This window comes from Pseudomonas sp. B7(2017) (genome assembly GCF_002112745.1).
Taxonomy (GTDB): Bacteria; Pseudomonadota; Gammaproteobacteria; order Pseudomonadales; family Pseudomonadaceae; genus Aquipseudomonas; species Aquipseudomonas ekonensis.
In genome coordinates this window covers 54678-112039 of the sequence record NZ_NEIP01000014.1, presented here as the reverse complement: position 1 = coordinate 112039, position 57362 = coordinate 54678, and the positions used below count along the sequence as shown (strand labels likewise).

General features: G+C 65.5%; 50 protein-coding genes and 1 pseudogene (2 of these 51 cut by a window edge). 30 read left to right on the top strand and 21 right to left on the bottom strand.

Translation table 11 applies throughout. The features are described 5' to 3' along the window. A protein-coding gene (locus CAG29_RS22185; protein WP_085695144.1) for a non-ribosomal peptide synthetase crosses the window boundary here: on the bottom strand, positions 1–3999 show its start. Its footprint begins 9000 nt before the window's first position; 3999 of the gene's 12999 nt are visible here — the first part of the coding sequence; its start codon is at positions 3997–3999; the stop codon falls past the left edge of the window. 380 nt (positions 4000–4379) lie between these two features. On the opposite strand from CAG29_RS22185, the gene CAG29_RS22180 reads away from it, so the two are divergent. Then, entirely contained in the window at positions 4380–4928 is a 549-nt protein-coding gene (locus CAG29_RS22180; protein ID WP_085577927.1) for an RNA polymerase factor sigma-70, read from the top strand. A gap of 200 nt (positions 4929–5128) precedes the next feature. Here the strand turns inward: CAG29_RS22180 and CAG29_RS22175 are convergent, their stop codons facing one another. The 3 genes from CAG29_RS22175 to CAG29_RS22165 all read right to left on the bottom strand — a co-directional run bounded on the left by CAG29_RS22175 (position 5129) and on the right by CAG29_RS22165 (position 7739). Continuing rightward, the gene (locus tag CAG29_RS22175) at positions 5129–6142 is read right to left on the bottom strand and encodes a GNAT family N-acetyltransferase (RefSeq protein WP_085695143.1); all 1014 of its coding nucleotides are present in this window, start codon (positions 6140–6142) and stop codon (positions 5129–5131) included. An 87-nt stretch (positions 6143–6229) separates the two neighbouring features. Continuing rightward, the gene (locus tag CAG29_RS22170) at positions 6230–7024 is read right to left on the bottom strand and encodes an ABC transporter substrate-binding protein (protein WP_085577929.1); all 795 of its coding nucleotides are present in this window, start codon (positions 7022–7024) and stop codon (positions 6230–6232) included. A 91-nt stretch (positions 7025–7115) separates the two neighbouring features. Next, the gene (locus tag CAG29_RS22165) at positions 7116–7739 is read right to left on the bottom strand and encodes a TetR/AcrR family transcriptional regulator (protein WP_085577930.1); all 624 of its coding nucleotides are present in this window, start codon (positions 7737–7739) and stop codon (positions 7116–7118) included. A 184-nt stretch (positions 7740–7923) separates the two neighbouring features. Between CAG29_RS22165 and CAG29_RS22160 the strand changes: the two genes are divergently transcribed. The 8 genes from CAG29_RS22160 (at position 7924) to CAG29_RS22125 (ending at position 17240) form a co-directional block, all read left to right on the top strand. Beyond that, on the top strand, positions 7924–9723 hold the full coding sequence (locus tag CAG29_RS22160; protein WP_371857689.1) for an acyclic terpene utilization AtuA family protein: 1800 nt from the start codon (positions 7924–7926) through the stop codon (positions 9721–9723). Positions 9724–9735: 12 nt separating this feature from the next. Beyond that, positions 9736–10605 carry an SDR family oxidoreductase gene (locus tag CAG29_RS22155; protein ID WP_085629858.1) on the top strand — a complete coding sequence of 290 codons (870 nt, stop codon included), beginning with the start codon at positions 9736–9738 and terminating at the stop codon, positions 10603–10605. Positions 10606–10608: 3 nt separating this feature from the next. Next, entirely contained in the window at positions 10609–12225 is a 1617-nt protein-coding gene (gene atuC / locus CAG29_RS22150) for a geranyl-CoA carboxylase subunit beta (protein WP_085577932.1), read from the top strand. A gap of 31 nt (positions 12226–12256) precedes the next feature. Further along, the gene (gene atuD / locus CAG29_RS22145; RefSeq protein ID WP_085640448.1) at positions 12257–13414 is read left to right on the top strand and encodes a citronellyl-CoA dehydrogenase; all 1158 of its coding nucleotides are present in this window, start codon (positions 12257–12259) and stop codon (positions 13412–13414) included. Then, entirely contained in the window at positions 13411–14208 is a 798-nt protein-coding gene (locus CAG29_RS22140; RefSeq protein WP_085629854.1) for an enoyl-CoA hydratase/isomerase family protein, read from the top strand. The genes atuD and CAG29_RS22140 overlap by 4 nt, the downstream gene beginning before the upstream one ends. Before the next feature lie 103 nt (positions 14209–14311). After that, positions 14312–16273, top strand: a complete 1962-nt coding sequence (locus CAG29_RS22135; protein WP_085656869.1) for an acetyl/propionyl/methylcrotonyl-CoA carboxylase subunit alpha — start codon at positions 14312–14314, stop codon at positions 16271–16273. A gap of 70 nt (positions 16274–16343) precedes the next feature. Continuing rightward, the gene (locus tag CAG29_RS22130) at positions 16344–16886 is read left to right on the top strand and encodes an exonuclease domain-containing protein (protein ID WP_085695142.1); all 543 of its coding nucleotides are present in this window, start codon (positions 16344–16346) and stop codon (positions 16884–16886) included. Positions 16887–16955: 69 nt separating this feature from the next. Further along, positions 16956–17240 (top strand): pyrimidine/purine nucleoside phosphorylase, encoded by a 285-nt coding sequence (locus CAG29_RS22125; RefSeq protein WP_085577937.1) that lies wholly within the window; start codon positions 16956–16958, stop codon positions 17238–17240. A gap of 68 nt (positions 17241–17308) precedes the next feature. On the opposite strand, the gene CAG29_RS22120 is transcribed toward CAG29_RS22125, so the two are convergent. Both CAG29_RS22120 and CAG29_RS22115 read right to left on the bottom strand, forming a co-directional pair. Further along, positions 17309–18115 (bottom strand): MOSC domain-containing protein, encoded by an 807-nt coding sequence (locus CAG29_RS22120; protein WP_085695141.1) that lies wholly within the window; start codon positions 18113–18115, stop codon positions 17309–17311. Between the two features lie 91 nt (positions 18116–18206). After that, positions 18207–19142 (bottom strand): chemotaxis protein CheV, encoded by a 936-nt coding sequence (locus CAG29_RS22115; protein ID WP_085695140.1) that lies wholly within the window; start codon positions 19140–19142, stop codon positions 18207–18209. A 454-nt stretch (positions 19143–19596) separates the two neighbouring features. Between CAG29_RS22115 and CAG29_RS22110 the strand changes: the two genes are divergently transcribed. From CAG29_RS22110 to CAG29_RS22100, 3 genes are all read left to right on the top strand, one after another. Then, positions 19597–20079 carry a hypothetical protein gene (locus CAG29_RS22110; RefSeq protein ID WP_085577940.1) on the top strand — a complete coding sequence of 161 codons (483 nt, stop codon included), beginning with the start codon at positions 19597–19599 and terminating at the stop codon, positions 20077–20079. Between the two features lie 477 nt (positions 20080–20556). After that, positions 20557–21450, top strand: a complete 894-nt coding sequence (locus tag CAG29_RS22105; protein ID WP_085577941.1) for a sensor histidine kinase — start codon at positions 20557–20559, stop codon at positions 21448–21450. After that, a complete protein-coding gene (locus CAG29_RS22100; RefSeq protein ID WP_085577942.1) occupies positions 21447–22106 on the top strand; it encodes a response regulator transcription factor in 660 nt (219 codons plus the stop codon). Before CAG29_RS22105 ends, CAG29_RS22100 begins: the two co-directional genes overlap by 4 nt. Here CAG29_RS22100 and yegS read toward each other — a convergent pair. Continuing rightward, on the bottom strand, positions 22090–23004 hold the full coding sequence (gene yegS, locus CAG29_RS22095; protein ID WP_085695139.1) for a lipid kinase YegS: 915 nt from the start codon (positions 23002–23004) through the stop codon (positions 22090–22092). The two genes, CAG29_RS22100 and yegS, sit on opposite strands and share 17 nt — an antisense overlap. A 317-nt stretch (positions 23005–23321) precedes the next feature. Between yegS and CAG29_RS28560 the strand changes: the two genes are divergently transcribed. Next, entirely contained in the window at positions 23322–23642 is a 321-nt protein-coding gene (locus tag CAG29_RS28560) for a hypothetical protein (protein ID WP_170930389.1), read from the top strand. A 41-nt stretch (positions 23643–23683) separates the two neighbouring features. Here CAG29_RS28560 and glp read toward each other — a convergent pair whose 3' ends face one another. Both glp and moaB read right to left on the bottom strand, forming a co-directional pair. Beyond that, positions 23684–24910 carry a gephyrin-like molybdotransferase Glp gene (gene glp / locus CAG29_RS22085; protein WP_085695138.1) on the bottom strand — a complete coding sequence of 409 codons (1227 nt, stop codon included), beginning with the start codon at positions 24908–24910 and terminating at the stop codon, positions 23684–23686. Then, entirely contained in the window at positions 24894–25433 is a 540-nt protein-coding gene (gene moaB, locus CAG29_RS22080) for a molybdenum cofactor biosynthesis protein B (RefSeq protein WP_085577945.1), read from the bottom strand. Before moaB ends, glp begins: the two co-directional genes overlap by 17 nt. Before the next feature lie 78 nt (positions 25434–25511). Between moaB and mobA the strand changes: the two genes are divergently transcribed. After that, positions 25512–26114 (top strand): molybdenum cofactor guanylyltransferase MobA, encoded by a 603-nt coding sequence (gene mobA / locus CAG29_RS22075; protein ID WP_085640458.1) that lies wholly within the window; start codon positions 25512–25514, stop codon positions 26112–26114. Positions 26115–26192: 78 nt separating this feature from the next. After that, a complete protein-coding gene (locus CAG29_RS22070; RefSeq protein WP_085577947.1) occupies positions 26193–26414 on the top strand; it encodes a YgdI/YgdR family lipoprotein in 222 nt (73 codons plus the stop codon). 80 nt (positions 26415–26494) lie between these two features. On the opposite strand, the gene CAG29_RS22065 is transcribed toward CAG29_RS22070, so the two are convergent. The 3 genes from CAG29_RS22065 to CAG29_RS22055 all read right to left on the bottom strand — a co-directional run bounded on the left by CAG29_RS22065 (position 26495) and on the right by CAG29_RS22055 (position 28195). Beyond that, the gene (locus tag CAG29_RS22065) at positions 26495–27391 is read right to left on the bottom strand and encodes a pseudouridine synthase (RefSeq protein ID WP_085640460.1); all 897 of its coding nucleotides are present in this window, start codon (positions 27389–27391) and stop codon (positions 26495–26497) included. A gap of 80 nt (positions 27392–27471) precedes the next feature. Then, complete coding sequence (locus tag CAG29_RS22060) at positions 27472–27789, bottom strand: transcriptional regulator (RefSeq protein WP_085577949.1); 318 nt, start codon at positions 27787–27789, stop codon at positions 27472–27474. A gap of 169 nt (positions 27790–27958) precedes the next feature. Next, positions 27959–28195, bottom strand: a complete 237-nt coding sequence (locus CAG29_RS22055; RefSeq protein WP_085577950.1) for a glutaredoxin family protein — start codon at positions 28193–28195, stop codon at positions 27959–27961. 201 nt (positions 28196–28396) lie between these two features. Here CAG29_RS22055 and CAG29_RS22050 point away from each other — a divergent pair, with 201 nt between their 5' ends. After that, positions 28397–30109, top strand: a complete 1713-nt coding sequence (locus tag CAG29_RS22050) for a monovalent cation:proton antiporter-2 (CPA2) family protein (RefSeq protein WP_085640462.1) — start codon at positions 28397–28399, stop codon at positions 30107–30109. Here CAG29_RS22050 and CAG29_RS22045 read toward each other — a convergent pair. Next, a complete protein-coding gene (locus CAG29_RS22045; protein WP_085640464.1) occupies positions 30106–31314 on the bottom strand; it encodes an ammonium transporter in 1209 nt (402 codons plus the stop codon). The two genes, CAG29_RS22050 and CAG29_RS22045, sit on opposite strands and share 4 nt — an antisense overlap. A gap of 304 nt (positions 31315–31618) precedes the next feature. Here CAG29_RS22045 and CAG29_RS22040 point away from each other — a divergent pair, with 304 nt between their 5' ends. The 8 genes from CAG29_RS22040 (at position 31619) to CAG29_RS22005 (ending at position 42968) form a co-directional block, all read left to right on the top strand. Beyond that, the gene (locus CAG29_RS22040) at positions 31619–31933 is read left to right on the top strand and encodes a YqjD family protein (RefSeq protein WP_085577953.1); all 315 of its coding nucleotides are present in this window, start codon (positions 31619–31621) and stop codon (positions 31931–31933) included. Positions 31934–31935: 2 nt separating this feature from the next. Next, positions 31936–32325, top strand: coding sequence for a phage holin family protein (locus CAG29_RS22035; protein WP_085577954.1), 390 nt, complete (start codon positions 31936–31938; stop codon positions 32323–32325). After that, on the top strand, positions 32322–32660 hold the full coding sequence (locus tag CAG29_RS22030) for a hypothetical protein (RefSeq protein WP_085577955.1): 339 nt from the start codon (positions 32322–32324) through the stop codon (positions 32658–32660). The genes CAG29_RS22035 and CAG29_RS22030 overlap by 4 nt, the downstream gene beginning before the upstream one ends. Before the next feature lie 121 nt (positions 32661–32781). After that, a complete protein-coding gene (locus CAG29_RS22025; RefSeq protein WP_085695137.1) occupies positions 32782–33945 on the top strand; it encodes an EAL domain-containing protein in 1164 nt (387 codons plus the stop codon). 68 nt (positions 33946–34013) lie between these two features. Next, positions 34014–35342, top strand: coding sequence for a deoxyguanosinetriphosphate triphosphohydrolase (locus CAG29_RS22020; RefSeq protein WP_085577957.1), 1329 nt, complete (start codon positions 34014–34016; stop codon positions 35340–35342). A gap of 343 nt (positions 35343–35685) precedes the next feature. Continuing rightward, a complete protein-coding gene (locus CAG29_RS22015; RefSeq protein WP_085577958.1) occupies positions 35686–36312 on the top strand; it encodes a response regulator transcription factor in 627 nt (208 codons plus the stop codon). An 8-nt stretch (positions 36313–36320) separates the two neighbouring features. Further along, positions 36321–39974: a transporter substrate-binding domain-containing protein gene (locus tag CAG29_RS22010; RefSeq protein WP_085656865.1), complete on the top strand. Its 3654-nt coding sequence runs from the start codon at positions 36321–36323 to the stop codon at positions 39972–39974. Positions 39975–40022: 48 nt separating this feature from the next. Next, positions 40023–42968 carry an HD domain-containing phosphohydrolase gene (locus CAG29_RS22005; RefSeq protein WP_085695136.1) on the top strand — a complete coding sequence of 982 codons (2946 nt, stop codon included), beginning with the start codon at positions 40023–40025 and terminating at the stop codon, positions 42966–42968. On the opposite strand, the gene CAG29_RS22000 is transcribed toward CAG29_RS22005, so the two are convergent. Both CAG29_RS22000 and CAG29_RS21995 read right to left on the bottom strand, forming a co-directional pair. Beyond that, complete coding sequence (locus CAG29_RS22000) at positions 42969–43451, bottom strand: GAF domain-containing protein (protein WP_085577961.1); 483 nt, start codon at positions 43449–43451, stop codon at positions 42969–42971. Further along, entirely contained in the window at positions 43448–44338 is an 891-nt protein-coding gene (locus CAG29_RS21995) for an ATP-binding protein (RefSeq protein WP_085577962.1), read from the bottom strand. The genes CAG29_RS22000 and CAG29_RS21995 overlap by 4 nt, the downstream gene beginning before the upstream one ends. 170 nt (positions 44339–44508) lie before the next feature. On the opposite strand from CAG29_RS21995, the gene CAG29_RS21990 reads away from it, so the two are divergent. Beyond that, positions 44509–46830, top strand: coding sequence for a response regulator (locus CAG29_RS21990; RefSeq protein WP_085577963.1), 2322 nt, complete (start codon positions 44509–44511; stop codon positions 46828–46830). On the opposite strand, the gene CAG29_RS21985 is transcribed toward CAG29_RS21990, so the two are convergent. The 3 genes from CAG29_RS21985 to msrB all read right to left on the bottom strand — a co-directional run bounded on the left by CAG29_RS21985 (position 46814) and on the right by msrB (position 48254). Then, positions 46814–47275, bottom strand: a complete 462-nt coding sequence (locus CAG29_RS21985) for a MarR family winged helix-turn-helix transcriptional regulator (RefSeq protein WP_085577964.1) — start codon at positions 47273–47275, stop codon at positions 46814–46816. The two genes, CAG29_RS21990 and CAG29_RS21985, sit on opposite strands and share 17 nt — an antisense overlap. Then, on the bottom strand, positions 47272–47757 hold the full coding sequence (locus tag CAG29_RS21980; RefSeq protein ID WP_085577965.1) for a glutathione peroxidase: 486 nt from the start codon (positions 47755–47757) through the stop codon (positions 47272–47274). The genes CAG29_RS21985 and CAG29_RS21980 overlap by 4 nt, the downstream gene beginning before the upstream one ends. A 101-nt stretch (positions 47758–47858) precedes the next feature. Beyond that, the gene (gene msrB, locus CAG29_RS21975; protein ID WP_085656881.1) at positions 47859–48254 is read right to left on the bottom strand and encodes a peptide-methionine (R)-S-oxide reductase MsrB; all 396 of its coding nucleotides are present in this window, start codon (positions 48252–48254) and stop codon (positions 47859–47861) included. A 224-nt stretch (positions 48255–48478) separates the two neighbouring features. On the opposite strand from msrB, the gene CAG29_RS21970 reads away from it, so the two are divergent. Together CAG29_RS21970 and htpX are read left to right on the top strand one after the other, a co-directional pair. Further along, positions 48479–49690, top strand: a complete 1212-nt coding sequence (locus CAG29_RS21970; RefSeq protein ID WP_007955711.1) for a pyridoxal phosphate-dependent aminotransferase — start codon at positions 48479–48481, stop codon at positions 49688–49690. Positions 49691–49995: 305 nt separating this feature from the next. Next, a complete protein-coding gene (gene htpX, locus CAG29_RS21965) occupies positions 49996–50883 on the top strand; it encodes a protease HtpX (RefSeq protein WP_085577966.1) in 888 nt (295 codons plus the stop codon). A 222-nt stretch (positions 50884–51105) separates the two neighbouring features. Here htpX and CAG29_RS21960 read toward each other — a convergent pair whose 3' ends face one another. Beyond that, positions 51106–51771, bottom strand: a complete 666-nt coding sequence (locus CAG29_RS21960) for a thiopurine S-methyltransferase (RefSeq protein WP_085577967.1) — start codon at positions 51769–51771, stop codon at positions 51106–51108. Between the two features lie 104 nt (positions 51772–51875). Here CAG29_RS21960 and CAG29_RS21955 point away from each other — a divergent pair, with 104 nt between their 5' ends. Further along, the gene (locus tag CAG29_RS21955) at positions 51876–52643 is read left to right on the top strand and encodes a class III extradiol ring-cleavage dioxygenase (RefSeq protein WP_085577968.1); all 768 of its coding nucleotides are present in this window, start codon (positions 51876–51878) and stop codon (positions 52641–52643) included. Between the two features lie 127 nt (positions 52644–52770). On the opposite strand, the pseudogene CAG29_RS21950 reads toward CAG29_RS21955, so the two are convergent. Beyond that, positions 52771–54475, bottom strand: a pseudogene (locus CAG29_RS21950) (DEAD/DEAH box helicase). A 387-nt stretch (positions 54476–54862) separates the two neighbouring features. On the opposite strand from CAG29_RS21950, the gene CAG29_RS21940 reads away from it, so the two are divergent. After that, positions 54863–55654: a crotonase/enoyl-CoA hydratase family protein gene (locus CAG29_RS21940; protein ID WP_085640468.1), complete on the top strand. Its 792-nt coding sequence runs from the start codon at positions 54863–54865 to the stop codon at positions 55652–55654. A gap of 110 nt (positions 55655–55764) precedes the next feature. On the opposite strand, the gene CAG29_RS21935 is transcribed toward CAG29_RS21940, so the two are convergent. Continuing rightward, on the bottom strand, positions 55765–56520 hold the full coding sequence (locus tag CAG29_RS21935; protein ID WP_085629829.1) for a spermidine synthase: 756 nt from the start codon (positions 56518–56520) through the stop codon (positions 55765–55767). 150 nt (positions 56521–56670) lie between these two features. On the opposite strand from CAG29_RS21935, the gene CAG29_RS21930 reads away from it, so the two are divergent. After that, positions 56671–57362 carry the 5' portion of a class II 3-deoxy-7-phosphoheptulonate synthase gene (locus tag CAG29_RS21930; RefSeq protein ID WP_085640470.1) on the top strand. It continues 655 nt past the right edge of the window, so only the first 692 of its 1347 coding nucleotides appear in the window; it begins with the start codon at positions 56671–56673; its stop codon lies off the right edge, out of view.

Genomic DNA, 57362 nt, shown 5'->3' with positions numbered 1-57362 from the left:
GCCGGTGATCAGCGGCCAGAAGCATTCCCACACCGACACGTCGAAACTGATCGGCGCCTTCTGCATCAGCACGTCGCTGTCGTTCAGCTGATAAGTGGCCTGCATCCATTGCAGACGCTCGGCCAGGGCGCCATGGGTGTTGCCCACGCCTTTGGGCTGGCCGGTGGAGCCGGAGGTGTAGATCACGTAAGCAAGGTTGTCGCCGTGCAGGTGCAGGCCCGGCGCCTGGCTCGGCCAGGTGTCCAGGTGCAGGCTGTCCATGGCGATGACGCTGACGCCGTCGCAGGCCGGCAGGCGGTCGAGCAACGTGGTCTGGGTCAGCAGCAGCCCGACGCCGCTGTCGGCCAGCATGTAGGCCAGGCGTTCGGCGGGGTAGTCCGGATCCAGCGGCACATAGGCGCCGCCGGCCTTGATGATCGCAAGCAAGCCGATCAGCAACTGCGGCGAACGTTCGGCGGCGATGGCCACGCAGACGTCCGGGCCGACGCCCTTGTCGCGCAGGTAATGGGCCAGGCGGTTGGCGCGGGCGTGCAGCTCGGCGAGGTCGAGGCTGCCGCCGTCCCACACCAGCGCGGTGCGCTCCGGGGTTTGCCGCACCTGCTCGTTGAGCAGCTCCGGCAGCCATTGCTGCGCGGCGGCGCACGGCGCGCTGCTCCACTCATCCTGGCGCGACAGTTCGTGGGCCGTCAGCAGTTGCAGGTCGCCGATGGCCGCTTGCGGGCGCTCGCAGGCATCGGCCAGCAGACGGGTGAAATGCTCCGCCAGGCGCTCGACGGTGGCGAGGTCGAACAGTTCGTCGGCGTAGTCGAACGACAGGGTCAGACGCCCGTTGCGGTCTTCCTCGCTGTGCAGCTGCAGGTCGAACTTGGCCTCGCGGCTGTGCCACGGCAGCTCTTCGGCGAGCAGGCCCGGCAGGCGCTTGAGGGCGCTCAGGTCGCGTTGCTGATGGTTGAACATGACCTGGAACAGGCCTTGCTCGCGGGCCTTGGGGAAGGCTTCGAGCAGTTGCTCGAACGGCAGGTCCTGGTGGGCCTGGGCGCCGAGCGCGGCCTCACGGGTGCGGGCCAGCAGTTCGCTGAACGGCAGGCGCGGCTCCACTTCGGCGCGCAGCACCTGGGTGTTGATGAAGAAGCCGATCAGGCCTTGGGTCTCCAGGCGCGGACGGTTGGCGTTGGGCACGCCGATGCGGATGTCGCGCTGGCCGCTGTAGCGGTGCAGCAGACTCTGGAACGCCGACAGCAACAGCATGAACGGTGTCGCCGCCTGGGCCTGTGCGGCGTTGCGCACCGCCTCGCTGAGGCTGACGCTCAGCCGCACGGTATGGCGGGCGGCGCTGCCGGCCTGACGGGCCGAGCGCGGGTGGTCGGTGGCCAGCTCCAGGGTCGGTTGCTCGTCTCCCAACTGCGCTTTCCAGTAGGCCAGTTGCCGCTCGCCTTCGCCCTGGGCCAGCCACTGGCGCTGCCAGCTGCCGTAGTCGGCGTAGCGGGTCGGCAGCGGCGCCAGCTCCGCCCGCTGGCCTTGGGACGCGGCGGCGTACAGGCGCGAGAACTCGTCGATCAGCACGTTCAGCGACCAGCCGTCGGCGATGATGTGGTGCAGCGTCACCAGCAGTAGGTGGTCTTCATCGTCGAGGCGGATCAGGGTCACCCACAGCAGCGGGCCCTTCTCCAGGTCGAACTGGGTGCACGCCTCGTCTTCGCGGATCTGCTGCGCACGGGCCTCGCGCTCGGCGCCCGGCAGGTCGCTGAGGTCGATCCGCTGCAGCTCGAACCCGCCGGCAGGCAGCACCTGCTGCAGGGCCACGCCGTCGCGCTCGAAGAAGCGGGTGCGCAGGGATTCGTGGCGCTCGACCAGTTGCTGGAAGCTGGCGCTCAGGGCGTCCTCATCGAGTTCGCCGCGCAGGCGCAGGCCGCCGGGAATGTTGTAGACGCTGCTGTGCGGGTCGAGTTGCCAGGTGATCCACAGACGGTTCTGCGCCAAGGACTGCGGCAACGCTTCGTGAAGCGGCAACGCGGTGATTTCGCCCTGGGCGCTGCCGCCGTCCTGTTGCTGCTGCGCCGCGGCAACGGCGAACGCGCTCAGGGTCGGGGCTTCGAACAGCAGGCGCAGGTTGAGCTCCAGGCCCAGCGCTTCGCGCACCTTGGCGATCACCTGGGCGGCGGCGATGGAGTTGCCGCCGAGCAGGAAGAAATGGTCGTCGGCGTTGACCTGTTTGACATTCAAGTGTTCGGCCCAGATCTGGCCGATGCGCGCCTCAAGTTCAGAGGCCGAGGCAACCGGTGCCTGACCTTCTGCGGTCGCGGACGGGAACACCGCGTAGCTGTCGAGGCTGCCGTCGGCCAAGCGGTTACGGCACGCCGAGCGTTGCAGCTTGCCGCTGGAGGTCTTCGGCAATGCGCCCGGATTGAGCAGCACCACCACGCTCGGCGCTTCCTGATAGGCCTCGGCCACGGCCTGGCGGATCGCTTTGATCAGCGCCTCCGGCGGCAGGATTTTCTGTACGCTGCGGCTGATCTCCGCCGCGATGCCGATGCCCTCCTCGCCGTTCCGGGTGACCGCGAACGCCGCCACGCGGCCCTTGCGCACCACTTCCACTTCGTTCTCGACGGTCTTCTCGATGTCCTGCGGGTACAGGTTGTGGCCGCGCACGATCAGCATGTCTTTCAGGCGGCCGGTGATGAACAGCTCACCCTCGCGGAAAAAGCCCAGGTCGCCGGTGCGCAGCCAGGTCTGGCCGGCGTGCTGGACGAAGGTCTTGGCGGTGGCCTCGGGGTTGCGCCAGTAGCCGTGGGCGATGCTCGGCCCGGCCGCCCAGACTTCGCCGACGGTGTTGTCGGCCAGCTCTTGCAGGGTGACCGGATCGACGATCAGCACCGCGTGCTGCGGCTGGCTGATGCCGCAGCTCATCACCGGGCTGCCCTCTCCCGCTTCGGCGCGGTTTTGCGCCAGTGCCGCGTCGTCCACGCGCAGGGCCGGAATGCCCTGGCCGCGCGGCGTGCCGGCGACGAACAGGGTCGCTTCGGCCAAGCCGTAGGACGCCATGAAGCTGTCCTCGCTGAAGCCGCAGGCGGTGAATTTCTCGGCAAAACGCTCCAGGGTGTCGAGGCGGATCGGCTCGGAGCCGGAGTACGCCACGCGCCAGCGGCTCAGGTCCAGGCGCTCAAGCGCCGATTCGCTGACCCGCTCGCTGCACAGCCGGTAGGCGAAGTCCGGGCCGCCGCTGATGGTGCCGCCGTATTGGCTGATCGCTTCGAGCCAGCGCAGCGGACGGCCGAGGAAATACGCCGGCGACATCAGGATGCACGGCACGCCGCTGAAGATCGGCTGCAGCAGGCCGCCGATCAGGCCCATGTCGTGGTACAGCGGCAGCCAGCTGACGATCACATCGTCCGGGTTCACGTCGATGCCGAAGCCGTGGCGGATCAGCAATTCATTGGCCACCAGGTTGCCGTGGCTGACCTGCACGCCCTTGGGCAGCGCGGTGGAGCCAGAGGTGTATTGCAGGAAGGCGATGTGGTCGCCAGGCAACGCCGGCTCGACCCAGCGTTCGGCCAGCGCGTCGTCGAGGGTGTCGACGCACAGCAGCGGCGGCGCGCCTTCGATCTGCTGCAAGGCGTCGCGCAGGCCGGCGCTGGTCAGCAGCAGGCGCGGCTCGGCGTCGGCGATGATCGACAGCAGGCGTTCCTGGTGATGGCGCTTGGCAGACTCAGGCGGATAGGCCGGCACGGCGATGACGCCGGCGTACAGGCAGCCGAAGAACGCCGCGACGTAATCCGGGCCGCTGGGAAACAACAGCACCGCACGCTCGCCGAACCCGGCCTCGGCCTGCAGCGCCGCGGCGATCGTGCGCGCACGCCGGTCGAGTTCGGCATAGCTGAGCACCACGGCCTGTTCCTCGGATTCGGCGAGAAAGCGCAAGGCCAGCCGGTCCGGCGTCAGGGCCGCCCGGCGCTGAAGGGCTTGGGCCAGGGTGCTGGGGAGTTCGAACGCGTCGGTCATGAGGTTTCCTGCCTGAATTCGGCTTGCTAGTGGAATCGGGTTCTGCGTCACGCCCGGCGAGGGCGTGCAGGGCGCGGTCTGTGCCGACCGCGCAAGGCATGGGAATGCTGTGTGGCCGGGGCTGCGTGCCCGGAACCATTCACCAATGAGAACGGATGACGTCTTGAAATAATTAGTCGGCAGGCTGGAACCCCCAATGGGGCCGGGAGAGGGGCAACCGCTGCGGCGGTGTGTCGCAGTTCTCGGTTTGCACCGTCATGGATCATTAATTCTCTTTCTCAATTGACAATCATTATCATTCAACATAATTTGTCGCTCGATGTGTAGGACGGCCCCGTCCCCAGGCGTCCCACTAACCTATTGGCAGCAAGGTGATTTCCATGACGGAACAAGTATCCACAAGCAGGTGCGATTCACCGCTACTTCAGGCCTTCGTCGACAACCGACTGATCCTGGTCAAGATTGCAGCCCGAATCACCGGCTGCCGGTCACGTGCCGAAGATGTGGTGCAGGATGCGTTCTTCCGACTGCAGTCGGCGCCGCCGATCACGTCGTCGATCAAGGCGCAATTGAGTTATCTGTTCCAGATCGTGCGCAACCTGGCCATCGACCACTACCGCAAGCAGGCGCTGGAGCAGAAGTACGCCGGCCCCGAAGAGGAAGGACTGAACGTGGTCATCCAGGGCGCTTCGCCGGAAACCTCGCACATCAACTTCTCGACCCTCGAAAACATTGCCGATGCGCTGACCGAGCTGCCCAGCCGCACCCGCTACGCCTTCGAGATGTACCGCCTGCACGGCGTGCCGCAGAAGGACATCGCCAAGGAACTGGGCGTATCACCGACCCTGGTCAACTTCATGATCCGCGACGCCCTGGTGCACTGTCGCAAAGTGTCGGGCAGCCGTCCCGCCATGGCCGCCCGCGGCTGACCGCACAAGCCTGCCCGCGAAAGCCTGCGGCCAGGCATCGCTGCACCGGCCGCCGATCTGCCTTCAATCAAGATCCCTGCGGGAGCCAGCCTGCCGGCGATGGCGTCACCGAAAACGCCATCGCCAGCCGTTGCTTGCGCAGGGATTTCGCTCACCTGCGGCAGCGGCAAAACCAGGCCCGGGAATCCCGGGCCCGCCCCTCACGCCAACGAACACCGGTCGAAGAACCGCTCACGCCCCAGAATCATCAGCGCCGCGCGCTTGTGCGGGAAATCGAATTCCTTTTCGCAGTGGAAGCACTGGTTGTGCATGTGGCCGATCATCTTCGCGTTGTCGGCACGCGGCTCGGCGACCACCCGCTGGGTGCGCGGATCGTCCAGGAACAGGTAATGCACCAGCGCCGACAGCCAGCTCGCCACCTTGTGCGGCCCGCGGTGGTTTTCCTCGCCGACCAGCATGTGGATGCCGCGGTCGTAGTTGTCCGGATCGTAGAAAGGAGCGATCCGGTCTTCCTTGGCCCAATAGGCCTCGAAATAGGCGAACGGCTGATCGTCGAAGCAACCGATCAGGGTCAGGGTGTGCGGATCGGCATCGAGTTTGGTCAGGTACTCGCGGTGCTGTTCGAGCGTGCCCTCCTCCTGCCAGAAGCTGGCCACCCGCGGGCTGTTCTGCCAACGGTTGAAACGCGCCAGATCCTGTTCGATCTCCACGGTGCGCAAGGAAATCCACGCGCCCAGGCGCGCATCGAAACGCCGGTACACCTCGCCGCGGGGCTTGGGCGGACGAAGCGGATGGCGCTTGCCTTGGCTGATGACCATCTGCTGCGGGTAGCTGCCGGTCATCGATGCGCCCAGCCAGGGCTGCGGCAATTGCCAGAACAGCGTGCGTTCGCAGCGGTATTCGCCGGCGGTCTCGGTGGCCACCAGCAGGCCGCTGAGCAAGGCCTCGGTCGGCGGCTGCTCCAGTTGCCAGACCAGTTGCCGGCGTGCCGGGTCACGGGCGAACAGCCAATAGCAGGCCGCCCACAACGCTTGCCCCAGCGGCAGCGCAAAGCGCTCATCGATCCGGATCGGCCCCTGCAGCTCGATGTCGAGGCGCAGGCGGATCAAGGGTTGTCCGTCCAGGCTCAGGCTCAGACGGCTTTCGGTGGCATCGGCTATCAATTGGCTGCCCGAAGGCAAGGCCAAGGCAACCAGATCATTCAGATTGGACATGGGTCGGGCTCACGGTAATCGTCGACAGCTCAACGATGGGACGTGAGCCGGGGCAGGAAATTTAGGCTGCAGGCAAAAACCTGCGGGTCAGGGGTGAGGCACCGGCACCACGGCGATCTTGTACGGATCGAAGATCTTCAGCATCTGCCCGTTGTCGCGCAGCCCTTGCAGCAGCTTGCCGAAGGTCTCACCGGTGATCGGCGCTACCGGTCGCAGGATGGCGTAGTGGTGGTAGATCTGGTCGATGCGCTGCGACACCAGCAGCTCGCCGCGCACCTTCTCGTTGCGCAGCAGGTAATCGCTCAGGTAGGAACGGGTGACCAGCGCGATGTCAGCGCGCCCGCGCAGCACCATCAACAGGTTGCTGTCGTGGGAGTAGGTCAGCGTGGCGTTGTAGTTCTGCGCCAGGTACTTGGGGTCGGCATTGAAGTTGGCGAATTCGTAGTGGTAGCCGCTGTACAGCGCCAAACGCTTGCCGCCGAGGTCGGCGAAGTAGCTTTGCTGCCGCCCGGGCGCCTGCTGGGCGACGAATATCTCGGCGTCCTCCAGGCCCATGTCGACGCTGGTATGGGGAATGTCCTTCCAGCCCCACTCGGGGTTCTCGAAGATGGCCATGTCGATCCGGCCTTGCTCGAAATCGCCGAAGCGCCGGGGAATCGACGTCGGCACCAGGACAAACTGATAGTCGCCCTGCAAGCGGTTCAGCGCCTCGACCAGTTGCGGCAGCAGGCCGGTGTCGGCCCCGTTCTCCGGGCGGATGGTGTACGGCGGAAAGTGCGCAGCGCCCACCCGCACCAATTGCGCCGCCTCAACCGGCAGCACCGAACACGCGAGCGCTGCGAGCAGAAACCCGGCGGCCTTGCGAACTGGCAAAGACTTCAAATCACCCCACTCCCCGAAAAAGAAACGTTCCCTGCATTCAAACTAGGCGTTTTCGCCCAGTTAGCCAGTTTCCCGGCCCCATAGAAAGCGCTCAGCGCTCTTCGAGCACCAGGATCAAGGCCTCTTCGGCCAACTGATCCAGGCTCAGGCCGCCGCCTTCGCGGAACCAGGTAGTGGTCCACGACAACGCCCCCGTGAGAAAACGTCGGGTCACGAACACATCGCCGCGGATGAACCCGGCCGCCTTGGCTTCGCCCAGCACCTGCAGCCAGAGGGCCTCGTAGATGTCGCGCAGGGCCAGCACCCGCGCCTGGCCTTCGTCCGACAGCGAACGCCATTCATAGACCAGCACCGCCATGGCCTCGCCGCTGCCGCCCATGATGGACTGGAGTTCGCAGCGGATCAGCGCCAGCACCCGTTCGCGCACGTTGCCGGCCTCGGCCAGCGAGGCGCGCATCAGGGCGGTGTTGTAGCGGATGGTCTCTTCCATCACCGCCCGCAGGATCTCGTCCTTGCTCTTGAAGTGATGGAAGATGCTGCCCGACTGGATGCCCACGGCACCGGCCAGGTCGCGCACGGTGGTGCGTTCGTAGCCTTTGTTGCGAAACAGGTGGGCCGCCACTTGCAGCAGCTTGCCGCGGGCGCTGTCCGGGTCGGTCAACTGGCCTGCGTCGACCAGTTCACGCATGACCCCCAGGGCTTTTTGCTCGTCCACCCGTTCTCTCCTACAGTCGATCAGTCTGCTGCGCCGGGAAACGCAGGGTTGCGCGGGCAATTTAAGCCGCCGGCCGCGCCCAAGCAAGCGCTTGGGCGGAAGATGATTCCACTGTTTACAAACCAAGCGCTTGCTTGGTAGCCTCGACGCACTTCTGTCGCAGGTTCCTGAGTCGGAGACAACGATGCCAACCGTGCCCACCGCTATCCGCATCGGATGCGCCAGCGCCTTCTGGGGCGACACCTCGACCGCCGCCGAGCAACTGGTCAAGGGCGGACGCCTGGACTACCTGGTGTTCGACTACCTGGCCGAAATCACCATGTCCATCATGGCCGGCGCCCGCCTGAAAGACCCCCAAGCCGGCTTCGCCGGCGACTTCATCGACATCCTCACTCCGCTGTTGCCGCAGTTGGCGCAGCAGCGCATCCGCGTCATCAGCAATGCCGGCGGGGTCAACCCCACCGCGTGCGCCGCCGCGCTGCAGGCCGCCTGCGACCGGGCCGGCGTGGACCTGAAGATCGCCGTGCTGCTGGGCGATGACCTGCAACCGCAGTTCAAGGGGCTCGGCACCCAAGGCATCACCGAGATGTTCAGCGGCGCCCCGCTGCCGCCCCTGTGCGTCTCGACCAACGCCTACCTCGGCGCGCCGGGCATCGTCGAGGCCCTGCGCCTGGGCGCCGACATCGTCATCACCGGGCGGGTGGTCGACAGCGCCGTGGTCAGCGCGGCGCTGGTGCACGGCTTCGGCTGGTCGTGGCACGACTACGACCGGCTGGCCCAGGCCGCCCTGGCCGGGCACATCATCGAATGCGGCGCCCAGTGCACCGGCGGCAACTTCACCGACTGGCGCGAGGTGCCGGACTACGAGCACATCGGCTTTCCGATCGTCGAAGTCGGCGCCGACGGCCAGTTCACCGTCAGCAAGCCCGAAGGCTCCGGCGGGCTGGTGACGCCGCTGACCGTGGGCGAGCAGATGCTGTACGAGATCGGCGATCCGCAGGCCTATCTGCTGCCCGATGTGATCTGCGACTTCACCCAGGTCAAACTCCAGCAGCAAGGCAAGAACGCCGTCCGCGTGCACGGCGCCAAAGGCCTGCCGCCCAGCGGCAAGTACAAGGTCAGCGCGACGTATCCGGACGGTTTCCGCTGCACCGCCAGTTGCCTGATCGCCGGCCTCGATGCGGTGGACAAGGCGCGGCGGGTCAGCCAGGCGATCATCGGCAAGACCGCGCAGATGCTGGAGCAGCGCGGCTGGGGCCCCTACAGCGAAGTCAACGTCGAATTGCTGGGCAGCGAAGCCACCTACGGCCCCCACGGCCGGCGCCGCGACAGCCGCGAAGTGGTGATCAAGCTCGCGGTGCGCCACCCGAACAAGCAGGCGCTGGTGCTGTTCTCCCGGGAAATCGCCCAGGCCGCCACCGGCATGGCGCCGGGGCTGACCGGCATCGTCGGCGGACGGCCGACGGTGTATCCGCTGATCCGGCTGTTCTCGTTCCTGATCGACAAGGACGCCTGCACCCTGCAGGTCGACATCGCCGGCGAACGCCATCCCTGCGCGTTGCCACCCCCGGACACCTTCAGCAGCGGCGACCTGCCCGTGCCCCACGAACCGCCCAAGCCCCAGGGCCGCGCCGACGCCAGCGTGCCGCTGGTGAAACTGGCCGTGGCGCGCTCCGGCGACAAGGGCGACCACAGCAACATCGGCGTGATGCCGCGCCGTCCCGAATACCTGCCGTGGATCGCCGAAGCGCTGACCCCGGCGGTGGTGGTGGACTGGATGGGCCATGTCCTCGACCCGATCCACGGGCGGGTCGAACGCTGGTACCTGCCCGGCACCCACAGCCTGAACTTTCTGCTGGAGAACGCCCTGGGCGGCGGCGGTGTGGCCAGCCTGCGGATCGACCCGCAAGGCAAGGCCTTCGCCCAGCAACTGCTGGAGATCCAGATCCCGGTGCCGCGAAGCATCGCCGAACAATTCGAATAAAAGGATGGCGCCATGGCTTACCGATCGATATTCAACGCCGGGCTGTTCGACGGCCAGACGGTCATCGTCACCGGCGGCGGCAGCGGCATCGGCCGCTGCACGGCCCATGAGCTGGCCGCCCTTGGGGCCACGGTGCTGCTGATCGGCCGCAAGCCCGAGAAGCTGCAGAAGGTCGCCGCCGAAATCACCGAGGACGGCGGCCGCGCACACTGGAAAGCCTGCGACATCCGCGACGAAGAAGCCGTGAAGGCAACGGTCGGCGAAATCATCCGCGAGCACGGGCCGATCCATGGCCTGGTCAACAACGCCGGCGGCCAGTACCCGTCGCCCCTGGCCTCGATCAATCAGAAAGGCTTCGAGACCGTGCTGCGCACCAACCTGGTCGGCGGTTTCCTGATGGCCCGGGAAGTGTTCAACCAGTCGATGGGCAAGCACGGCGGCAGCATTGTCAACATGCTCGCCGACATGTGGGGCGGCATGCCCGGCATGGGTCACTCGGGCGCTGCGCGCTCGGGCATGGAGAACTTCACCAAGACTGCCGCCTTCGAATGGGGCTGCGCCGGCGTGCGGGTCAACGCCGTGGCGCCGGGCTGGATCGCCTCCAGCGGCATGGACACCTATGAAGGCGCGTTCAAGGCCGTGATCCCGACCCTGCGCGAGCACGTGCCGCTCAAACGCATCGGTACCGAATCCGAGGTCAGCGCGGCGATCGTGTTCCTGTTGAGCCCGGCCGCCGCGTTCATCAGCGGCAGCACCGTGCGCATCGACGGCGCCGCCAGCCTCGGCAACCGCGCCTGGCCGCTGCACAAGGCAAGCCACAGCGAACCGTTCAACGGCTTCCACCGCGCCTACCTGCCCGACGTGCTCAAGGACAAGGAATAAGCCATGCCGTCCATTCAGTCCCTTCTCGATCCCCACAGCGAAGCCTTCGCCCGCAACCGCGCCGCGATGCTGGCCGCCGTCGAGCACGTGCAGCAGCTCGAACGCAACCTGCTGGACAAGGCCGCCGAAGCCAAGCCGAAATTCGACAAGCGCGGCCAGTTGCTGCCCCGCGAACGCCTCAACCTGCTGCTCGACCCCGGCTCGCCGTTCCTCGAACTGGCCAGCCTGGCCGGCTACAAGCTGCATGACGACAAGGACGGCAGCGCCGCCGGCGGCGGCCTGATCGCCGGGATCGGCCAGGTGTCCGGCGTGCGGGTGCTGGTGGTGGCCAACAACAGCGCGATCAAGGGCGGCACCATCTCCCCTTCCGGCCTGAAGAAATCCCTGCGCCTGCAACAGATCGCCCAGGAAAACAAACTGCCGGTGATCACCCTCGCCGAAAGCGGCGGCGCCAACCTCAACTATGCGGCGGAGATTTTCGTCGAAGGCGCGCGCAGCTTCGCCAACCAGGCGCGGATGTCGGCCATGGGCCTGCCGCAGATCACCGTGGTGCACGGCTCGGCCACCGCCGGCGGCGCCTACCAGCCGGGGCTGTCGGATTACGTGGTGGTGGTGCGGGGCAAGGCCAAGCTGTTTCTCGCCGGCCCTCCGCTGCTCAAGGCGGCCACCGGCGAAGTGGCCACGGACGAAGAACTGGGCGGAGCCGAAATGCACGCGCAGGTGGCGGGCACCGCCGAATACCTGGCGGAAAACGACGCCGACGGCATCCGTCAGGTGCGCGAGATCGTCAGCCTGCTGAACTGGAACGAACACCTGCCGTGGCGGCCCGCGCCGCCGTACAAGGAACCGCTCTACCCCATCGACGAACTGCTCGGGCTGATCCCGGACGACCCGAAGAAGCCCTATGACGTGCGCGAGATCATTGCGCGGATCGCCGACGAATCGCGCTTCCTGGAATTCAAGGGCGAGTTCGACTCGCAAACGGTCTGTGGCCACCTGAAGATCCAGGGCCGGGCCTGCGGCTTCATCGGCAACAACGGCCCGATCACCCCGGACGGCGCAAGCAAGGCGGCGCAGTTCATTCAACTGTGCGACCAGAGCCGCACGCCGTTGCTGTTCTTCCACAACACCACCGGCTTCATGGTCGGCACCGAGTCGGAACAGCGCGGGGTGATCAAGCACGGTTCCAAGCTGATCCAGGCGGTGGCCAACGCGCGGGTGCCGAAGCTGACCCTGGTCGTCGGCGGCTCCTACGGCGCCGGCAACTACGCGATGTGCGGGCGCGGCCTCGACCCGCGCTTCATCTTCGCCTGGCCCAACAGCCGCACCGCCGTGATGGGCGGCGCCCAGGCCGGCAAGGTGCTGCGCATCGTCACCGAAGCCCGGCAGCTCAAGGACGGTCTGGAGCCCGACCCGAAAATGCTCGACATGCTCGAACAGGCCACCGCGCAGAAACTCGACAGCCAGTCCACCGCCCTCTACGGCAGCGCCAACCTGTGGGACGACGGCCTGATCGACCCCCGCGACACCCGCATCCTGCTCGGCTACCTGCTGGACATCTGCCACGAGGCCGATCTGCGCACGTTGCAGCCCAACAGCTTCGGCGTCAGCCGGTTCTGACCCCCAACGGATCCTGAGGAGAACAACAACAATGATCTTCACCCCGGAACACGAAGCCCTGCGCCGCACCGTGCGCCAGTTCGTCGAACACGAGATCAACCCCCACGTCGAGGAATGGGAAAGGGCCGGACGCTTCCCGATCCACGAGATCTTCCGCAAGGCCGGCGAGCTGGGCCTGCTGGGCATCTCCAAGCCGGAGAAGTTCGGCGGCATGGGGCTGGACTACAGCTATTCGATCGTCGCCGCCGAAGAGTTCGGCACCATCCATTGCGGCGGCATCCCGATGTCCATCGGCGTGCAGACCGACATGTGCACCCCGGCCCTGGCCCGCTTCGGCTCCGATGAGCTGCGCGAGCAGTTCCTGCGCCCGGCCATCAGCGGCGAACAGGTGGGCTGCATCGGCGTCTCGGAGGTCGGCGCCGGCTCCGACGTCGCCGGGCTCAAGACCACCGCCCGCAAGGACGGCGACGACTACGTGATCAACGGCAGCAAGATGTGGATCACCAACTCGCCGAGCGCCGATTTCATCTGCCTGCTGGCCAACACCTCGGACGACAAGCCCCACGTCAACAAATCCCTGATCATGGTGCCGATGGACACGCCCGGCATCAGCCTCAGCCCGCACCTGGACAAGCTCGGCATGCGCAGCTCGGAGACCGCCCAGGTGTTCTTCGACGACGTGCGCGTGCCGCAGCGCAACCGCATCGGCCACGAAGGCGCCGGGTTCATGATGCAGATGCTGCAGTTCCAGGAAGAACGCCTGTTCGGCGCGGCGAACATGATCAAGGGGCTGGAGTATTGCGTCGACAGCACCATCGAGTACTGCAAGGAACGCAAGACCTTCGGCAACGCGCTGATCGACAACCAGGTGATCCACTTCCGCCTCGCTGAGCTGCAGACCGAAATCGAATGCCTGCGGGCACTGGTCTACCAGGCCACCGAACAGTACGTGAAAGGTCAGGACGTCACCCGCCTGGCGTCGATGGCCAAGCTCAAGGCCGGGCGCCTCGGGCGCGAGGTCAGCGACAGCTGCCTGCAGTACTGGGGCGGCATGGGCTACATGTGGGACAACCCGGTGGCCCGCGCCTACCGCGACGTGCGGCTGGTGTCGATCGGCGGCGGCGCCGACGAGATCATGCTGGGGATCATCTGCAAGCTGATGGGCATCCTGCCGGGGAAACGCCCATGAGCGCCCTGCCCGATTGCGCGACGCTGCTGCTGGAGCCGCACAACGGCGTGCTGCACATCACCCTCAACCGCCCCGACAGCCGCAATGCCATGAGCCTGCAGATGGTCGCCGAACTGCGCGCCGCACTGGCGGCGGTGCGGGACGACCGCAGCGTGCGGGCGATCGTGCTCAGCGGCGCCGGCGGCCATTTCTGCGCCGGCGGCGACATCAAGGACATGGCCAACGCCCGCGCACAAGGCGGCCAAGCCTACCGCGACCTGAACCGTGCGTTCGGCGCCCTGCTGCAAGAGGCGCAGCACGTGCCGCAAGTGCTGATCACCGTCCTGCAAGGCGCCGTGCTGGGCGGCGGTTTCGGCCTGGCTTGCGTCAGCGACATCGCCATGGCCGACCATCAGGCCCAGTTCGGCCTGCCGGAAACCAGCCTCGGCCTGCTGCCGGCGCAGATCGCACCGTTCGTGGTGCAGCGCATCGGCCTCACCGAAACCCGGCGCCTGGCCCTGACCGCCGCCCGCTTCGACGGCCACCAGGCCCGGCGCATGGGGCTGGTGCACTTCGTCGAGCAGGACCCGCAAGCCCTGGCCGAGCGCCTGGATGAAGTGCTCGAGCACGTGCTGTGCTGCGCCCCGGAAGCGAACGCCATGACCAAAAAACTATTGCTGGCCAGCGCCGGGCAACCTGGCGCCGAACTGCTGGACGAAGCGGCGCAATGGTTCAGCGAGGCGGTGACCGGCGCCGAAGGCACCGAAGGCACGCTGGCCTTCCTGCAAAAGCGCAAGCCGAAGTGGGCGACTTGAACCACGCTCCCGCCGTGCCGACCTGCACCGCAAACCCATGTGGGAGCGCGCCTGCTTGCGATGAGGCCCGCCCTTCCAACGCGACATTCCAGGGAAAACCGTCATGCCCGCCCTCCACAAGATCCTGATCGCCAACCGCGGCGAGATCGCCTGCCGGATCCAGCGCACCGCCCAGTCCCTCGGCTATCGCACGGTGGCGGTGTTCAGCGACGCCGACGCCGATGCCCTGCATGTGCTGATGGCCGACCAGGCCGTGCACATCGGTCCTGCGCCGGTGCAGCAGTCCTACCTGAACATCGCCGCGATCCTCGACGCGGCCCGGCGCAGCGGCGCCGATGCGGTGCATCCCGGCTACGGCTTCCTTTCGGAGAACGCCGACTTCGCCCGGGCCTGCGAACAGGCCGGCCTGACCTTCATCGGCCCGGACGCCGACGCCATCGAACTGATGGGCAGCAAGCGCCGCTCGAAAATCGCCATGCTCGCCGCCGGCGTCCCCTGCGTCGCCGGCTACCAAGGCGCGGAACAGGACGACGCGACGCTGCTGCGCGAAGCCGAGCGCATCGGCTATCCGCTGATGATCAAGGCCAGCGCCGGCGGCGGCGGACGCGGCATGCGCCTGGTGGAGGACGCGCAAGCGCTGCCCGCGCAACTGCGCACCGCCCGCTCCGAAGCGCTCAACGCCTTCGGCAGCGACGAGCTGATCCTGGAACAGGCGCTGGTGGAGCCGCGCCACGTCGAGTTTCAAGTGTTCGGTGACCGCCACGGCCACCTGATCCACCTGGGCGAACGCGATTGCTCGGTCCAGCGCCGCCATCAGAAGGTCATCGAAGAAGCCCCTTGCCCGGTGATGACCCCGGCCCTGCGCGAAGCCATGGGCGCGGCGGCGATCAAGGCCGCACGCGCCGTCGACTACGTGGGGGCCGGCACCGTGGAGTTTCTGCTCGACGCCCAGGGGCGCTTCTACTTTCTGGAGATGAACACCCGGTTGCAGGTCGAGCACCCGGTGACCGAACTCATCACCGGACAAGACCTGGTGGCCTGGCAATTGGCGGTCGCCGAGGGCCGGCCGCTGCCGCTGACCCAGGAACAGGTCAGGCTCGACGGCCATGCGATGGAGGTGCGCCTGTATGCCGAAGACCCGGCACAGGGCTTTCTGCCGCAGACCGGACGCGTCCTGGCCTGGGAGCCGGCGCTGGGGCACGGTGCGCGCATCGATCACGGCCTGACGGAAAACCGGCTCATCAGCCCCTTCTACGACCCGATGCTCGGCAAACTGATCGCCCATGGCGCCACGCGGGAAGAGGCGCGGCGCAAGTTGCTGCGGGCGGTGCAGGACAGTGTGCTGCTCGGCGTGCACAGCAACCAGCGCCTGCTGGCCGGCCTGCTGCAGCACCCGCAGTTCATCGACGGCCGTTTCGACACCGGGTTCATCCCCCGGCATTTCACCGATCACCCCTGCCTGCGGCCGCAGACGCCGGGCGCCGAGGAACTGGCCATCGCCACCGTGCTGTTCCATCGGCGCAGCGCCCAGGCGCATCGCCCGGCGCTGGCCGACTGGCGCAACAACACGGGCGTGGCGGTCGGCTACCGGCTCGGCCTGGAGGAGCAGACCTGGAACGTGCAACTGCTGGCCGGCCCCGGCGGCCGGTTTGAGGTCGAGACGCCCGGACGCCGCCTCCAGGCGATACTCGTCGAACAGGACGAACGCCACGTGACGCTGCAGATCGACGGCCTGCGCCAGCGCCATGCCTATCGCCTGGAGGACGAGCGGCTCTGGCTGTTCACCGACGCCGGCAGCCTGTGCCTGGCGGATCGAACTCATGCGGTGATCGACAGTCAGACCAGCGTCGGTTCCGGCACGCTGAAGGCACCCATGGACGGCGCCATCGTCGACGTGCTGGTCAGCGAGGGCAGCCCGGTCAGCAAGGGGCAACTGCTGGTGGTGCTGGAGGCGATGAAAATGGAGCACCCGCTCAAGGCCGGCATCGACGGCGTGCTCAAGCGGGTGCAGGTCAAGGTCGGCGATCAGGTGAAGAATCGTCAGGTTCTGTTGCAGGTCGAGTGAGTCGCCAGGCGCATCCGCAGGGTTTGGCTACGCTCTGAACTATCGGAACGTACACATCAGGAACCCTGCGATGCCCCATTGGCTGGTCATTGATCTGGAAGCCACCACCGACGAGGGTGGCTGGCCGGTTACGGAAATGGAGATCATCGAGATCGGCGCCACCCTGGTCGACCGCGCCGGCCGCGAGCGCGATCACTTCCAGCGCTTCGTCAAACCGCTGCGCCGGCCCTTGCTGACGCCGTTCTGCCGCGAACTCACCCACATCACCCAGGCCAACATCGATTCGGCGCAGACCTTGAGCGAGGTCTGGCCGGCCTTCGAACGCTGGCTCGGCCAGCACCGCACGCGCCTGGAAGGCTGGGCCAGCTGGGGCGACTACGACCGCAAGCAGCTGCTCCAGGAATGGCAGCGCCTGCGACTCGACAGCGCCCTGAGCCAGGTGCCGCACATGAACCTCAAGCAGCGCTTCGCCAAGGCCCGGCGCCTGGAACGGCCCCTGGGGCTCAACGGCGCCCTGCAACTGGCCGGCCTGCAGTTCAGTGGCCAGCAGCACCGGGCCCTGGAAGACGCCCGCAACACCGCCCGTTTGCTGCCGCTGGTGCTGCCGCTTTAGACAGATGACGGCGTCGGATGCCTTGTGCATACTGGCCGGCCCTTTTTGACCCTTTTCGAGGAATCGCCCATGTTCAAAGTCAACGAGTACTTCGACGGCACCGTCAAATCGATCGCGTTCGGCACCGCTGAAGGCCCCGCGACCATCGGCGTCATGGCTCCGGGCGAGTACGAATTCGGCACGGCCCAGCGCGAAATCATGCACGTGGTGTCGGGTGCGCTGACCGTCAAGCTGCCGGACAGCAACGAGTGGGAAACCTTCGCCGCCGGCAGCCAGTTCAATGTACCGGCCAACAGCAAGTTCCAGCTGAAAGTGGCCGTCGACACCGCTTACCTCTGCGAATACCGCGGCTGATCGACGGATCGCACCACAAACAAAAATGCCCGTGTCCAAGGACACGGGCATTTTTGTTTGTGGGCCGGTTACTCGAGGATTTCCACCGGCATGCCGACTTCCAGCCGGCCGTTGCCGTCGTTCACCAGGTTCTGCCCGAACATCGCGCCGTCGGCCTGGGCGCGGGTCTTCTGCAGGGTCGCCAGCGGTTCGCGGTCGGCGCTGCGCTCGCCGGTCTTGGGGTCGATCGTCGTCAGAATGCAGCGGGAGCAGGACTTGACCACGCGCAACTCCACCTCACCGATGCGGATCCGCTTCCAGCCGTCCTCGGCATAGGCCTCGCTGCCTTCGATCACCAGGTTGGGCCGAAAGCGCAGCATTTCCAGGGGACGCCCGACCTCTTGCGACAAATGCTGCAAGGACGCTTCACCGATCAGCAACAGCGGAAAGCCGTCGGCGAACGCCACCTGGTCATCATCCTTGCCGTAACCGGCCTGGGTGATGCGGGCGCGATCCAGGGGCACCTGCACCAGCCGCGTCGGTTTGCCGATGAAGTCGCTGACCCACCGGGCCGCCTCGTCGCCGGCATCCGGCACGCGCAGGGTGTCGCGCCAGATGGTCACGCCGCGCAGGTCGGCCGCGTCGCCGGGCACCGCGACATCGATGGCCCCGTGGCCCGCAGCGCTGAGGGTCAGCCCGCCTGCGGGATTCCACAGCGCCGACAGCTGGCTCATCTTCGCTTCGGCGCGCTGGGTGAGGAAACGCCCGCTGGGCTCGTCCACCAGCATCCAGCGTCGGTCACCTTCAAGCCCCAGCTTGTCCAGGCCGATCCCTTGCAGGACCTCGGCCTTGCCGGATTTCAACGGGTAACGGTAAAGCGCGCTCAGACGCAGCATGGCCAACTCCCTGGAGGGTAAAGAACGCCACCCTATACGAGCCGGCCGTTGAATCAAAGCCCCAATGCGGCGACGCAGAACCCGCCCGTGATCAGGCCGACACTTCGTCGAGCATCAGCCGTTGGCGCACCACGTCGACCAGCTTGTCCGGCTGGAACTTGGAGAGGAAGTTGTCGCAGCCCACCTTCTTCACCATCGAGTCGTTGAAGCTGCCGGACAGCGAGGTGTGCAGCACCACATACAGGCCACGCAGGCGCGGGTCGTTGCGGATTTCGGTGGTCAGACGGTAGCCGTCCATTTCCGGCATTTCCGCGTCGGTGAAGACCATCAGCAGTTTGTCGGTCATGTTCGCGCCGCTGTCGGCCCAGGACTTGAGCAGGTTCAGGGCCTTGAGGCCATCGCTGGCGATGTGCATCTTCACGCCCAGCTGGCCGAGGGTGTCGCGCAGCTGCGACAGGGCGACGTTGGAGTCGTCCACCAGCAGTACTTCGCGGCCCCGGGCACGTTCCAGCACCGGATCGTCAAGCTTGTCCCGCGACACTTTGGCGTTGTAGGGCACGATTTCGGCCAGCACCTTTTCGACGTCGATGATTTCCACCAGTTGATCGTCGACCTTGCTGATCGCGGTCAGGTAATGCTGGCGGCCGGCGCTGGTCGGCGGCGGCAGGATGGCTTCCCAGTTCATGTTGACGATGCGGTCCACGCCGCCCACCAGGAACGCCTGCACCGAACGGTTGTATTCGGTGACGATGATGGTGCTGTTCGGGCCCGGCACCAGCGGGCGCATGCCGATGGCCTGGGACAGGTCGATCACCGGCAGGGTCTGGCCGCGCAGGTTGACCACGCCGCAGACGAACGGGTGACGCTGGGGCATCAGGGTCAGCTTGGGCAGTTGCAGGACTTCCTGCACCTTGAATACGTTGATCGCGAACAGTTGGCGCCCGGCCAGCCGAAACATGAGAATTTCCAGGCGATTCTCACCCACCAGTTGCGTGCGTTGGTCTACCGTGTCGAGAATGCCGGCCATCAATGACTCCTGGGCTTGTTCTGATGAATTCACTACTAAAAGGGGTTATCGGCTGCACGGGCCGGATCTTGATCCCCGGCCGCAAGACTGCAAAATGCCACGTCAAAGCATTGATGTCACATTAACATCATGGTTTACTGGCCCCGAGTTTTCATCTGCTGAACTCCCACCGGCGCGACCTCGTTTTTCGCGCCGGGTTCCCGTGCCTAAGGGAATCCCCTAGTAACAATCAGGCCCAACCTGATGTTCGCAGTATCCAATAGCCATTAATGTGACGCCATTCTCATTGCATGAACGGAGTCAGGCTTTTGTGTGCGATCGCAGGTCAGTGGTTCACCACCCTCCCAAAGTCCCCAGCCCCTGCCCGGGCGCACCGGGGTGCGGCCACTCGACGGTGCATGATCGGCGGCACACACGACATTCGCTCATCCGACACGACGTTGCGGAGATAAGCATGCCGATCGACCGTAAAGAGTGGGCGCAGCGGTTCCCCGAATTTCTTGTCGAAGCCGAAACGCTCCTGGCCAAGTCCGAAGAATGCCTCAGCCATCTGCAACTGATCAGCAACGACCGGGACGCCATCGACTGCATGCTCGGCACGCTCCTCAAGCTGGCGCACAAGGCCAACGACCTGGCGCTCAAGGCGATCTCCGAGTTTTCGTTGACCCTTCACCGGCTGCTCAACCAGGCGCTGGAACAGGTGAACCTGCACGCCGAGGCGCTGGGCGCCCTGCAGGACTGCTTCACCCTGATGGCCTGGCAACTGGAGTTGGTCGATCAGCACACCGGCCAACTGGGCCTCGATGAAAGCGAGCAGACGTCGCTGATCGAAGCCTTTGCGTTTCAAGTCGGTCAGCCGTGCTTTCCGTCGTCCCTCGGCGCCAAGCCGATGACCCGGGTCGGTTACCCGGAGCGACAGGCCCAAATCGGCCGCTGACCCTGACGCGCAGGCGCATGCCACCCGCCTGATGTGCCCATGCGCAGGTCGCATTCAGACCGTTCGCATATCTACCAGCGACAAATCCACAAAAACAATAATCGCCGTCCGACAAAACTTTCCTTGTCGACATCGGGGATTGCCTGTACATGAAACTTCGGAAAAAGCCGATATCTATCGAGTCTTGAATATCAACTTTTCCATTATGGAACAGGCGTCCAACAAAGCATGTTTCCTGACTTGCTGGACATATATCGCAAACGCGACCAACGGTATCCGAAGTGGTATTATGCCGCCCGCTAGTTGCTTTCAATTAATGGCACGGTGACGCCCACCGCAACATAGACCGAAGTTAACGATCACTTTCGCCCGGTCGCCACGTTGAAGCATTGAACCGAACGACAATATTTAAGACAGAGATCCGCCAGCCCCCATGGCCGGTCTGCCCGCAGCGATCATCCATTGGCTCCATCCGCTATGCACGCCAGCCTCAAGTCAATCACCACATGGCCGCCCTCCCGGGAAAACGCACGCCGGTTCACCCTGACGCTGTGCATTTGCTCTGCGGCAGGCTGCGCGCTGACCTATGGCCTGTCGGCGCCGATGTCGCTCGGCCTGCTGCTGGTCAATGTCGTGGCCGCCGGTTGCGTCGCGGTGCAGTACCGGCTTTCGCGCAAGTCGATCAAGTTTCAGCCCCAGGAACTGGCCGACCGCTTGCTGGAAGTCCAGGAAAACGAGCGCCATCGCCTCAGTCGCGAACTGCACGACGACATCGGCCAATTGCTGACCGCCGCCAAACTGCAGAGCGAATGGCTCAAGCGGCGCCTGCCGGACGACCTGCAGACCTCCTGCTCGGCGCTGTGCGACACCCTCGAAGAGACCCTGAACAAAGTGCGGGACGTGTCGGCCATCCTCAACCCGCGGCAATTGACCAGCCTGGGCCTGGAAGCCAGTTTGCGCGCCCACCTGCTCAAGACCCTGGGCAGCACGGCCATTCACTGGAGCCTGGACTGCCAGCAGCGCCTGAACGGCATTCCCGAGGAAATGGCGGTGGCCGCGTTCCGCATCACCCAGGAAGCCGTGACCAACATCCTGCGCCATGCGAACGCCCGCAACCTGCTGATCCGCATCCAGCGCTTGCCCCAGGGCCTCACCCTGATGATCAGCGATGACGGCCAAGGGTTTTCGCCGGCGCAGAACCCCGGCCGCGAAGGGCAGCGTGGCATGGCGGGCATGTCCGAACGGATCGAACAGCTGGGCGGCAAACTGACCGTCACCAGCGAGCCAGGCAAAGGCACTCAAATCGAAGCACTTTTCCCCTGGGCGCCCCGCGCGCTTGAGCGGGCCAGCACCCATAAGGTTTTGCGTTGACTTGTAACTTACTCCTGGTGGATGACCACTCGCTGATCAGGGCCGGCGTGCGCGCTCTGGTGCTCGACATTCCCGGCTACGCCGTCATCGGCGAGGCCAGCGACGGCTCGCAGTTGCTCGAACTCGTCGAACGGCTGATTCCGGATATCGTGCTGCTGGACATCTCGATGAAGGAGACCGGCGGCCTGGAAGCCTTGCAGCAGCTCAAGCGGGTGCGCCCGCAAAGCAAGGTGCTGATCCTGTCGATGCACACCGATCCTGCGCTGATCATGCAGGCGCTGGAGTCCGGCGCCCACGGCTACCTGCTCAAGGACACCACGGCCACCGAACTGGAACACGCCCTGGAGGCCCTGCGCAACAACGAGCGCTACCTGAGCCCGGCCATCGCCCACACGGTGATCAACCAGGCGCTTATCCGCACCCAGAAGAGCCAGCCCGAGACGACCGACACCCACAACCTGACGGCCCGTCAGCTGGAGATCCTGCGGCTGATCGTCCGGGGCAAGTCCACCCGGGAAATCGCCAACGGCCTGGGGCTGAGCATCAAGACCGTGGAGACCCACCGCTCACAGATCATGAAACGCCTGCAGATCTACGACGTGGCCGGCCTCGTGCTGTTCGCGGTGCGCGAGCAGATCATCAGCCTGGACGATTGACCGCCGCACCGCCCAGCAAGGGCGAGTCCGGCGGCAGGTGCACCCGCAACGCACCGGGGCGTGCCTCGAACCGCAGGTTGTCGCCCTCCAGCGGCTCGCCGTCGAGGTTGATGCACAGCCCCTCGGCGACCTTGATCTCGACCCAGGGCAGGCGGGTCCTGACGAACAGGTTGTCCAGGCCGAAACCATCGCTGAGCAATGTCTTCAGCGTGCCCACCACCTCCTGCGGCGCCGGCAGGATGCCGATGTCCAGCATCCCGTCGTCGACCACCGCCTGCGGGCACAGCACATGCCCGCCGCCGGCCTGCCGGCCGTTGCCGATGCCCAGCGCCAGCAGCTCGCCGCTCCAGTAGAAATCCGGCCCCTGCAGTTCGCCGTAGGCGGCGTGCAGCTCACTGAACCGCGACAACCCGGTGAACAGGTAAGCGGCGCCGCCGAGCACCTTCTTCAGGTCTTCGGACGTATTGGCGGTCACCTGGCTGCCGAAGCCGCCGGTGGCCATGTTGAGGAACACCTGCCCCCCCACTTCGCCCAGGTCGATGTCGCACGCCGGCACATCCAGCAAAGCCAATGCATCCGCCACCTCCAGCGGAATGCCGGCGGCACGGGAAAAGTCATTGGCGGTGCCCAGCGGAAGCAGGACCAGACTTGCCTTGCGCCCATGGTCCGCCAACGCCTGGGCCACATCGCGCAACGTGCCGTCCCCTCCGCCGGCGATGATCTGCGTGTAGCCGGCCTCCAGCGCCTCCTCCACGATCCGCTGCGCATCTCCGGCTTCCCAGGTCAGGCGCACCGCCAGCGTCCAGCCGTCCTTGCGCCTGCTTTCTACAGCGGCACGCACCTGCTCGTTGAGTGCCTGTTTGCCATGCAATATCAAAAGCGCCTTGCGTTCACTCATGCCAGTCTCCCTCCGGACAAAGACGGTACAGGCCATGTTGACCATCGTTGAAGGCAAAAATCCCGAACGCGTTCGGCAGGCCGGGAAGCTCAACGGCCCCGTCCTACAGAACAAAGATCTTTCTTACAAAACCTGAGGAATCGGCTCAATTGACCTGATTCCGGCAATGGGAGACCGTGTGCGGGCTGTATCAATCACAATCTGACCACAACACAAGGATGTGCATGAAATGAGCGTAGACACCTCATGGGCGCTTGAAGGGTTGGGCGACCTCAACGGTTGCCCAGGCGACAACCAGGCAGAAGGCGGGCGCTGTCATGTTGAGCCATGAAGCCAAAATGCCGTTGAGCCCTGTGCCCTCCCTCACCGAGAACCGCCCCGGTCAAAAGAGCGAACACAAGAACAACGACAGGAAAACCGGAGAGGCCGAAATGGAACCACGTGTCGTCGAACTGGAAACCCACCTCAAGTACATCCGCCGGGATATGGACGAGATCCGTGAGGACGTCAAATCCATCAAGTACCGATTGGCCTATTCGGCGGGAGCGACAGCGGTTGTGCTGGGGATGCTGGGATGGGTGGCCAACAGCCGGTTCGACCAGCTCGTATCGCTGCTGAGCCCTTTAATGTCCGGGTGAGTGCCAAGCCTTGCCGACGGCTTCGCACCCACCCGGAAAGATCAGGCCAACAGCTCGCTCAGGGGGATGAAGGACACTTCGTCTCCCGCAGACAGGGTGCGTCCCTCCATGACTTCCACCAGCCCATCGGCCCACGCCGCACTGCGCAGGACGCCTGAACTCTGATTGCGGTAAATGATTGCACCGCCCTGATCGAGGCGGCCACGCAGATACTCGCGGCGGTTCCCGGCCTGAGGCCAGTCAAACCGTGCAGGCACCCGGAACTTCAAGGGCGTGACATCCTGAACGCCTTGGCGGCGCAAGATGTAGGGCCGCGCCAGCAAGGCAAACGTCACCAGCGTCGAGGCCGGGTTTCCGGGCAGGCCAATCACCGGCACGCCCCGGAAATGGCCGAACGTCAGCGGTTTTCCAGGTTTGATCGCCAGTTTCCATAGCGCCAGCTCACCCTCTTCCCTCAAGGCGACCCCAAGGAAATCGGCCTCCCCCACCGAGACTCCGCCCGTGGACAGAATCAGGTCGACGTCCTGCAACTGCCCCAGACGTACACGGGTGGCATCGAGGTCGTCCGGAAGAATGCCGGCATCGATCACCTCGCAGCCCATGCGCTGCAGCCAACTGCACAGCAGCACCCGGTTGCTGTTGTAGATCTGCCCAGGCCCCAGAGGCTGGCCAGGTTCGATCAACTCGTCCCCCGTCGACACCACGGCGACACGCACCTTGCGCACCACATCCAGTCCGGCGCATCCCAAGGACGCCGCGAGGCCCTGCTCAATCGGCCCGAGGCGGGTTCCCGCCGTGAGGATCAACTCGCCGGCGGTGGTTTCCTGGCCTTGGGGCCGGATGTTCTGCCCGGCCACCAGGGGTTCGAGGAAACGCACGCGCCCGTCGGCCTGAACCTCGCTGTTTTCCTGCATCTCCACGCAATCGGCACCGGCCGGCACGGGAGCCCCGGTAAAGATCCGTGCGCAGGTGCCGGGCTGCAAGGGTGCCGGCGCCTGACCCGCGAACACCTTCTGGCTGACCGGCAGGGGCTGCCCTGTCCAGTCGCTCAGGTTCAGGGCATAACCGTCCATGGCGCTGTTGGGCCAAGGCGGCAGATCCAGCGTCGACAGCAGGTCGGCGGCCAGCACCCGCCCCTGCACCTGCGCCAACGGCAAATGCTCGCGCTCGACGATCGGTGCGGCTTCGGCCATGTCCAGCAATCGCGCCAACGCCGTTTCCACGGGCATCAGGCTGCCGGTCTTGCCCGGCTTACCCGCGGGATTCACAAGGCACCGCCTGTTTCAGGTGAGGCACGAAGTTGCACGGGCGGTGCCGTGCATCCAGCTGCTCCGCGAGAATGCCGTCCCAACCGGTGCGCACCGCGTTGGTCGACCCCGGCAGGCAGCAGACCAGCGTGCCGTTGGCCAGGCCCGCCAGCGCCCGAGACTGCACAGTGGACGTGCCGATGTCCGCCACCGAGATCTGACGGAACAGCTCGCCGAACCCGTCGACCTGCTTGTCGAGCAGACACGCGACGGCCTCCGGGGTGCTGTCGCGACCGGTGAAGCCGGTGCCCCCGGTGATCAGCACCACCTGCACGACATCGTCGGCGATCCACCCGGCCACTTGCGCGCGGATTTTGTACAGGTCATCTTTGAGCAGCACCCGCTCAGCCAGACGATGGCCGGCCGCCGTCAGCCGATCGACGAAGACCTGGCCTGACGTGTCGGTTTCCAGGGTGCGGGTATCGCTGACAGTCAGCACCGCGATGTTGAGCGGTGCGAAAGGTACATCGGCCTTGGCTTTCATAGGCTCGTCCAGTTGTGGGAGAAACAGCCCGGTGTTATATCACAGCGCCCCCTTTTTCTGCCCCACCGGAGAGCCGCCATGAACACCAACCCGCCGTTGCCGCCCTGCTCCATCCTGTTGCTGGCCGGTGGTCGCGGCCAACGCATGGGCGGCCAGGACAAGGGGCTGGTGGAGTGGCAGGGCGCGCCCCTGATCGCTCACCTGCACCGCAAGGTGCGCCCGCTGACGGACGACCTGATCATCTCCTGCAACCGCAACCGGGAACGCTATGCGCCATTCGCCGACCAATTGGTGACGGACGATGAAACCGGCTTTCCCGGCCCGTTGGCCGGGATCCGCGCGGGCCTGATGGCTGCGCGCCACCCGCACCTGTTGGTGCTGCCCTGCGATGTGCCGGGCATCGATGCGGCGTTGCTGCACGGCATGCGCGAAGCCGCCGCCCTGGATTCTGACAAACCTTTAATGTTGCGCCATGACGGGCACTGGGAACCCCTGCTGTGCGTGATTCCCACCCGCCTCTCGCCAGCCTTCGACGCCGCCTGGGACGCGGGTGAGCGCAGCCCCGGCCGGGTGATGCGCGACCTGGGCGCCGTTGCCCTGCAATGTCCGGACAACGATCCCCGGCTGGCCAATCTCAACACGCCCGAACTGTTAAGCGCACATAACACTGTGTCAGACTGACACCCAGCAAGGAACTTGCACGCCGTGCATACGTCTCAAGCTCAGTAACCAAAAGAATTTCCCTTCGGAGACAAACACATGACTCAACGGACCCTCGCCACTCTCATGCTCGCTCTGGGCCTGGCCACGCTCGCCGGCTGCGCTTCGCCGACCGTGATCACCCTGAATGACGGTCGTGAGATCCAGGCCGTCGACTCGCCGAAATTCGACAAGGATTCGGGCTTCTACGAGTTCGAACAGCTGGATGGCAAGCAGACCCGCATCAACAAAGATCAAGTGCGCACCGTCAAAGAGCTGTAAGCCCTCAGCACGCGCCGGATACGAAAAAGCCCGCATCATGCGGGCTTTTTCATGCCTGCCGGAAACATCCCCGGCAACGGTCACCACTGCAGCGTGATGCGGCTTTCGAACTCGCGCTCCTGCCCCGTGACCGGATCGATGAACCGCAGCCCCTGGGCCAGCAGCTTGAGCGGCTTATCGTAGTCGTCCTCGGCGTCAGCGTCGGCCGATACCTGCGGATAGAACGGATCGTTGCAGATGCTCGCGCCCAGCGCCGTCATGTGCACGCGCAACTGATGCTTCTTGCCGGTCACCGGGAAGAGGCTGTAGCGCCACAGGTCGCCGTTCTTTTCCCGCACCTGCACGAGGGTTTCCGAATTGCAGGTGCCCTCGATCTCCTGGGTGCGGAAGAAAGGCACGCCATCGACCAGACGGCTCTTGTGCACCAGCGGAAAGCTCAACTGGGGCAAGGCCGGCGCAATCGCTTCATAGCGCTTTTCGATCTGCCGGGTCGGGAACAGCGATTGGTACGCCGAACGGCTCTGCGGGTCGGCGGAAAAGATCACCAGCCCCGCCGTATGGCGGTCGATGCGGTGCAGCGGCACCAGATGGGGATTGTCCAGGCGCCGGATCAAGCGGCGCAGCAACGTCTGCTCGACATAACCGCCAGACGGGATCACCGGCAGGAAATGCGGCTTGTCGACCACCACCAGATGGTCGTCGGTGTAAAGAATCGACTCCTCCACCGGAATCGGCTTCTCGTCCGGCACCTCGCGGAAGTAGTGGATCCGCAGCCCTTCCTTGTAAGGCAAGTCCACCGAAATCGGTCGGCCCTCGCCGTCGAGCACCCGACCACGGGCGATCCGATCCAGCCATTGCTCGCGGCTGATGGCGCCGAAGCGTTCGCACAGGCAGTCGAGCACCGTCAGCCAGGCGCCGGGCGGCAGGTGAAGGGTGCTGGCCTGATGCCGGGCCGCGGAAAATGTTGATGTGGACATACGGAACTCGAACCCTCAATGCAGGCGCGCATTATCCAACAGGGAACGAAACGAACCTAGCGCCGATTCCGGAATCCGCCTCAGGCCGGTGCAGGTTCGGCGGCCGCCGCTTCGGTGAACTCCTTGAGCCAGCGCAACACGTCGACAGCCTCCCAGCGACCCGGGTCGTACAGGGCGTACAGCAACCCCTGATAACCGACGACGTCCAGTTGCCTGTGGTAGCCGGCCCGCTGGAACAGGGCCTCGATCTCGGCGAAGCACGTATTGAAATGCAGTTTGCTGAACGGCGTCTTGCCTTCCGTGACCAGTCCGTCCAGGCGCAGTTCGAGGACGGCCTCGCGCACCACGTCAACCGACATCCGGTTCACGCTGTTCTTCAACTGTTCGACATTGACCACGGCTCATCCCTCTGACGTCCGGTGCGCCTGCCGTCTGCCCGAAAGGGACATGGCATGGCGAACCCGCTCATTTACTGTATGCGCATACAGTATAGAAGCAAACGGAAATTGCCAAGGGACGCGTCGGCGAGCGCGACAAGCGGAAGTGACGGCAGGCAGGAATCAAAGGCTAACGCAGGAACGCCACCACCTGATCGGCGCTGAACGGCCACCCCAGTTCGGCCCCGGTGTCCGTGCGGCGCAGGACAGGAATCCGCAGGCTGTAGGCCTCGAACCAGGACTCGTCGTCTGCGATGTCCACCAGTTCGACCAACAGCCCGTTCTCGACGAAGGGCATCAGCAGGGACTCGGCGACCTCGCACAGATGGCACCCCAGGGTGCCGAACAGCTGACATTCCGGAAGCATGTGCGCTCTTCCCAAAAATTGAACGGACATTCTAGGCCCGCCCCGAAAACCCGTCGAGCCACCCCGACGGCAGCGCCCGCACATCGCCCCCTTCCGCCGATGCCCTGACACAGATCACGGCGCCGAAACGCGTTTCAGCCGATGCTCCGATGTTTTTTGCCTCTACGCTTCCATGGCCTGCCCATCCGACCGGAGTGTTTCGTGTTCGCCAACCTGCTGATCATTCTTGCCTCATCCTTGCTGGTGATTGCCCTGTTCCGCCGCCTGCGCCTGCCACCGGTGCTGGGCTACCTGTGCGTGGGGCTGATGGTGGGCCCGACGGCGTTCGACTGGGTCAACGAAAGCGAACACCTGCCGGACCTGGCCGAGCTGGGCGTGGTGTTCCTGCTGTTTTCCCTGGGCCTTGAGTTTTCCCTGTCGAAGATGATCGCCCTGCGCAACGTGGTGTTTCGCCTGGGCAGCCAGCAAGTGCTGTTCAGCACGGCGCTGCTGGGCGGTGTCCTGATGTTGCTGGGCATGCACGCGCTGCCGGCCTTGCTGCTGGGCGCCGGACTGTCGCTGTCGTCCACGGCGATCGTCACCAAGGAGCTGGGCAGCCTGGGGGAAGTGTTCAGCAGCCACGGCCAGAATGCGGTGGGCGTGCTGCTGTTCCAGGACGTGGTGGCGGTGTTGCTGCTGACGCTGGTGCCGGCGTTCGCCGGAAGCGGCGGGCAAGCCTGGTACTGGGCCTTGCCGCTCACGCTGCTCAAGACCGTTGTGCTGTTCTTCGGGTTGCTGCTGGCCAGCCGCTGGCTGTTGCCGCGGCTGTTCCACGAGGTGGCCGCCTCACGCTCGGCCGAACTGTTCGTGTTGCTGGCGCTGGTGATCGTGCTGTTGACGGCATGGCTGACTCACTTGCTCGGCCTGTCCCCCGCCCTGGGCGCGTTCCTGGCCGGCATGCTGCTGGGCGAAAGCCACTACCGGCACCAGATCGAGGCCGACATCCGGCCGTTCCGCGACATCCTGCTGGGCCTGTTTTTCGTCAGCATCGGCATGCTCATCGATCTGCGACTGTTCGCCAGCCACAGCCTGGCGATTGTCGGCCTGACGTTGGGTTTGCTGCTGATCAAGGGGGCAGTGGTGGCGGCGCTGGTGAAATGGCGCGGCAGCGACAGCGAAACCGCCTGGCGCAGCGGCCTGGCGCTGGCCCAGGGCGGCGAGTTCTGCTTTGCGCTGATGGCCCAGATGCAACAGCACAGCCTGCTGCCCGAAGGGCTCGGCGCCCTGCTGCTCGCCGCGACCTTCTGCTCGATGCTGCTCACGCCGCTGCTGCTGCGTGCCGCCCCGCGCATCGCCGCCCGCCTGCACCGCAAACCTAACCAGACCGCGCAGATCGAAGAAATCAGCGCCCTCAACGCCGGGTTCGACCGGCACGTGGTGATCTGCGGGTACGGCCGAGTCGGCCAATCCATCGGCCGTTTCATGCGCAACGCCGGGCAAGCCTACGTCGCGCTGGACAACGACCCGGTGCGCGTTCAAGAGGCCGCCGCCACCGAACGGGACGTGCATTACGGCGACTCCGCCCGCGGCGACCTGCTGACCGCCGTCGGGCTGCTGCGCGCCCGGCTGCTGGTGATCGCCGTAGACCAGAGTGATGTCGCGCTGCGGGTGCTCAAGGAAGCCCGGCGCCTCAACGCCAAGGTACCGATCCTGGTGCGCACCCGCGACGACAGCCAATGGGCGGAACTGAAGGCCGCCGGCGCCAGCGAAGTGGTGCCGGAGCTGCTGGAGTCGAGCCTGATGCTCGCCTCCCACGCGTTGATCCTGCTGGGCCTGCCTGCGCACAAGGTGCAGGAGAAGGTCGATCAGGTGCGCATCGACCGCTATCGCCTGCTGCACGGGTTCTACCCCGGCAGCGAAGACGAAGAGACCTAGTCCTGACTGACCGCACCGATCTTGTGCAGCGACAGGTCCGCGCCGTAATACTCCTGCTCTTGGGTCAGGCGCAGGCCGTGCAGCGCGCGGATCGCCCCATAGACGGCGAACCCGCCGGCCAGCGCCACGACCACGCCCAGCGCCGTGCCGATCAATTGGCTGGCGACGCTGACGCCGCCGAGCCCGCCCAAGGCGGTCTGGCCGAAAATCCCGCAGGCCACCCCGCCCCACACGCCGCACAGTCCGTGCAGGGGCCAGACGCCGAGCACGTCATCGATCCGCCATTTGACCTGGGCGGCGGTGAAGCACCACACGAACAAGGCGCCGGCGATCGCCCCGGTCGCCAGGGCGCCGACCGGGTGCATCAGATCGGAACCGGCGCACACCGCCACCAGCCCGGCCAAGGGGCCGTTGTGCAGGAAGCCCGGGTCGTTGCGTCCGACGATCAGCGCCGCCACCGTGCCGCCGACCATCGCCATCAGCGAGTTGACCGCCACCAGCCCGCTGACGCCTTGCAGGGTCTGCGCGCTCATCACGTTGAAGCCGAACCAGCCGACGATCAGGATCCACGACCCCAACGCCAGGAACGGAATGCTCGAAGGCGCGAACGCCACCAGACGGCCGTCGCGGTAGCGGCCGTTGCGCGGGCCCAACAACAGCACCGCCGCCAGCGCCAGCCAGCCGCCCACGGCATGCACCACCACGGAGCCGGCGAAGTCATGGAAGCCTGCGCCGAACGTCGCGGCCAGCCAGGCCTGCAGGCCATAGTTGCCGTTCCAGACCATGCCCTCGAAGAACGGGTAGATGAACGCCGTGATCAGCGCCGTCGCGCACAGTTGCGGCACGAACCGCGCCCGCTCGGCGATGCCGCCGGATATGATCGCCGGAATGGCCGCCGCGAACGTCAGCAGGAAGAAGAACTTGACCAGCCCGTAGCCGTGGTCGGCGCTGAGCACCGCCGCCGGCTGCAGAAACGTCACGCCGTAGGAAATCCAATAGCCTATAAAGAAATAGGCCAGGGTCGAGACCGCGAAGTCGCTGAGAATCTTCGACAATGCGTTGACCTGGTTCTTCTGGCGGACCGTACCGACCTCCAGAAACGCGAACCCTGCGTGCATGGCCAGCACCATGACCGCGCCGATCAGAATGAACAACGTGTTGGAGCTGTGAACCAGCGTGTCCACAGCGCTTTGCAGATTTTCCATGAGGAGGCAGACCCAAGGCTGAAAATGGCACCAAAGCGGTTCACGCGGGCATTTCTTGCACCAAGTTGCGCCCGGCGGATCCGCGAACCCAAGGTTCGTGAACCGCATTGGCGCACCCGGCCGATGTCCTGACACAAACCGTTATCATCCGGGCCGGGATTTTCCCGGCTCCGCGCCCGGCAACAGCGCACAGCGGCCGGATCGCGCACCACGACACAGCAAGAGTTGTACCAGCCGATTGCGCTGAACCTTCGCGCAAGGCCCATACTCGAACGCTTCAGAACGCCACTAACGGAGATTCCCCATGGCCGGCACCAAGGCAAAGACTGCTCAAGAGATCCTGATGGACGATTTCCAGACCCTGGTCAGCGACACCGAACGCTTGCTCGAACACACCGCGACCCTCGCCGGCGACCAGGCCGACGAGCTGCGCGCCCAGATCCACGAAAGCCTGCTGCGTGCCCGGGAGACCCTCAAACTCACCGAAGACAGCCTGCGCGAACGCGGTCAGGCAGCGGTCGCCGCCACCGAGGAATACGTGTCGGCCAACCCTTGGCAATCGGTGGGCATCGCCGCCGGCGTCGGCTTCCTGCTTGGCCTGCTGGCCACTCGGCGCTGATCATGTCGATCGGTGAATCGGGCCCGTCCTCAACGGGAACAAGCTCTTCCACGCGGCGCCTGGGCGCCGCCTTCCTTGGCCTGCTGCACAGTCACGTCGAACTGTTCGGCATCGAACTGCAAGAGCAGAAGGCGCGCACCGTCAGCCTGCTGCTGTTCGCCGGCCTGGCTCTGGTGTTCGCGCTGCTGCTGTTGGTCGGCCTGTCGGCGCTGGTGCTGATCGTGCTCTGGGACACGTATCGCCTGGCCGCGATCATCGGCCTGTGCGTGTTCTATGCCCTGGCGGCGATCTTCTGCGCGTTGCGCCTGAAGGCGGCCGTCTTCGATGAATCCTCGCCCTTCCACGGCACCCTGGAAGAGCTGGCCAACGATCGGGAGCGCCTGCTGCCATGAGCCTGCCTGAACTTCCGCGCAACAGCTCGCGCCAGGAAATGCGCAAGGCCCTGATCCGCCTGCGCATGGAAATGCATCGCCAGGAGATCCGCCACGAAGCCGGCCAGGTGCTGCAGCCGCTGCAGCGCATGCGCGGGATGACGCAAAACCTGCAGGACGGTTTCGGCATCAAGCATGCGCCGCTTTGGGGCATCGCCGCGGTCACGCTGCTCGGCTTCCTCACCGGCAAAGGCGCCAAGGGCGGCGGCGTCGGTGGATTGAGCCGCCTGATCCGCCTGGGCAGCGCGCTCGGGCCGCTGATCCGGCTGGTGATGCAGAACGCCAACAAGCGCTGAGCCGCTGTCTGGCTGCATTCTTGCAACGGCGCCGGGACCGGACTCCGCAGCCTAGAGTTCCGGCCCTGCCCGCCTGCCCGGCGGGCATCCGAACCCGAACAAGAATAACTAAGGAGGCCTCGTGATCGACGGGCAACCGCTCGCCTGCTTTCAGCCTTTCATCGATACCGCCACCGGACGCATCGCAGGCGTCGAGGCACTGGGGCGCCTGCGTCAGGCCGATGGCCGGTTGACCTCGGTCGGGCCGCTGTTCTCCGACCCGCGCACCCCCGCCATCGCCCTGCGGCGCCTCGACCGGCAGATCCGCGACAACGCCTTGAGCCGCCTGCACGAAGCGCCGGCGGACTGGTTCCTGAGCCTGAACATGTCGCCGCGCTGGATCAGTCGCCTGCGCCCTGAGCAAGCCTTGCCCAGCCTCAAGCAGCTGGCCCGGCACGGCGTCGATGCGCAGCGGATCGTCTTCGAGATCACGGAACTGGGCGGCAACAGCCAGCGCCTGGCGCAAGTCGTCGCACGCTACCGCGACGCCGGGGCCCGCATCGCCATCGACGATTTCGGCGCCGGCCACTCGCAGCTCGACCGGGTGCTGGCCCTGCAGCCGGACATCCTCAAGCTCGACATGCGCCTGTTCCAGGCCGCCGCGCTCGGCGGGCCCAGCAGCGATGTGGTCAAGGCCCTGGCCCAGATGGCCGAGAAGACCGGTTGCCGGATCATCGCCGAAGGGGTGGAGACCGAGGCCCAGCTCAACTACGCGCTGGAGTGCGGCTCGCGCTATGTGCAGGGCTACCTGTTCGCCAGGGCGCAGGAAGCGTTTTTCGAGACGGATGCCTTCGTCGAGCGCTTCGCGGCGCTGCGTCAGCGTTATGTGCGCCAGAAGCTGAACGAACGCAGCCGGCTGATGGAGCTGCGTCGGCAACTGGCCGAATGGATGGCGGCCCTGCAAGCCTGGGCCGGGGCCGGCGCACCAGTCAGCGCCCTGCCGCAGCCGCAGGCCTTTGCCTGGCTGCTGCGGTTCTACCTGTGCGACCGCCAAGGCACGCAACTGACGCCGAACCTGGAATGGCGCCACGGCGCCTGGACCGTCGATGACCGCTACATGGGCCATAACTGGTCGTGGCGACCATACTTCCATCATTTGCTGGCCGAGGGCCGGGAGGAGCGGCGCCTGATCCTGTCCGACACCTACCGCGACGCCACCAGCAACCAGTACTGCCTCACCGCCGGACAGTTCTTCGACGACGGCGAACGCCTGCTGCTGATCGACATCGACGCTGCCGGACTCTAGCCGGGCTTGCGCAGGCCAGCCCGAACCGGGAAGCTAGGCCATCACTCATCCGATGGAGAGCCCCCGCCTTGGATTGGCACACCCTGCTCAACCGCGAACGCCTCGGCAAACCGCTGCACAGCCCGCAGGAACTGGGCCGCAGCCCGTTCCACAAGGATCACGACCGGATCATCTTCTCCGGCGCCTTCCGCCGCCTGGGGCGCAAGACGCAGGTGCACCCGGTGTCGAGCAACGACCACATCCACACGCGCCTGACCCATTCGCTGGAAGTCAGCTGCGTCGGGCGCTCGCTGGGCATGCGCGTGGGCGAAACCCTGCGCGGCGTCCTGCCCGAATGGTGCGAACCGAGCGACCTGGGCATGGTGGTGCAGTCGGCTTGCCTGGCCCATGACATCGGCAACCCGCCGTTCGGCCACTCCGGCGAAGACGCCATCCGCCACTGGTTCCAGCAGGCCGCCGGACGCGGCTGGCTGGATGCGATGAGCGAGGCCGAACGGGGTGACTTCCTCAACTTCGAAGGCAACGCCCAGGGTTTCCGCGTGTTGACGCAGTTGGAATATCACCAGTTCGACGGCGGCACCCGACTGACCTACGCCACCCTCGGCACTTACCTGAAGTACCCGTGGACCGCCAGGCACGCGGACTCCCTGGGCTACAAGAAGCACAAGTTCGGCTGCTACCAGAGCGAACTGCCCCTGCTGGAGCAGATCGCCCACAAGCTCGGCCTGCCGCAGCTCGAGGAACAGCGCTGGGCCCGCCACCCGCTGGTGTACCTGATGGAGGCGGCGGACGACATCTGCTATGCGCTGATCGATCTGGAAGACGGCCTGGAGATGGACTTGCTGGACTACGCCGAAGTCGAGTCCCTGCTGCTGGGCCTGGTGGGCGACGACCTGCCGGAAACCTATCGCCTGCTCGGCCCCCAGGATTCGCGGCGGCGCAAGCTGGCGATCCTGCGTGGCAAGGCCATCGAACACCTGACCAACGCCGCGGCCCGGGCCTTCGTCGAACAGCAGGACGCCCTGCTCGCCGGCACCCTGCACGGCGATCTCGTGGAGCACATGCACGGCCCGGCCAAACGCTGCGTGCTGAACGCCAAGGACATCGCCCGCAAGAAGATCTTTCAGGACAAGCGCAAGACCCTGCACGAGATCGGCGCCTACACGACGCTGGAGATTCTGCTCAACGCGTTCTGCGGGGCCGCGCTGGAACAGCACAACGGCCGCACCCCGTCCTTCAAGAGCCGGCGCATCCTCGACCTGCTGGGCAACAACGCGCCGGATCCGCGCGGCCCGCTGCACACCTCGTTCCTGCGCATGATCGACTTCATCGCCGGCATGACCGACAGCTACGCCAGCGACATGGCGCTGGAGATGACCGGTCGCTCCAGCCATTGACCGGACGCCTGAACGGTCGCCCCGCCGACCGTTCAGGCGCCCGGCACCCTGGCCGGTTTGCCGGGAGGTGAAGGACATTAAACAACCGCCCCCACCGCCGCCCCGGCCCGATCCGTGCCCTCTGGATCGGGGAAAACAAATGGACGCAGACCGTTAACACTTAGAGTAAACAGTGAAGGGCGATTTACTCTTCCTTACTCCACACCCAGCCCAACAGTAGTCGCATTCCCTTTTAAATGTAGGAACATTCCTATATTGCCGTTAGAGCCAAGTCAGTCCCTGCGGACGCTTATTCATCTGAGCTAATGTGCGCGCTTTATTCGTGCTTGCATGGGACTTGAATATGAACTCCGTTTTTATTGTCGACGATCACCCGGTCATCCGTCTTGCCGTTCGCATGTTGCTGGAACATGAAGGCTACAAAGTCGTCGGTGAAACCGATAACGGGGTCGACGCCATGCAGATGGTGCGGGAGTGCATGCCCGACCTGATCATTCTCGACATCAGCATTCCCAAGCTGGACGGGCTGGAAGTCCTCGCACGCTTCAACGCCATGGGGTCGCCCCTCAAGACACTGGTGCTGACGGCCCAATGCCCGACCCTCTTCGGCATCCGTTGCATGCAGTCGGGGGCCTCGGGCTATGTCTGCAAACAGGAAGACCTGAGCGAACTGGTGAGTGCGATCAAAGCGGTGCTGTCCGGTTACAACTACTTTCCCAGCCAAGCATTGAATCCCGTGCGCAATGACGATGTCCGTTATGCCGAACTGGAACTGTTCAAGTCCGTCAACGACCGCGAACTGATGGTATTGCAGTTGTTTGCCCAAGGCCGGACAAACAAGGAAATCGCCAAGGGCATGTTTCTGAGCAACAAGACCGTCAGCACCTATAAAAAGCGCCTGATGCAAAAACTGAAGGCCCGGTCTCTGGTGGAACTTATCGAAATGGCCAAACGCAACGCATTAGTGTGAGAGCCCGCATGCCCAGCCGACTCCTGCTCACACTGACGACCTGGTGCGCAGGCCTGTGCCTGGCCGTGCTCGCGTTCGTCGCGTTTGCCTCCCCGCCGCACTACGTCCTGCTCAGCCGCGCGACGCACATGGCGCCGCCGATCACCCTGGACGCCATGCAACGGCAGTGGCTGCAGACCCGCAAGGCCCTGGTTCTGGGCACTTCCGCCCCGGACTACCCGCCGTTCGACATGACCTCCAGCGGCCGCGACTACGAAGGGCTCACCGCCGACTACGCAGGTCTGCTGGGCCAGGCGACCGGCCTGCCGGTGCGCATCCGTCATTACGCCTCGCGGGATGAGGCGGTGCAGGCCCTGGTCGACGGCGAGGTCGACCTGCTGGGCACCGCCAACGGCTTCGAAGCCGCCAACCCCGACGTGGTGCTCTCCACACCCTACGCCATCGACCAGCCGGTGCTGGTCACCCGCGAGGGCGAAACCCGATCGCTGACCGAAGGCCTCGCCGGGCTGCGGCTGAGCATGGTCTATCACTACCTGCCGCTCGACGAAGTCAAGGCGCTCTACCCCAAGGCCGTCCTCACGGTCTACCCGTCGTACCAGAACGCCCTCAACGCCGTGGCGTTCGATCAGGCCGACGTGTTCCTCGGCGACACGGTCTCCACCCATTACATGATCAACAAGGGCTACCTGAACAACATCCGCATGGCCAACTTCGGCAAGCACGAAGCCCATGGGTTCAGCTTTGCCGTCCACCGTGACAACCCACAGTTGCTGAGCATCGTCGATACGGTGCTCAAGGGCGTGCCCGGCAGCGAACGGACGAACATCGCCAAACGCTGGAGCGCCGGCAGCGACATCCTGCTGACCGACCGCAAACTGCAACTGACCCGCCGCGAAGAGGACTGGCTCAAGCGCCACCCGGTGGTGCGCGTGGTGGTCAACGAAGCCTTTGCCCCGCTGACATTCTTCGACAGCGACGGCAACCTGCGCGGGATCTCCGCCGACCTGCTCGAACTCATCCGCCTGCGCACCGGCCTGCGCTTCGACATCCGCCGCGGCCGCAGCGACAGCGACATGATCGGGCAGCTCGAAAACAATCAGGCCGACCTGATCGCCGCGCTGCTGCCCAGCGCCAAACGCGAACGGCACCTGAGCTTCAGCCGCCCGTACCTGGAGAACTCCCACGTCCTGCTGACCCGCAAGGCCGCCGACAGCCCCACCCACCCGGGGCAACTGAAAGGCCGGTCGGTGGCGATCGCCCAGGGCAACCCGATGATCGACTACCTGCGCCGCGAGTTTCCGCGCATCGACCTGGTCGAGACGCCGGACACCTTCAGCGCCGTAGCGATGCTGGCCGGCGGGCAGGTCGACGGCGCGGTGACCTCGCTGGTGATCGCCAACTACTTCATCTCGTCGCGGATCTTCGAGCACCGGCTGCAGATCACCACGACCCTCGGTACGCGCCAGGCCGCGTTCTCCCTGGCCACCACCCACGCCAACCCGGAACTGGTGGCGATCCTCGACAAGGCGCTGCTGAGCATCTCGCCCGAGGAACTCGGCATCATCAACAGCCGCTGGCGCGGCTACTCGGAAGCCTCCCAGGGCGCATGGCGCGACTACCGGCGCCTGTTCTACCAGGTGGCGACCGGCGCCTGCCTGCTCCTGCTGCTGTCGCTGGCCTGGAATGCCTACATGCGACGCCAGATCAAACAGCGCCAGGCCGCCGAACGGGCCCTCAACGACCAATACGAGTTCATGCGCTCGCTGGTCGACGGCACTCCCCATCCGATCTATGTGCGCGACCGCAACGGGTTGCTGCAAAGCTGCAACGACAGCTACCTCAAGGCCTTCAACGCCCGGCGCGAAGACGTGATCGGCAAAAGCGTCATGCACAGCGCCCAGGGCAACGCCTTCGAGGCCCAGGCCTATCAGGCGGACTACCGCCGGGTGCTGGCGCAAGGCAAGCCGCTGATCCAGGACCGTCCGCTGCACATCGGCGGGCTGCGCCTGACCATCTACCACTGGATCCTGCCCTACCGCGACTCCAGCGGCGACGTCCAGGGCATCATCGGCGGCTGGATCGACATCAGCGAGCGCCGGCGCCTGCTGGACGAACTGCGCACGGCCAAGGAACAGGCCGACAACGCCAACCGGGCCAAAAGCACCTTTCTGGCGACCATGAGCCACGAGATCCGCACCCCGATGAACGCGGTGATCGGCATGCTCGAACTGACGCTCGAACGCCTGGACGCGCATCACCCTGACCGCTCGTCCATCGAGACGGCCTACCGCTCGGCCCGGGATCTGCTGGGCCTGATCGGCGACATCCTCGACATCGCCCGGATCGAGTCCGGGCGCTTGAGCCTGAGCCCCGAATGGGTCGGCCTGGTGGAGACGGTCAGCTCGGTGACAAGGATCTTCGACGGCCTGGCCCGCCAGAAGAAGCTCTCCCTGCAACTGACGGTCAACCCGCCTGGACTCGCGGCGGATGTGTACCTGGACCCGCTGCGCTTCAAGCAGATTCTGTCCAACCTGATCAGCAACGCCATCAAGTTCACCGACGCCGGGCAGATCCAGGTCACCCTCGACCTGCCGGATGCCGACGGGTCCGAGCGGCCGATCATGCGATTGACCGTTCAGGACAGCGGCGTCGGCATCAGCGCCGAAGACCAACAGCGGCTGTTCACGCCGTTCGCCCAGGCCGACCACGGCCTGCAGAGCCACGGCGGTGCCGGGCTGGGGCTGGTGATCAGCCGCAGCCTGTGCGAAATGATGGAAGGCCGGCTGCAGTTGAACAGCCAGCCCGGCGTCGGCACGCAGGTCAGCGTCTCCCTGCCGCTGGAAGCCCGCCCCGCCAGCCCCGTCGTCGAGCGCCGCGATGAACCGGTGCGGCGCGCCGGCGCGCCCCTGAACGTGCTGGTGGTGGATGACCATCCCGCCAACCGCCTGCTGATGTGCCAGCAACTGGAGTTCCTCGGCCATGCCTACAGCGTTGCGGAAGAAGGCCGCAGCGCCCTGGAGGTCTGGAAGGCCGGCCGCTTCGATCTGGTGATCGCCGACTGCAACATGCCGATCATGAACGGCTACGAGCTGACGCAGGCCATCCGTCGGCTTGAGCGCCAGACCCGGCGCCCGCCCTGCAAGGTGCTGGGGTTCACCGCCAACGCCCAGCCCGAAGAGCTGCAACGCTGCCGGCAGGCGGGCATGGACGATTGCCTGTTCAAGCCCTTGAGCCTGAGCGTCCTCAGCCAATGGGTGGACGGCATCGCGCCCGCCGCGCCTGCCGCGGTCGCGGCGCCGGCGCTCAGCCTTCAAGGGCTCAAGCCGTTGACGGGCGGCAATCCGTCCCAGACGCGACGCTTGCTCGCCGAACTGCTCAACAGCAACCGTCGGGATCGCGAGCAGATGCAGGCGTTGGCCGAAGCCGCCGACCGCGAAGCGCTGGCCGTGCTCGCCCACAAGATCAAGGGCGCCGCACGCATCGTCCAGGCCGGCTGCGTGATCGACTGCTGCGAGGCGTTGGAGCAAGCCTGCGCGCAAGCGTTGCCGGCCACCGAGATCCGCCTTCGCTGCCGACGCAGCGATCTTGCCCTGCTCGAACTGGACCGGGCGCTGCAGCAGCAGTTGGACCGGCTCGCGTACGGCAGAACGGTCGAGCCTTAACTATGCTTGAGCGCTGAGCAGTGTGTTTCCCATCACGGAGTGACCGCAATGCCCAGCCCACTGCGCCCGGAACGACGCCGGTTCCCCCTGCACGTGCACATCAGCGTGATGTTCACCTTTTTGCTGTTGCTCACGGGCGTGGTGCTCGGTCTCTTCAACTATCGCCAGACCACCCAGATCATCTTCGCCAGCAGCGAGAAACTGTTCGACCGCATCGAGCAGGATGTGCGCCTGGACCTGCAGAACACCTATGAGCCGATCCGCCACCTCTTGAGCCTGTTGGCGGACAGCCCCGCAACCCGCACCACCAGCCTCGAAGCCCGCATGGCGCTGCTCAAGCCGTTCAGCCAGGCGCTCACGGACAACCCTGACCTGGCCTCGCTGTACCTGGGTTACGGCAACGGCGATTTCTTCATGGTGCGGCCCCTGCGCACCGACGGGCTTAAGGCCTTGCTCAAGGCGCCGGAGGCGGCCGCCTACCAGGTCTGGAGCATCGAGCGCGACAGCGGCGGCAAGGTCCGCTCGCAATCGCTGTTCGTCGACCGGGCCCTGAACCCGGTCGGCCGCCAGGACAACCCTGACGATCCCTACGACCCCCGCGAACGGGCCTGGTACGTCAGCGCCACGCAGCAGGCCGGGCAGATCACCACCGAGCCCTACGTGTTTTTCTCCACCCGCCACGTCGGCACCACCCTGGCGCGGCGCAGCGGCGGGGACGCCGTGATCGCCGCCGACCTCACGCTGGCGGCGCTCTCGGCGACCTTGAGCAAGCACGTCGTGACGCCTTCCACCCAGGTCGCCCTGTTCGACGCCGCCGGCAACGCCGTGGCCTACCCGGACAGCGCCCGCCTGATCGTCGACGACCGCAGCGCGCGCCTGGCGAAGGCCGCCGACCTGAGCCCGGGCCTGCACGCGCTGCTGAACGGCGGGCAACGGGGCAACCGTCTGGAGGCCGACGGCCGGCAATGGATCGTCGCCCGCAGCCACCTGGCCGAAGGCGGCCCCAATGGCCTGCAACTGGCGTTGCTGGTGCCGGAGGACGAACTGCTGGCCGATGCCTACCGCCTGCGCTGGCAAGGTGCACTGATCACCCTCGCCACGCTTCTGCTGTGCCTGCCGCTGGGCTGGCTGACGTCGCGGATTCTGGTCAAGCCCCTGCATGCGCTGGTCAGGGAGGCCGATGCGATCCGCAGCTTCGATTTCGGCTTCCCCCTGACCCGGCGCTCTCCGGTGCTGGAGGTCGACCAGTTGAGCCTGTCGATGGCGCGCATGAAAGACACGCTGGCCAGCTTCTTCCGCATCACCGACAGCCTGACCGCCGAAACCCGCTTCGCGCCGTTGCTGCAACGGGTGCTGTTCGAGACGGTGCAGATCGCCCAGGCCCAGGGCGGCCTGATTTATCTGCGCGAAAACGACGGCAACCGGATGGAGCCTTCCGGGCTGGTGCTCGACGGGGTCACCCAGCCGCTGGCCAGGTTCGGCATCCTCGGCCGCCAGTTGGACTCGGCCCACAACCCGGCCTGGTTCGCGCAACTGGCCCAAGCCGACAACGTGGTGAGCGACCTGGGGTTCGAGCAGGCCGAAGACCTGCAGAAAGTGCTGCTGGCCATGGCGGCACCGCGGGTGCACCTGATCGGCATCCGCCTGCGCAACCGGCACAACGAGACGGTCGGCCTGCTGGTCCTGCTGGTGAACGACAGCGGCACCGCCGCCGACCGGGAAAAACTGCGGCCCGACCGCATCGCCTTTCTGCAGGCGGTGTCTGGCGCGGCGGCCGTGAGCATCGAAAGCCAGCGTCTGCAGGCGCGCCAGAAACAACTGCTCGACGCCTTCATCCAGTTGCTCGCCAGCGCGATCGACGCCAAGAGCCCCTACACCGGCGGGCACTGCCAGCGCGTGCCGGAGCTGACCCTGATGCTCGCCCACGCCGCCGCGGCGAGCCAAGCGCCGGCGTTCAGCGGGTACCGGCCGAACGAAGACGAGTGGGAAGCGCTGCACATCGCTGCCTGGCTGCACGATTGCGGCAAGGTCACCACGCCCGAATACGTGGTGGACAAGGCCACCAAACTTGAGACCCTGAACGATCGCATCCACGAAATCCGCACCCGCTTCGAGGTGCTCAAGCGCGATGCCTGGATCGCCTATTGGCAAGCCTTGGCCCAGGGCGGCGACGAAGCGCAGCTGGCCGGCCTGCGCGATGCCGCGCTGGCCGGGCTGGATGACGAGTTTGCGTTCGTCGCCCGCTGCAACCTCGGCGCCGAGGCTATGGCCGAAGAAGACCTGGCGCGCCTGGCAAGCATCGCCCGGCGCACCTGGACGCGCACGCTGGATGACCGCCTGGGGGTGTCGTGGGAAGAGAACCGGCGCCAGGAGCGCACGCCGGCGCCGACGCTGCCGGTCAGCGAGCCGCTGCTGGCCGACAAGCCCGAGCACCTGCTCGAACGGTCCGACAGCGAGCTCATCGCCGAAGACAATCCCTGGGGGTTCAAGATGGAAGTGCCGCGCTACAAGTACAACCGCGGCGAACTCTACAACCTGAGCATCCCTCGGGGCACCCTGACCCGCGAAGAACGCTACGTGATCAATCACCACATGGTGCAGACCATCCTGATGCTCAGCCACCTGCCCTTCCCCGGGCACCTGAGCAACATCGCGGAGATCGCCGGCGGCCACCACGAGAAGATGGACGGCACCGGCTACCCGAAACGCCTCAAGCGCGAGGAAATGAGCCTGCCGGCCCGGATGATGGCGATCGCCGACATCTTCGAGGCGCTCACCGCCGCCGACCGGCCCTACAAGAAGGCCAAGAGCCTCAGCGAAGCGCTGGGCATCATGGCCACCATGTGCCGGGAGGCGCACATCGACGCCGACCTGTTCGGGCTGTTCATCGGCGAAGGCATCTACCTGCAATACGCCCGGCGCTTCCTCGATCCCCGGCAGATCGACGCGGTGGATTCCGCCGGCCTGTTGCGCAAGGCCGGCCTGGCGGCCTGATCAGCAGTCGGTCAGGCGCAGGAAAATGTCGGCCAGACGCTCGATGCCGGCCTGATCCGCGACGCCGAAACGCGACAGCTTCGGGCTGTCCAGATCCAGTACGCCGATCAGGCGCCCGTCCTTGACCAGCGGCACCACCAATTCGCTGTTCGACGCGCTGTCGCAGGCGATGTGGCCGGGGAACGCATGGACGTCCTCGACGCGCTGCGTCTGCCGGCTGGCCGCCGCCGTGCCGCACACGCCCCGGCCGAACGGGATCCGCACGCAGGCGATCTGGCCCTGGAACGGGCCGAGCACCAGCTCTTCGTTGCGGTTGAGGTAGAAGCCGGCCCAGTTCAGGTCATCGAGCTGGGTGAACAGGAACGCCGAGAACTGCGCGGCGTTGGCGATGAAATCGCGCTCGTCCGCCAGCAGCGATTCCAGTTGCGCGGCCAACAGGCCGTAGCCTTCAAGACCCTGGCCGCTCTGCTTCAAATCAATCATGCCTTGTGCTCCAACAATTTCAGTCCCACCCAGTAACGGGCGAATTGGTACGCGCAACGTCCGTTGCGGTTGCCGCGGCCGGTGGCCCAGCGCACGGCGAGGATGTCCAGCGCTTCGTCGCGCTGCCAGGCCAGCCCGGCCTTGGCGGCCAGCTGGCCGATCCAGTGCTCGACGACGTTGAGGAAATGTTCCTGGGTGAACGGATAGAACGACAGCCACAGGCCGAAACGGTCCGACAGGGCGATCTTGTCCTCAACCGCTTCGCTGGGGTGCAGTTCGCCTTCGACGCGCTTCCAGTTTTCGTTGTCGCTTTCCTTTTCCGGCACCAGATGGCGACGGTTGGAGGTGGCGTACAGCAGCACGTTGTCCGGCGCCTGCTCCAGGGAGCCGTCCAGCACGCTCTTGAGCACCCGGTAGTCGCCTTCGCCGGCCTCGAACGACAGGTCATCGCAGAACAGCACGAAGCGCTGCGGCAGTTTGGCGATCTGCTCCACCACCCGCGGCAGGTCCGCCAGGTGATCGCGCTCGATCTCGATCAGCCGCAGCCCGGCGCCGGCATGCTCGGCCAACAGCGCCCGCACCAGGGACGACTTGCCGGTGCCGCGCGAACCCCACAGCAGCGCATGGTTGGCGGGCATGCCGTCGAGGAACTGGCGGGTGTTCTGCCCCAGTTGCTCCAGTTGCCGCTCGACCCCGATCAGGTCGGACAGGCGCATGTCGAGGCTGACCTCCAGCGGCAGCAGAAAGCCGCTGCGGCCGTCGCGTTGCCAGCGTGCCGCCAGGCAGGCGCTCCAGTCGATGACGGGGCGCGGCGCCGGCAACAGCGGCTCGATCCGCGCCAGAACCGACTCGGCACGCTCAAGAAAGGCATTCAATCGGGAATCCACGTCTTTTCCTCGGGCTCGTTCACAGAGATGATGACGATGCAGCGATGCGCGTCCTACCACGTTCGACCCCCGCTCCTGACCTTGTCACAAGGCGATTCGGGAACCCCGGTATCCATACATGATCGACTATGCTTGAGCAGCGAAGGGAAACGGAAGTGATTCAACACCCCATGGATATCAAATTCACCCACCGGCTGTCATACAAGCAAGCCAGGCTCACCGTGCTGGTCGGGTTCATTCTGGGCACGCTGCTCAGCCTGCTGCAGATCGGCATCGATTATGCCAGCGAAGACGCCTCCATCAACCGGGAAATCCTGTCGCTGCTGGAAATCAGCCACAACCCGGCGTCGCGCATCGCCTACAACATCGACGCCGAACTGGCCCAGGAGCTCACCCTCGGCCTGCTGCGCTCGCCGGCCATCATCTCCGCGCAGTTGACCGACAACAACGCCAACGTGCTGGCCAGCGTCAAGCGCCCGGAGTTCCAGAGCGGCTACCGGATGGTCAGCGACTTCCTGTTCGGCGCCAAGCGCCGCTTCGAGGACCGTCTCTACCTCGACCACTTGCCCAACGAGTCCCTCGGCACCCTGAGCCTGGAAGTGGACACCTACGCGTTCGGCAGCCGCTTCCTGCGCCGGGCCGAAGTCACCCTGCTCAACGGCTTCGCCCGCAGCCTGATCCTGACCGGTATCCTCTTGGCGCTGTTCTACGTGATGCTGACCAAACCGCTGGTGCGGGTGATCCGCGAGCTCAGCGGCCGCGATCCGCGCAGCGCCCAACCCAAGCCGCTCGAATGCCCGAACGGGCACGGCAACGACGAGATCGGCGTGCTGGTCGAGGTCGCCAACCAGCAGTTCGAGAACATCGCCACGGAGATCCAGCAGCGACGCAACGCGGAGAACCGCCTGACCGACTACCTCGCCCAGCTGGAAGACATCGTCTCGGCCCGCACCGCCGAGCTCAAGGCGATCAACAGCCGGCTCAGCCAGTCCAACCAGGAGCTGGAAGTGGCCCGCAGCACGGCGCTGGACATGGCCGAAGCGCGCTCGGCGTTCCTCGCCAACATGAGCCATGAGATCCGCACGCCGCTCAACGGCCTGCTGGGCATGATCGCCCTGTCCCTCGACGGCCCCCTGAGCGCCGAACAGCAACAACAGCTGTCGATCGCCCACGACTCGGGCAAGGTGCTGGTGGAACTGCTCAACGATATCCTCGACCTGTCGAAGTTCGACGCCGGCCAACTGGAGCTGGAGAACATCCCGTTCGACCTCGGCTCGCTGATCGAGGACACCGCCAACCTGCTGTCGCAGAACGCGGCGCCGAGCGTCGAGCTGACCTGCCTGATCGACCCGCACTTCCCCGCGCTGGTGCTGGGCGACCCGACCCGGGTACGGCAGATCGTCAGCAACCTGCTGTCCAACGCCCTCAAGTTCACCCGCTTCGGCCGGGTCGATGTGCGCCTGACCACCCACAAGGACGGCGTGCGCATCGAAGTCTGCGACACCGGCATCGGCATCGCCCGGGAAGCCCAGGTGAAGATCTTCCAGCCGTTCACCCAGGCCGGCGCCGGCATCACCCGGCAGTTCGGCGGCACCGGTCTGGGCCTGGCGCTCACGCACAACCTGTGCGAAGCCATGCAGGGCCGCCTGACGATCAGTTCCGAAGTCGGTTTCGGCAGCCAGTTCTGCGCCGAACTGCCGCTGCCCTGCCACACCCGCGCCGTGGCGCCGGCGCCGCTGCACGGCAAGGTGCTCGCCATCACGGCCGCCAGCAGCGGTCTGGCGGAGCTGCTGAACAACCTGCTGCCGACCTGGGGCCTGGCGTACGAGCGGCGCTCGATCGAGGATTCGCTGCTGGGCCTCTCGCCGGACGTGCTGATCACGGACTGTCCGGAATGCCTGTTCGGCCTGCGCCCTACTCTCAAAGCCCCGATCCTGCTGGTGACCGCCTACGGCAGCTTCATGCCTTCGGAAGAGGCCGCCGCCCTTGCGCCGCTGCAGCAGCAGGGCCGTCCGTTGGCCCGCAATGCGCTGTACCAGACCCTGCGGCGGATCCTGCAGCCGAACGTCGCCACCCTCGACGAGGCCCGCCTGGAGACCCTGCCGACCCAGCGACGCGGCCGCGTGCTGCTGGTGGAGGACAATCCGGTCAACCAATTGGTGGCCAAAGGCATGCTCGGCAAGCTCGGCTGCGATGTCGTGGTGGCCGCCCATGGCGCCGAGGCGCTGGATCAACTGGAGAACGACGCCTTCGACCTGGTGCTGATGGACTGCAACATGCCGGTGATGGACGGCTACGAGGCGAGCCGGCAGATCCGCCGCAGCGGTCGCTGGCCCCATCTGCCGATCGTGGCCCTGACCGCCAACGCCATGTCCGAGGAGCGCGAGCGCTGCCGGGCGGCGGGGATGAGCGACTATCTGGCCAAACCGTTCCGCCGCGAGGAGCTGGCGGCGCTGCTGGACCAGTGGATACCGACTATGACGCCGCTTTGATCAGGCCCAGCAGTCGGTCGAGGCCGTCGCGCAGTTCGCCGAGCCGGTCCAGGTCGACCCCGCTGTCGCACAGCAACCGCGCCTTGAGCGGCCCGACCTGCTCGCGCAGCGCCTGTCCGGACGGCGTCAGGCTCAGGTGCACCTCGCGCTCGTCCCGTGCCGAACGCCGGCGCTGCACCCACTCCAATTGCTCCAGACGCTTGAGCAGCGGGGTCAGCGTGCCGGAGTCCAGCGCCAGGCGCTCGCCCAGCGCCTTGACGGTCGGCTGTTCGGGCGCCTCGTCCTGCCACTCCCACAGCACCAGCATCACCAGGTACTGCGGGTAGGTCAGGCCGAGCTCATCGAGCATCGGCCGGTAGGCGCGGATCACCGCCCGGGAGGCGGCGTACAGCTTGAAGCACAACTGGGTGTCGAGCTTCAGCGCGTCGGCGGGCAAGTCGGTCATTTGAGCAGGTCTTCGATCTCGCGGCGCAGGTCCTGCGGCTTGGTGGCCGGGGCGAAGCGCTTGACCAGGCTGCCGTCCTTGCCGATCAGGAACTTGGTGAAGTTCCATTTGATGCCTTGGGAGCCCAGCACCCCCGGCGCACGCTTCTTGAGCTGCACGAACAACGGGTGCGCAGCGGCGCCGTTGACGTCGATCTTCTTGAACAGCGGGAAACTGACGCCGTAGTTCAGCTCGCAGAACTCGCTGATCGCGCCTTCGTTGCCCGGTTCCTGCTTGCCGAACTGGTTGCACGGGAACCCCAGCACCACCAGGCCGCGATCCCTGTAGCTCTGCCAGAGTTCCTCCAGCCCTTTGTACTGCGGGGTGAACCCGCACTTGCTGGCGGTGTTCACCACCAGCACCGCCTTGCCGGCGAAATCGGCGAGGGTCTTCTGCTCGCCCTTGATGGTGGTGCACGGGATGTTCAGCAGGCTGTCGCTCATGGTGCGCACTCTTGGAAGTTAAGGAGCCGTAAAAATAGCGACCAATTAAATTGCGTGCAATTTAATTTACCGAACGGCGACCCGTGGATCGCCGGCGACACCTACCCGCGCGGCACCAGATCCAGGCACACCGAGTTGATGCAGTAACGCAGCCCGGTGGGCGGCGGGCCGTCGGGGAACACATGGCCCAGATGCGCGTCGCACCGGGCGCACTTCACTTCGGTGCGGATCATGCCGTGGCTCAGGTCGCGGATCTCGATCATGGCGCTTTCGCCGATCGGCGCGTAGAAACTCGGCCAGCCGCAACCGGAGTCGAACTTGGTCTGCGAATCGAACAGCGGCTCGTTGCAGCACACGCAATGGTAGACGCCATCGGTCTTGGTGGCGTTGTACTTGCCGGAGAACGGGCGCTCGGTGGCGCTCAGCCGGCACACGTTGAACTGCTCAGGATCGAGCATCGCACGCCATTCCTCCAGGGTTTTTTCGATCTTTTCCATCATCACACCTCAGCGGCTGAAAAAGCCCGATCTGTACCTTTTCCACGGATCGGGCGGCACGTATGATTGCGCCTCGTCACACGCCAGTCTGGCAGCGGGTTCCTGCGCATTCAAACGAATTCCGGAAACCGCCGCCCAGAATGCCTTCCTGTGCGAAGACGCAGGAATCCCAGCCCGGTTGTCCACCCGCCGCCTGGATCGTTCATTTTCGGGATCACATCGCCATGCAGTTCAGCAAATCGAACAAGCTCGCCAACGTCTGCTACGACATTCGCGGCCCGGTGCTCAAGCACGCCAAACGCCTGGAAGAGGAAGGCCACCGCATCCTCAAGCTGAACATCGGCAACCCGGCGCCCTTTGGTTTCGAAGCGCCGGACGAAATCCTCCAGGATGTGATCCGCAACCTGCCGACCGCCCAGGGCTACAGCGACTCCAAAGGCCTGTTCAGCGCGCGCAAGGCCGTCATGCAGTACTACCAGCAGAAGCAGGTCGAAGGCGTCGGCATCGAAGACATCTACCTGGGCAACGGCGTGTCCGAGCTCATCGTGATGTCGCTGCAGGCGCTGCTCAACAACGGCGACGAAGTGCTGGTGCCGGCGCCGGACTACCCGCTGTGGACCGCCGCCGTGAGCCTGGCCGGCGGCAACGCGGTGCATTACCTGTGCGACGAGGGCGCCGACTGGTTCCCGGACCTGGCCGACATCAAGGCCAAGATCACCCCGAACACCAAGGCGATGGTGATCATCAACCCGAACAACCCCACCGGCGCGGTGTATTCGAAGGAAGTGCTGCTGGGCATGCTCGAACTGGCCCGTCAGCACAACCTGGTGGTGTTCTCCGACGAGATCTACGACAAGATCCTCTACGACGACGCCGTGCACATCTGCACCGCTTCGCTGGCGCCGGACCTTTTGTGCCTGACCTTCAACGGTCTGTCCAAGTCGTACCGCGTGGCCGGTTTCCGCTCCGGCTGGATCGCCATTTCCGGGCCGAAACACAACGCTCACAGCTACATCGAAGGCATCGACATGCTGGCCAACATGCGCCTGTGCGCCAACGTGCCGAGCCAGCACGCCATCCAGACCGCCCTGGGCGGCTACCAGAGCATCAACGACCTGGTGCTGCCGCAAGGCCGCCTGCTGGAGCAGCGCAACCGCACCTGGGAACTGCTCAACGACATTCCGGGCGTCAGCTGCGTCAAGCCGATGGGCGCGCTCTACGCGTTCCCCAAGATCGACCCGAAGGTCTGCCCGATCCACAACGACGAGAAGTTCGTCCTCGACCTGCTGCTGTCCGAAAAGCTGCTGGTGGTGCAAGGCACGGCGTTCAACTGGCCGTGGCCTGACCACTTCCGCGTCGTCACCTTGCCGCGGGTCGATGACCTGGACATGGCCATCGGCCGGATCGGCAACTTCCTCAAATCCTACCGCCAGTGACCGGCGGTCCGCTGCGCAACGCGCCGAACGTTGCGCACTGACGGATTCAGCAACACTTCTGCGTCACCCGCCCCGAAACAGCTTCTAGACTTGCGATGCGCACCGGCCATACACGGCCGGTGCCGCGTCGGCGGGTGGCCGTCGTCCGACGCCCCGGTGCCGACGGATGACGGAAAACGCGGCGAACGTCACGGAATCCGCTGTAGGACACAGTTTGAAATAGTCACCCGGTTGAATCGCCAGGTGCCGCACCTTATATACCCCGCAGTACGCTACATCTTTAGCTTGAGGAGATTTCTACAACCATGATGCGCATCCTGCTGTTCTTGGCCACTAACCTGGCGGTCGTGCTGATAGCCAGCATCACCCTGAGCCTGTTCGGCTTCAACGGGTTCATGGCGGCCAACGGGGTTGACCTCAACCTCAATCAGCTGCTGGTCTTCTGTGCCGTCTTTGGTTTCGCCGGCTCCCTGTTCTCGCTGTTCATCTCCAAGTGGATGGCGAAGATGAGCACCGGCACCCAGATCATCAGCCAGCCGCGCACCCGGCACGAGCAATGGCTGCTGCAAACCGTCGAGCAACTGTCCCGGGAAGCCGGGATCAAGATGCCCGAAGTCGGGATCTTCCCGGCCTACGAGGCCAACGCCTTCGCCACCGGCTGGAACAAGAACGACGCACTGGTGGCCGTCAGCCAGGGCCTGCTGGAGCGCTTTTCGCCCGATGAAGTGAAGGCCGTGCTGGCCCACGAGATCGGCCACGTCGCCAACGGCGACATGGTCACCCTGGCGCTGATCCAGGGCGTGGTGAACACCTTCGTGATGTTCTTCGCCCGGATCATCGGCAACTTCGTCGACAAGGTCATCTTCAAGAACGAAGAAGGCCAGGGCATCGCCTACTACGTGGCGACCATCTTCGCCGAACTGGTGCTGGGCATCCTGGCCAGCGCGATCGTGATGTGGTTCTCGCGCAAGCGCGAATACCGTGCCGACGAAGCCGGCGCACGCCTGGCCGGCACCAGCGCGATGATCGGCGCCCTGCAACGCCTGCGCGCCGAACAGGGCCTGCCGGTGCACATGCCCGACACCCTGAACGCGTTCGGCATCAACGGCGGCATCAAGCAGGGCCTGGCCCGCATGTTCATGAGCCACCCGCCGCTGGAAGAACGCATCGACGCCCTGCGCCGTCGCGGTTGATTTCCACGCAACAACAGAAAGGCCCGCAGCGATGCGGGCCTTTTTTTTGATACGGTTCATTGGCGTGACCGAACCGGTTTCCTCGTCGAGCCGCGGCCCTGGGCCTGTCCGCTTTCACATGCTTTCTGGTCGACAGATAAAGGCTCGCAGGCTGTAAGGCCGCCATCGCCAGCAGGCTGGCTCCCACAGAGGCGCAAGCGCAGACCGGATCCCCCGATTCCCTCAAGAAATCGAAAGACCGGAAACCCGATACACCCGCTCCTCAAGCCGCGTCACCCCGGCCTGCACAAACTTCCAGCTGTCCCCCAGCACGTCCTGCTCCTCCAGCATCCGCACCTGCCACGCGGCACCCAAAAGGCGCTGCACTTCAGCGTCCGCCACCGCAAACGGCGGCCCGGGCATCTGCGCCTGGTCGTAATCCAGCGTGATCAGCAACCCATGCAGGTCCGTAGGCAGAATGACCTGCAGATGCGCCGCATAGCGTTCACGCATCGGCGCAGGCAAGGCAATCAGCGCCGCCCGGTCATACAGCGCGGCGCAGTCCGCCACGTCCTCCGCCGTCAAGGCAAAGAAGTCCCCGCACATCAACTCAATCGCACCGGCCCGGTAGACCTTGAAGGCGCCCTCCTCGCTGACCTGGGGCTGCAACCGCTGCTCGCCGAAAAAGTCCTCGACGGCCTTCTGCGACAACTCCACGCCCAAGACCCGGTGACCGCGCCCGGCCAGCCACAGCAAGTCGAGGCTCTTGCCGCACAAGGGCACCAGCACACGCGCCTGCTGCGGCACGGGCAAACCCGGCCAATGCCGCTGCAGATACGGGTTCACCTGCGACAGATGAAAACCGATCTGATTGGATTCCCACTTCTTGTGCCAAAACTCGGGCTGCATGGATCACTCCCAAAAAATCGATAAAAACGCGTTAAAACTTATATTAGATTTAGATCAATGATCTGAATGAAGATGAGCCCATCTTAACGCTCAGGAACCCCTTCATGTTTCCAAGCCTGTTCATTTCGCACGGCTCGCCCATGCTCGCGCTCGAGCCCGGTGCCAGCGGCCCCGCCCTCGCGCGACTGGCCGCCGATATGCCTCGGCCCAAGGCCATCGTCATCGTTTCCGCCCATTGGGAAAGCCATGAACTGCTGGTCGGCAGCCACCCGCAGCCAGAGACCTGGCATGACTTCGGCGGCTTCCCCCGTGCCCTGTTCGAGGTGCAGTACCCGGCACCGGGCCATCCGCAACTGGCCGGCGAAGTCGCCGAACGGCTGACCGCCAACGGCCTGCCCGCCCGCCTCGACCCGCAACGTCCGTTCGACCATGGCGTGTGGGTGCCGCTGTCGCTGATGTATCCGCAGGCCGACATACCGATCGTGCAGGTGTCGTTGCCCACCCGCGGCGGCCCGGCGCTGCAGACCCGGGTCGGCCAGGCGCTGGCCGGCCTGCGCGCAGAAGGCATCCTGCTGATCGGCTCCGGCAGCATTACCCACAACCTGCGCGAACTGGACTGGCATGCCGGCCCGGACAGCGTCGAACCCTGGGCCCGTGACTTCCGCGACTGGATGATCGACCGACTGGTGGCGGACGACGAGACCGCGCTGCACGACTACCGCCGGCAAGCACCGAATGCGGTGCGCAGCCACCCCAGCGACGAACACCTGCTGCCGCTGTACTTCGCCCGTGGCGCCGCAGGCAAGTTCAGCGTTGCCCATCAGGGCTTCACCATGGGCGCACTGGGCATGGACATCTACCGCTTCGACTGACCGCCCTTCGCGAGCAGGCTCGCGCCTACAGAGGTTCGGGGTGCACGCAGACCCGAACCGCAGGCAAAAAAAAATCCCCGAACCGGTCGGGGATTTTTTTCGCTCGATCAATCAGCCCGCAGGCCGATCAATCTTCGCGGTAGCGACGCAGTTTCAGCTGCTTGCCTGCAACGCGAGTGTCCTTCAGCTTGGCCAGGAGACGATCCAGGCCTTCTTCCGGCAGCTCGACGAGGCTGAAGCTGTCACGCACCTGGATGCGACCGATGGCGTCACGTGCCAGGCCACCTTCGTTGAGGATGGCACCCAGCAGGTTCTTGGCCGCGATACCGTCACGCGCGCCCAGCGCGGTACGGCAACGGGCACGGCCTTCGCCCAGCGGCATCGGCGCACGGCGCTCGCGGTCACCGCGATCCGGACGCTCGCCACGGTCAGGGCGCTCGCCGCGCGGTGCGCTGTTCGGCACCAGCGGACGCTCCTTCTCGATGGCTGCCAGGTTCAGCGCCTGACCGTTGGTGGCCTTGCGCAGCAGGGCGGCAGCGAGGGCACGCGGGCTGCAACCGATGTCGGCGGTCAGACGATCCAGCAGATCGCCGTGAGTCGCTTCGGCATCGGCCACCAGCGGCGCCAGGCTGTTGGTCAGCTTCTTGATGCGAGCATCGAGAATCGCCGGGGCGTCCGGCAGGCGCACTTCGGCCACTTTCTGGCCGGTCACACGCTCGATCACCTGCAGCATGCGGCGCTCGCGCGGCGTCACCAGCAGCAGCGCCCGGCCTTCGCGACCGGCACGGCCGGTACGGCCGATACGGTGCACGTAGGATTCCGGATCGTACGGCATGTCCACGTTGAACACGTGGGTGATGCGCGGCACGTCCAGGCCACGGGCGGCGACGTCGGTGGCGACGACGATGTCCAGGCGGCCGTCCTTGAGCGAGTCGATCACGCGCTCACGTTGGTTCTGGGCGATGTCGCCGTTCAGCGCCGCGGCCTTGTAGCCTTTGGCGTCGAGGGCGCTGGCCAGATCCAGGGTCGCTTGCTTGGTGCGCACGAACATGATCAGGGCGTCGAAGTCTTCCACTTCCAGCAGGCTGAGAACGGCGGAAGTCTTCTGGTCGGCGTGAACCAGCAGGTGGGCCTGCTCGATCGCGGTGACGGTCTGGGTCTTGCTCTGGATCTTGACGTGCTTCGGATCCTTGAGGTGACGCTCGGCGATCGCACGGATCGACTGCGGCAAGGTGGCCGAGAACAGTACGGTCTGGCGGGATTCAGGCATGGCCTTGAAGATGACTTCGAGGTCGTCCATGAAGCCCAGTTTGAGCATTTCGTCCGCTTCGTCGAGAACCAGGTGGTTCACGGTGGCGAGGACTTTTTCGTCGCGACGCAGGTGGTCGCACAGACGGCCCGGGGTGGCGACAACGATTTGTGCGCCGTTCCGGATGGCTTTCAGTTGCGGGCCCATCGGCGCACCGCCGTAGACGGCCACAACAGTCACGCCCGGCATTTGCTTGGCGTAGGTTTCGAAAGCGGTTGCTACTTGCAGCGCCAACTCGCGGGTTGGGGCCAGGATCAGAGCTTGCGGCTCGCGCTTGGACGGATCGATGCGGTGCAGGATAGGCAGGGCAAAGGCAGCGGTCTTGCCGGTGCCGGTTTGCGCCTGGCCAATCATATCGTGACCGGCGAGGATGATCGGGATCGACTGCTGCTGAATGGCCGAAGGCTCTTCATAGCCGGTGGCGACTACTGCAGCGACAATATTGGGATGAAGTTCAAGAGCGGCGAAGCCGCCGATTTCCTGGGTCATGGGTCTGCCTCAAAGTGCATCCGCAAAGACCCATGCTCCAAAGCTGCACATGCCGTGTTGAGACTCAAGAGTCGCCCTGGCAGCTTTGTCGGCGGGGATTTGCGAAAACGAATGGATGGAAAAAAGAGTCGTCAGGAAGAGCCCGCAATGCGGACGAGCAACCGAATCTGACTTCGGGAATGCGCTACCTGGACGAGGCCCTGTTAAAGGCCGGCGCGCACTATACCGGAATTTGCCCAAAAGTGGAGCTTTTTTTGTCGGCCCGACAGGTTTGTCACCGCGATGTAACGGGGTTTTGCGGATAATCCGGCGAAGGTCTATTTTTCCAAAGGCCCGGCCCTGCGGGCGATGACGCTTAAACGATTCATCTACCTGCGGCACGTGGTCGCTGCCCCTCATTTTCCCGTCCGAGGAAATCCCCATGAATCAGCCCGCCGCCGGTCGCGTCAGCCGTGAACGACTCGGACATGTGTACCTGATCGGCCTGGACCGCGCCGCCAAGCGCAATGCCTTCGACCTGGACCTGCTCAATGACCTGAGCCTGGCCTATGGCGAATTCGAGGCCGACAGCGACGCCAGGGTCGCAGTGGTGTTCGGTCACGGCGAGCATTTCACCGCCGGGCTCGACCTGGTCAACGCCAGTGCCACCCTCGCCCAAGGCTGGCAGGTGCCCAGCGGCGGTTGCGACCCGTGGGGCGTGTTCGCCGGCCCCAGGGTCAGCAAACCGGTGATCGTCGCGGCCCAAGGCTACTGCCTGACCATCGGCATCGAGTTGATGCTCGCCGCCGACATCAATCTGTGCGCGAGCAACACCCGGTTCGCCCAGATGGAAGTCCAGCGCGGGATCTTTCCGTTCGGCGGTGCGACGTTGCGCTTTCATCAGGTGGCCGGCTGGGGCAACGCGATGCGCTGGCTGCTGACCGGCGACGAGTTCGATGCCCATGAGGCGTTGCGCCTGGGGCTGGTGCAGGAAGTCATGGCCAGCGAAGACTTGTTGCCCCGGGCCGTCGAACTGGCCGAGCGGATTGCCCGCCAGGCGCCTTTAGGGGTGCAGGCGACGCTGATGTCGGCGCGCCAGGCCCGTTATGAAGGCGAGACGGCGGCGGCCCAAGGATTGCCGCCGCTGGTGAAGAAACTGCTGGCCAGCGAGGATGCACGGGAAGGCGTGCGGTCTTTGGTGGAGCGGCGGGCCGGGGTCTTCAGAGGGGTCTGATAACGCGGCGCCTGTAGATCCGTCATCGCCAGCAGGCTGGCTCCCACAGGGGATCGCGTTTCACGGCCGGGGCCAGCCTGCCCGTGAAGGGACCGCGGCATCCCGCAGGGCTAGGTCGCCGGACGAATCGCGTTGATCAACGACTGCAGCGAATAACCCAGCCTCGGCAACAGCGCTTCGGCCCGTGCGGTCAGCGCCGGCAAGTCCAGTTCCTGCTCAAGGTCCGCCGGGACGATCAGGATCACGTTGCCCTCCTTCACCGGCAGTTCCCAGTAATGCCGGTGATAGAGGCCGCGCAGCAACGCCGCGCCCAACGGCTTGCCGTCATCGGTGGCCCACTGGTTGATCACCAGCCAGCCGCCGGGATTCAGGCGCTTCTGGCAGTCGCCGAGGAAATTCCAGGCCAGGTGCCCGGCGCCGGGGCCCACGTCGGTGTACAGGTCGACGAAGATCAGATCCGCCGGCTCTGCGGTCGGCAACAGTTCAAGGGCATCGCCCACGCGGATGTACAGGCGCGGATCGTCGTCCAGCCCCAGGTATTCGATGGCCAGGCGCGGCACGTCCGGGCGCAACTCGATGGCCTCGACGTCTTCCAGCGGCAAGAACTTCAGGCAGGCCTGGGTCAGCGTCCCCGCGCCCAGCCCCAGAAACAGCGCACTCTCCGGCTGCTCGTGGCACAAGGCGCCGATCAGCATCGCCCGGGTGTAGTCGTACTCCAGCCAGCTCGGGTCGGCGGTGAACACGCAGCTCTGCTCGATGGCGTCGCCGAACTCCAGAAAGCGGTAATCGGCCACTTCCAGCACGCGGATCACGCCAAACTCGTCCTGCACTTCGGCGAGCAACCGCTCGACGCGCTCCTCAGTCATTTCATCTCCTGACGGTCACCGGGCGCGGTGACGCGATGGCACCCGTGCGGCGCCGTGGCAAAGCGGCGATTGTCGGCCAATCGGCAGGAGCAGGTCACGCACTAATTGCTGCTACCATGGGCGTCCGTGCGTAGACCCCTAGAGACCGTGATGAGCCAACCCTGGAGCCCTGACAGCTGGCGCGCCCTGCCGATCCAGCAACAACCCCGCTACCCCGACGCCGCGCACCTGCGCCAGGTCGAGCAGACCCTGGCCAGCTATCCGCCGCTGGTGTTCGCCGGCGAGGCCCGCGAATTGCGCCGCCAGTTCGCCGAGGTCACCCAGGGCCGGGCGTTCCTGCTCCAGGGCGGCGACTGCGCCGAAAGCTTCGCCGAGTTCTCGGCGGCGAAGATCCGCGACACCTTCAAGGTGCTGTTGCAGATGGCGGTGGTCATGACCTTCGCCGCCGGCTGCCCGGTGGTGAAGGTCGGGCGCATGGCCGGCCAGTTCGCCAAGCCCCGCTCGGCCAACGACGAGACTATCGACGGCGTGACCCTGCCGGCCTACCGCGGCGACATCGTCAATGGCATCGGCTTCGACGCCGCCAGCCGTGTGCCGGATCCCGAGCGCCTGCTGCAGTCCTATCACCAGTCCACCGCGACCCTCAACCTGCTGCGCGCGTTCGCCCAGGGCGGCTTCGCCGACCTGCACCAGGTGCACAAGTGGAACCTGGACTTCATCGCCAATTCGGCGCTGACCGAAAAATACAGCCACCTGGCCGACCGCATCGACGAGACCCTGGCCTTCATGCGCGCCTGCGGCATGGACAGTTCGCCGCAACTGCGCGAAACCAGTTTCTTCAC

Bases quoted from the DNA above. Each gene is read 5' to 3' on its own strand.
- CAG29_RS22180 (WP_085577927.1), top strand. From the start codon at position 4,380: ATGACGGAACAAGTATCCACAAGCAGGTGCGATTCACCGCTACTTCAG.
- CAG29_RS22175 (WP_085695143.1), bottom strand. From the start codon at position 6,142: ATGTCCAATCTGAATGATCTGGTTGCCTTGGCCTTGCCTTCGGGCAGC.
- CAG29_RS22160 (WP_371857689.1), top strand. From the start codon at position 7,924: ATGCCAACCGTGCCCACCGCTATCCGCATCGGATGCGCCAGCGCCTTC.
- CAG29_RS22155 (WP_085629858.1), top strand. From the start codon at position 9,736: ATGGCTTACCGATCGATATTCAACGCCGGGCTGTTCGACGGCCAGACG.
- atuC (WP_085577932.1), top strand. From the start codon at position 10,609: ATGCCGTCCATTCAGTCCCTTCTCGATCCCCACAGCGAAGCCTTCGCC.
- atuD (WP_085640448.1), top strand. From the start codon at position 12,257: ATGATCTTCACCCCGGAACACGAAGCCCTGCGCCGCACCGTGCGCCAG.
- CAG29_RS22140 (WP_085629854.1), top strand. From the start codon at position 13,411: ATGAGCGCCCTGCCCGATTGCGCGACGCTGCTGCTGGAGCCGCACAAC.
- CAG29_RS22135 (WP_085656869.1), top strand. From the start codon at position 14,312: ATGCCCGCCCTCCACAAGATCCTGATCGCCAACCGCGGCGAGATCGCC.
- CAG29_RS22130 (WP_085695142.1), top strand. From the start codon at position 16,344: ATGCCCCATTGGCTGGTCATTGATCTGGAAGCCACCACCGACGAGGGT.
- CAG29_RS22125 (WP_085577937.1), top strand. From the start codon at position 16,956: ATGTTCAAAGTCAACGAGTACTTCGACGGCACCGTCAAATCGATCGCG.
- CAG29_RS22120 (WP_085695141.1), bottom strand. From the start codon at position 18,115: ATGCTGCGTCTGAGCGCGCTTTACCGTTACCCGTTGAAATCCGGCAAG.
- CAG29_RS22115 (WP_085695140.1), bottom strand. From the start codon at position 19,142: ATGGCCGGCATTCTCGACACGGTAGACCAACGCACGCAACTGGTGGGT.
- CAG29_RS22110 (WP_085577940.1), top strand. From the start codon at position 19,597: ATGCCGATCGACCGTAAAGAGTGGGCGCAGCGGTTCCCCGAATTTCTT.
- CAG29_RS22105 (WP_085577941.1), top strand. From the start codon at position 20,557: ATGCACGCCAGCCTCAAGTCAATCACCACATGGCCGCCCTCCCGGGAA.
- yegS (WP_085695139.1), bottom strand. From the start codon at position 23,004: ATGAGTGAACGCAAGGCGCTTTTGATATTGCATGGCAAACAGGCACTC.
- CAG29_RS28560 (WP_170930389.1), top strand. From the start codon at position 23,322: ATGTTGAGCCATGAAGCCAAAATGCCGTTGAGCCCTGTGCCCTCCCTC.
- moaB (WP_085577945.1), bottom strand. From the start codon at position 25,433: ATGAAAGCCAAGGCCGATGTACCTTTCGCACCGCTCAACATCGCGGTG.
- mobA (WP_085640458.1), top strand. From the start codon at position 25,512: ATGAACACCAACCCGCCGTTGCCGCCCTGCTCCATCCTGTTGCTGGCC.
- CAG29_RS22070 (WP_085577947.1), top strand. From the start codon at position 26,193: ATGACTCAACGGACCCTCGCCACTCTCATGCTCGCTCTGGGCCTGGCC.
- CAG29_RS22065 (WP_085640460.1), bottom strand. From the start codon at position 27,391: ATGTCCACATCAACATTTTCCGCGGCCCGGCATCAGGCCAGCACCCTT.
- CAG29_RS22055 (WP_085577950.1), bottom strand. From the start codon at position 28,195: ATGCTTCCGGAATGTCAGCTGTTCGGCACCCTGGGGTGCCATCTGTGC.
- CAG29_RS22045 (WP_085640464.1), bottom strand. From the start codon at position 31,314: ATGGAAAATCTGCAAAGCGCTGTGGACACGCTGGTTCACAGCTCCAAC.
- CAG29_RS22040 (WP_085577953.1), top strand. From the start codon at position 31,619: ATGGCCGGCACCAAGGCAAAGACTGCTCAAGAGATCCTGATGGACGAT.
- CAG29_RS22035 (WP_085577954.1), top strand. From the start codon at position 31,936: ATGTCGATCGGTGAATCGGGCCCGTCCTCAACGGGAACAAGCTCTTCC.
- CAG29_RS22030 (WP_085577955.1), top strand. From the start codon at position 32,322: ATGAGCCTGCCTGAACTTCCGCGCAACAGCTCGCGCCAGGAAATGCGC.
- CAG29_RS22015 (WP_085577958.1), top strand. From the start codon at position 35,686: ATGAACTCCGTTTTTATTGTCGACGATCACCCGGTCATCCGTCTTGCC.
- CAG29_RS22010 (WP_085656865.1), top strand. From the start codon at position 36,321: ATGCCCAGCCGACTCCTGCTCACACTGACGACCTGGTGCGCAGGCCTG.
- CAG29_RS22005 (WP_085695136.1), top strand. From the start codon at position 40,023: ATGCCCAGCCCACTGCGCCCGGAACGACGCCGGTTCCCCCTGCACGTG.
- CAG29_RS22000 (WP_085577961.1), bottom strand. From the start codon at position 43,451: ATGATTGATTTGAAGCAGAGCGGCCAGGGTCTTGAAGGCTACGGCCTG.
- CAG29_RS21990 (WP_085577963.1), top strand. From the start codon at position 44,509: ATGGATATCAAATTCACCCACCGGCTGTCATACAAGCAAGCCAGGCTC.
- CAG29_RS21985 (WP_085577964.1), bottom strand. From the start codon at position 47,275: ATGACCGACTTGCCCGCCGACGCGCTGAAGCTCGACACCCAGTTGTGC.
- CAG29_RS21980 (WP_085577965.1), bottom strand. From the start codon at position 47,757: ATGAGCGACAGCCTGCTGAACATCCCGTGCACCACCATCAAGGGCGAG.
- msrB (WP_085656881.1), bottom strand. From the start codon at position 48,254: ATGGAAAAGATCGAAAAAACCCTGGAGGAATGGCGTGCGATGCTCGAT.
- CAG29_RS21970 (WP_007955711.1), top strand. From the start codon at position 48,479: ATGCAGTTCAGCAAATCGAACAAGCTCGCCAACGTCTGCTACGACATT.
- htpX (WP_085577966.1), top strand. From the start codon at position 49,996: ATGATGCGCATCCTGCTGTTCTTGGCCACTAACCTGGCGGTCGTGCTG.
- CAG29_RS21960 (WP_085577967.1), bottom strand. From the start codon at position 51,771: ATGCAGCCCGAGTTTTGGCACAAGAAGTGGGAATCCAATCAGATCGGT.
- CAG29_RS21955 (WP_085577968.1), top strand. From the start codon at position 51,876: ATGTTTCCAAGCCTGTTCATTTCGCACGGCTCGCCCATGCTCGCGCTC.
- CAG29_RS21940 (WP_085640468.1), top strand. From the start codon at position 54,863: ATGAATCAGCCCGCCGCCGGTCGCGTCAGCCGTGAACGACTCGGACAT.
- CAG29_RS21935 (WP_085629829.1), bottom strand. From the start codon at position 56,520: ATGACTGAGGAGCGCGTCGAGCGGTTGCTCGCCGAAGTGCAGGACGAG.